This window comes from Kutzneria buriramensis (genome assembly GCF_003387475.1).
In the GTDB taxonomy this organism is placed as follows: Bacteria; Actinomycetota; Actinomycetes; order Mycobacteriales; family Pseudonocardiaceae; genus Kutzneria; species Kutzneria buriramensis.
Map to the genome: position 1 here is coordinate 392,600 of NZ_QUNO01000009.1, position 44,192 is coordinate 436,791.

Consider the following 44,192-nt stretch of genomic DNA (forward strand, 5'->3'; position numbering starts at 1 on the left):
GTCGGCTGGCGCACGGCGAGCTGCCTGAGACGATCGCCGCGGTGACGGAACTGGAGCGCATGCACGACCTGGCCAGACACATCGCCGAGGTCGTCCACAGGCACGTCGACCGGCCAGTGCTGTCAGACCCGCTGCGTCAGCGCTTCGCCGCCATGGGGGAAGTCGCCCGCCGCATGACATTGGCGGCGGCCTGCGTCCTGTACTACGGCGACCGCGGCTACCTGGTGGCGGTCTCGGCCGCAGCGTCGGAAATGCACCGGTTCCTCGTGCTGGCAGACCGGCACGACGCGGCCCTTGTCGGCCAGTTCTACGAGCAGTACGCCGACCACGCCGTGCACCTGGCGATGCACTTCGCGGGCGCCGGCGCCGACCGAAACCCGCTGGCCACGGCCGATAGGTTTTCACGGTGAGTGAGCAACTGCCCGAAGGTGGCATCGTACTGTCACCCGCCGAGATCGAGGCGCTCGACGCCAGGTGGTCGTCCTGCTGGACCCCGAGCGAGGTAGCCCGCCGCCTCAAGGGCGTCACCGCGCCGTGGGCGGTGGCGGCGGGGTGGGCACTGGATCTGTTCCGCGGCAAGCAAACCCGCGAGCACGGGGACCTCGAGATCGCGATCCCGGCGGCGCGCTTCCCCGAAATCCGCCTCCCCGGCTACATCTTCGACGCAGTCAGCAGCGGACGGATCTGGGAGAACGCCACCGACGAGGTGTTGGCGGCCACCCACCAGACGTGGCTCCGCGACCCCGCCACGGACAACTACCTGGTCGACGTGTTCCGCGAACCGCACGACGGCGACACCTGGATCTGCCGCCACAACGAGACGATCCGGCTGCCGTACACCGAGATCATCCGCCGCACCGCGGACGGCATCCCCTACTTGGCGCCGGAAATCGTCCTGCTCTTCAAGGCCAAGCACACACGTCCGAAGGACGAGACGGATTTCGCCGCGACCATCCCGCACTTGACCGACGGTCAGCGCACGACCCTCACCGAGCTGATCGCCCGAACGTACCCCGGTCACCGGTGGCTAGATGATCTACCCGAAACCTACATTCGGTGTGTCTGACAGCGCGACTCGCGGGGGTTGAGTCAGAAGAGGCGGCCGGTGGTCTCGGGAGGGGGTTCCTCCAGGGCCAGCAGGAAGCGCTTGCGGGGCAGGCCGCCGGCGTAGCCGGTGAGGCGGCCGTCGGAGCCGACGACCCGGTGGCACGGCACGATGATGCTGATCGGGTTCCAGCCGTTGGCATTGCCGACGGCCTGCGCCGCGCCGGGGTCGCCGAGCTCCTGCGCCAACTGCCCGTACGTCCGCGTCTCGCCGTACGGGATCTTCCGCAGCTGCGCCCACACCTCAAGCTCGTACGACGACCCGCGCGGGGCCAGCTCCACCGAGAACTCCGTCCGCGTGCCGGCGAAGTACTCGGCGAGCTGGGCCCGGACGTCGTCGAAACCGCTGTCGTCGCGCGGCCCGAGCGTGGGCAGCCGGGGCGTGCGGCTGTGCCCGTCGAAGTACAGCCCGACCAGCGCGGACCCGTCGGCGACGAGCGTCAGGTCGCCGATCGGGGAGTCCGTGATCGTGTGCCGAACGCCCATGACCCCACACTAGCGACCACCATCGCGCCGGCGATCGCCCCGATCGCGACCCAGTCGAGCCACGCCAGCCGCTGCCCCAGCACGACCAGGCCGACCAGTGCGGCGAGCACGGGGTTGACGCTCATGAACAGCCCGAAGAACTGCGGCGGCACCCGCCGCAGCGCGAGCAGGTCGACCAGGAACGGCACGGCCGAGGACAGCACGCCGGCGGTCAGCGCCTCGCCGAGCGAATACCCGGTCGGCGGGTGCAACCAGAGCACGACCAGCCCGATCGGCACGTACACGAGCGCCGAAACCAGCGCCGCGGCGGCGGAGCCCTGCGCGCCGGGCAGGCGACTGCCGACGGTCCGGTTGAGCAGGATGTAGCACGCCCAGCAGATGGCGGCGAGCAGCGCGAGCCCGATGCCGAGGTAGTCGGCGGTCGGTTGGGGACGAGCCAGCACCATGGCGGCGGGGGCCGCGACCAGGGCGCACCCGACGTCGACCAGCCGCCGCGAACCGGCGAGCGCGACCGCCACGGGCCCGAGGAACTCCAGCGTGACGGCGAGGCCGAGCCCGATCCGGTCGATCGCCGTGTACAGGGACAGGTTCATGGTCGCGAAGACCAGGGCCAGCGCCAACACCGGCCGCCATTCACGAGCGGTGAACGACCGTAATCGGGGCCGGCCGGCCGCGAGCAGCAGTGCGCCGGCGACCCACTGCCGCACGGCGACCACCCCGGCCGGTCCGATCACCGGGAACGCCAGCGCCGCCGTGGCGGCCCCGACCTGGCTGGACAGCGCGCTGCCCAGCATGAGCGCCATTCCCCCCACCCGTTCGTTCGCCATGCCGGCAGCCTGCGCCGCGCCCTCGCATACGCAAAATGCATCCGACACGCCATCTATACGCTGTAGTCATGGATCTCGAACTGCGTCAGCTGCGCTGCCTGGTCGCGATCGTCGACACGGGCACGTTCACCGACGCCGCCATCGAGCTGGGCGTGTCCCAGGCGGCGGTGTCACGGACGCTGTCCGCGCTGGAACGCGTGCTCGGCGTCCGGCTCCTGCACCGCACCAGCCGGTCCGTCACGCCGACCACCGCCGGCGTGCAGGTCCTGGCGCGGGCCCGCCAACTGCTGGCCGAGGCCGACAATCTCGTGCGCGAGGCGACGACCGGCCACACCCGGCTGCGGATCGGGCACGCCTGGTCGGCCGTCGGCCGGCACACCGCCGAGTTCCAGCGCCGATGGGTGGCGCGCCACCCCGGCGTCGAACTCATGCTCGTCCGTACGAACACCCCGACCGGCGGCCTCGCCGAAGGCCTGTGCGACCTGGCCATCGTGCGGGCCGCCATCGACCACCAGCGCTATGCGCACGCCACCGTCGGCAGCGAGCCCCGCTACTGCGTGATGGCCGCCGACGATCCGTGGGCGCGGCGGCGATCCATCACCCTCGCCGAGATCAGCGAGCGGCTCCTGGTGTTCGACCGCCGTACCGGCACCACCACCGCCGAGCTCTGGCCGCCGGACCGCCGTCCGAAGCTCGAGCACACCAACGACATCGACGACTGGCTCGCCGCCATTGCCACCGGACGGTGTGTCGGCGTCACACCGGAGTCGACCGTCGCCCAGTACCGGCGCGACGGGATCGTCTACCGCCGGGTCCGGGACGCTCCGCCGGTGCCCGTGCACCTGGTCTGGCGGAGCCACGACCCCCACCCGGCGACCCACGCCGCGATCGCCCTGCTGACGGAGCTGTACCAGGGCGAATGAGCAGCCCCCGAATCAATCCAACCAGATGGGGCTGACATTTCGGGGAACGGCGAGGTCCGGCGACCGGCGCGAACCGGAATTGTCAGACCGCCGTGGTTGGATTGATTCGGGGGCTGCTCTGACGGCCCCGCCGATGACGAGGGACCACCACGACGGGCCGACCGGTGACGACGCCGCCGGGTCGCCGGAGTCAGTGGACGGGCAGGAACGACCACAGCCCGCACGCCAGCAAAACGGCAGGCCGACCTGTCGCCAGAGTCAGTGGGGCGGCAGGCAGGACCACAGCCCGCACACCGGCCGGGCCACCGGAGTCAGTGAGCCGGTAGGAGCGACCACTACCCACACGCCGGCAGCGTCACCAAGAGCCGCATACCGACGAAGCCGAGCGGGCCGCGGACACCACGGCGCTCCACGGAGGCGGGCACTCCCCCGGCGCCGGGCGTTGAAGCCAGCGCCGCTCCCCTGCGTCCGGCGCCTCCGGCAGCGGAACCACCGCGCCGACGGGCAGCCAGCCGACCTGGATCCGTACGAGGTCCGCCCACGTGGCGGGGCGCATGGCGGTCCGGGCCTGGGTGATGAAGATCCATTCCCGGTGGCGGCCGACGGACAGGATGATCGGGGCGCGCAGCAGGCAGCGGGTGAGGATGCCGTTGACCTCGGCGGCGAAGCCGGCACGCATGATCAGGGCGTCCGCGGTGTGGCCGACGGTGATGTGGTCGGCGGGGAAGGTCTCGAAACGGGTGTTGGCGACGGCTGTCATGGTGCCTCTCCCTGGATACGGGGTTGGCCGCCGCGTTCGTCGAGGATGCGCGCGAAACGCGTGATCACCGAACGTCGCGCGGTAGCGCGACCGGGGACTTCACTGGAGCACTCCAACGGGTGCAGGGCTTTTGTCGGACCGGCAAAAGGTAGGCGCGAGCGGCCGGGGCAGTCGAGACGAGCACAGCACTACTCGGGGAATCCCTGGAAACGCGTGGCACCGCGTGCCGAATCCCCACCCGTCCACAGTGGACGCCCAATGCAGGGAAGGACGCCTTACCCTCGTTCAACGCGGGTAAGGCGTCCTTCCCTGCATAAGGGTGCCCCCTAGCGGGTGCGCTCCAGCAGGGCGAAGAGGTTCTCCCAGTGGCGCTGCTCGCCGGCGGCGTTGTACGCGGCGGTGTCGGACATGGTGAAACCGTGCGCGGCGCCCTCGTAGACCTCGGACCGGTACGTCACGCCGGCCTCGTCCAGGGCGGCCTCCAGCACCTTGATCTGATCGGCGCTCATGGAGTGGTCGTTGTCGGCGTGTCCGAAGTAGACCTCGCCGGTGATCGAACCGACGGCCAGGTGGGGGCTGTCGGGCTGGTCGGTGGCCAGCCGGCCGCCGTGGAACGAAGCGATGGCCTTGACGCGGGACGGCAGGGCCTCGATGACCTTCAGGGCATTGGTGCCGCCCATGCAGTACCCGGTGATCACGGCCGGCCCGGCCTCGACACCGTCCTGGGCGTCGAGGAAGTTCAGGTACGAAACGGCATCACGGGTGATGGCGGCGGTGTCCAGGGCGGCGATCATCGGCATGATCTGCCCGAACAGGGCCTCGCGCTTGGCCGGGTCGTCCAGACCGGTCATGTCGAACAGCGGGGCCCGCCCACCGCGGTAGAGCAGGTTGGGCGCCAACACCGAGTACCCCCGCGCGGCGATGGTGTCGGCCATCTCCTCGATCCGCGGCCGCAGCCCGAACGCGTCCATGAACAGGAGCACGGCGGGACCGCCGCCATCGGGCACCACCAGGTAGGAATCGGCCACGCCGTCCTCGGTCGGCACGTCCACCATGCCCTTGCGCATGTGCAGTCACTCCACTCGCGGTTCGGCTACACCGCGTGCCGGCCCGGCACGCGGTGTCGTACCGCCAAACCTACCCGCACAAACCGGCGAGCGGCCGCATGGCCACGTTGGGGCTGCCGGTGGCCGAGGTGACGGCGATGGACAGCGTGGCGTGGTACGCCTGCTCGCCGCTGAACCAGTCCTTCAGGTGCGGCGCCGGGTCGACCGAGCAGGCGTCGTCGCGGTAGTACATGCCGTCGGCGTCGGTGTTGGCGGTGAGGTAGCCGCGCGATTCGCCGGCGGCCGGACACCCGGGCTGCGCGGTGTAGACGTAGACCGCCGACGCGTCGGGATCGGTGGTGGCCCAGCCGATGACCTTCCACGTGCTGGTGCCGCCCGGCGGGACGACCGGCGCCGGGTCCTGTGTGATGTGCCCGTCGCCGTCCGGGAAGCGGGCGGTCAGCTTGAACGTGCACGTGGTGTGGTTGATCAGCGTCGCGGTGACGCTGCGGCCGGGGGCGTGCCCCGCGGCCGACGCGGGTCCGGCGACAACGGCCAGCAGGCCCAGGGCCGCCGCCGCGCCGGCGACTAAACGCCGTCTGTGCATGGAGAAACTGCCTCTCGCGAGAACGAAGATGATCGCGCGGATCCTAAGGACGACCCCCGGACCTGGGATCATCCGGCGAGTAGCACCTTGCCGATCGCACGGCCGTTCTCGGCCATTTCGTGCGCGGCGGCGATCTCGGCGAGCGGAAGGCGAGCGGCGATCGGATGCGTGAGGACGTCGTCGGCGAGCAGCCGGTTGACGTGCTCGGCGGCGGCCCGCAAAGCGTGCGGGGGCATGGAAAACACCCGAACCAGCCGAATGGTGACGCCGCGGCGCATCAGGGCATAGAACGGAAGCGTCGGCTCGGGCACGGCGTCGGAGCCATACCCGGCGATCGTCCCGTTTGGGGCGATCACGGCCGCTGTCAACGGAAGATTCGCCCCGAAAGCGACATCCACGACCCTGTCGACGCCGCCTCCGGACAGCGCGACGAGGTCCGCGGCGGCATCGGGCCGGCGGTAGTCGACGACCTCGTCGGCACCCGCCGCCAGCGCCGCCGCCTGCTTCTCGGGCGTGCTCGCGGTGGCCAATACCGTTGCGCCGCCGTGCTTCGCGAGCTCGATGGCGTAGTGCGCGACGGCCCCGGCGCCACCGGTCACCAGAACGGTCTTTCCGGCAACCGGACCGTCACCAAAGACTGCCCGATGGGCCGTCAGGGCCGGCACGCCCAGACACGCACCGGCCTCGAACGACGTACCGTCCGGCAGCGGAACCGCACGATCCGCCGGCACCACAACGTATTCGGCGGCGGTCCCCCACGGCCGCCCGTGATTGGCGGAGTGCACCCAGACCCGGGTGCCCAGACGGGCAGTCGGCACCCGCGGGCCGACCCGGTCGACGACGCCGGCCCCGTCGTCGCCGGGCACGACGCGAGGCCCGATCATGGACCGCCCGCCGGCGCCGGCGCGCCGCTTCACGTCGGCGGGATTGACGCCGGCGGCGTGCAGCCGCACCCGCACCTCGCCGATCCCCGGCTCCGGATCGGGCAGTTCCCCCACTTCGAGGACGTCGGCGGCGGGGCCGGTCCGGTCGTACCAAGCGGCTCTCATCCCAGGAACTCCGCAAGCGCCGCGGCGACCAGCTCCGGCCGTTCCAGCGTCTGCATGTGCGGTGTGCCGGGCAGTTCCCGGTACACGGCACCGGGAATCCGTGACGCGACGCCGCGCATGATCTCCGGCGTGGTGGAGGCGTCGGCCTCGCCGGCGAGCACCAGGGTGGGGATCCCGGCGAGTTTCCCCTGCACGTCAAGGCCCTTGAACGCACGCCAGCCGGCGGCCCAGTCGGTCGGGTTGCCGTCGATGACCCGCTGCCGCGCGTACTGGACGCTCGAGCTGTTGACGGCCAACGCATTCGCGGTGAACCACCGCGTCAGCGACGGGGCGACCTGCGCGGCCATGCCGTCGACCTCGCCGGACAGCGCCCGCCCTTCGAAAGCGTCGAACGGATGATCAGTCGTGGCCAGCAGCGCGAGCGACACGAAGCGTTCTGGCGCGAGGACCGCGGCGGACTGCGCGATGCCGCCGCCGAAGGACAAGCCGACGACGTGGGCCCGCTGCACGCCGATCCCGTCGAGGACACCGAGCAGGTCGCGCGCGGTGTCGTCCATTGTGTACGGACTCGGCGACCCGACGGCGGCCCCGTGCCCGCGAATGTCGTACGCATAGACGCGGCGGCCGTCGGCGAGGGCGTCCATCACGGGCTCCCACATCCGCCAGTCCAGGCCAAGGGCGTGCACGAGCAGCACGGCCGGTCCGGTGTCGCCGCGTTGGGCGACGACGGTGTCGTGGTCGGCGAGCCGCAGCCGGCGGAGGTTGTTGTCGACCAGCCGCGGGAAGCCGGTGTCCAGTGAGAGTCGTTCGGCCATGCCTCGCACTCGGGCCTGGGCCAATGGTGTGGCGGTCATGTCACCACGATCGTCCGGACGGTGGTCAGATGTCCAAGACATGATCGAGCTGACGGTCAGTCGCCGGAGATATCACCGTCGACCGCGAGGTCCGGGTGCCCGACCATGAAGTCGATCAACGCGGCCAGCGCCGGGGCCGGCCGCCGGTTGGCCGACCACGCCAGCGCGGGCGTCCACACCGGCGCCGGCTCGAGCTCGACCACCTGCACCGCCGGGCCCGGCGCCCGGGCCACCGACCGCGGCATGATCGCCGCCGCCAGGCCGACGCCCACCAGGGCGCGGGCCGTGCTGTAGTCCCGGGTCTCGAACCGCACCCGGGGCTCCGCGCCGGCCGCCGCCAGCGCGCCGGCGATGATGTCCCCGACCGCGGACCCCGGTGGGTACTTGATCAGGTCGACGCCGTCCAGCTCGGCGACGTCGATGCCGCGCCGGTCGGCCAGCTCCGTGTGCAGGCCCGTGACCAGCACCATCGGCTCCGCGCCGAGCGGATGGGACACCACGCCGCGGTCGCCGGGCGGCGGCGGGGCCGCCAGCGTCACCACGTCCAGCCGGCCGGCGTGCAGCCCGGCCAGCATCTCGTGGGTGTTCTGCTCCTGGAGTTCGATCTCCACCGCCGGGTACGTGCTGGAGAACGCCGCGAACACCAGCGCCAGCCGGGCCGTCAGGCCGCGGGCCGCGCCGAGCCGGATCCGGCCGCGCACGCCGCCGGCCCAGCCGAGCATCTCCTGCTCGACCGCGACCAGGTCGGACAGGATGCGCTCGGCGTGGCCGAGCAGGGCGGCCCCGGCCGGCGTGAGCTCGACCTTGTGGTTGTTGCGCTCGAACAGGTCCAGCCCGAGCTGCCGCTCCAGCTTGCGGATCTGCTGGGACAGCGCCGGCTGCGCGATCCGCAGCGCCTCGGCGGCCCGGGTGAAGTGCAGTTCCCGGGCCACCGCCTGGAAGTACTCCAGCTGACGCGAACTGATCATAAGCGCAGTGTCTCACCAGGGCCCTGGTCAGATCACCAGCACCAGCTTGCCCCGCACGTGCCCGGCCTCGCTCTCGTCCTGCGCCTTCGCGGCCTCGTCCAGCGGATAGGTCGTCACCGGCAGCGTCAGCTTCCCCGCCGCGGCCAGCGCCACACCCTCCGCCAGGGCGCCCGGCACCTGCTCGTCCGCGCTGCCGGAACTGAAGCGCACCCCCAGCTCACCCGCCTGGCCGTCGGCGATGGTGATCACCCGTTCGGTACCGCCAGTCAACTCGATCAGGTCGGGCAGCGCCCCGCGGCCGGCGGTGTCCAACGCGGCGTCGATACGGGCGATGGCGTCCACGCGGTCGATCATGCCGTCGCCGTAGAGCACTGGAGTGACGCCGAGCGACCGCAGGTACTCGTGGTTCGACAGGCCGGCGGTCCCGATCACGGTCAGCCCCCGACCGACGGCGATCTGAGCGGCGACGCTGCCGACGGTGCCGGCCGCGCCGTTGATCAGCAGCACCTCGCCGGCGACCAGGTTGAGCAGCGCCAACGCGCGGTACGCGGTGGTGACGCCGGTGTTCAGAGCCGCGGCGTCCGCCCACGACAGCCCGGCCGGCTTGGCGACCAGGTTGTGAGCCGACGCCAGCGCCACCTCGGCGTACGAGCCGGAGGCCGCGCCGAGCACCTCGTCACCGACGGCGAACTCGGTCACCTCGGGGCCGACGGCGTCGACCACACCGGCGACGTCCGAGCCCGGCACGGCCGGGAACGAGGCCGGCATCGACGGCCCGAACAGGCCCCGGCGCACCTTCCAGTCGAACGGGTTGACCCCGGCCGCCCGCACGGCCAGCCGCACCTGCCCGCGCCCCGGCTCGGGCACGGCGCGCTTCCCCAGCGTGAGCACCGAGGAGTCGCCGTGCTCGCGGTACTCGACGGCTCGATACGTGTTCGACATCGACGTTTGTCCTTCCAGTGAGCCCTGCCGATGCCAACCCTGCCGTCCCCGGCGCTGTTCCGCCATTGTTCGGACTTTGTCGTTCGACGAGGTCATGCCGACACTGAACTTGCCGCCAGGCACTACTGCTTTCTCCAGTCGCACCGAGCTAGGGGAGGCATGGTGGCACTGGACGACGGACAGTTCGGCGATTCGCTGCGCACACAGCGGCAGACCGCGGGACTGACGCAGCGAGAACTCGCTGTGCGCGCCGGGGTGAGCGTACGGGCGGTCCGCTACTGGGAGAACGGGCACATCAACACGCCGCGGATGGCGTCGCGGCAGCTGATCCAACGGGTGCTGGACGGCGCACCGCCGCGCGCCTGCGACCGGGTGCGGATCGGCGTGCTGGGGCCGCTGGTCGTGCACGGCCGCAGCCGCGAGCTGGGCCTGTTGCGGCCGAAGGCGGCGGCGTTGTTCGCGCTGGTCGCGATCCAGCCGAACAACGAGGTGAGCCGGGACGAGATCGTGGACGTGCTGTGGGACGGCCGGCCGCCGTCCTCACACGTTCGGCTGATTCGCGGGCACGGCGACGCGGTCCGCCGGATGCTGGGGCCGACCGTCGACCTGGTCTCGGTCGGCCGCGGCGGCTACCGGCTGCGGGTCGAGCGGGACCAGATCGACGTGCTGGAGTTCACCGCGCTGGCCGGCCGCGCCGCGGCGGCGTACAGCATGGGCGACGTGACCAGGGCGTTCGAGCTGTACGCGGCGAGCCTCGCCTGCTGGCGCGGCTCGCCGCTGGTCGGCTTCGACCGCAGGCTGCGTGATCACCCGGCGACCGTCGCGCTGACGGCGCGCTACCGGGCGGCGGAAAGCGTGCTCAGCTCCCGCACGGTGGTTGGTATGCAATATTCGGGAAGTACTCCGCCCACTCTGCCGGCGTGATCGCCGGGTAGGCGCGGGCGCAGATCTGCCGCGCGACCTGCTCCGGATCGGTGCTCCACAACCGCGCAGTGCCGTCGTTGCTGGCGGTGGCCAGCGTGTGGCCGTCCGAACTGAGCGCCACGCCCCGCACGCCCTTCAGGTGCCCCGTGATCACGGCGTACGGGGCGGGGTCGCGCAGGTCGGCGAGGTCCCACAGCCGGGCCGAGTCGTCGCCGCTGCCGGTGACGAGCGTCCGGCCGTCGGGGCTGAACGCGACCGTGTACACAATGCCGGCGTGTCCGGTGAGCACGGCGAGCTGCTGCGGATTTCGGGGGTCGGTGACGTCCCACAGCTTGGCCGTGTTGTCGCCGCTGACGGTCGCGAGCGTTCGGCCGTCCCGGCTGAACGCGACGGCGTACACCACGTCGGTGTGGCCCTTGATGGTCGCCAGCGGCGCGGCCGCGCGAGGATCGGAGACGTCCCACAGCCACACCGAGTCGTCGCCGCCGGCCGTCGCCACCACCCGCCCATCCGGGCGGAAGGCGATGTCGAGAACGGTCTTGGTGTGACCGGTCAGCCGGCCCAGATCCGTCGGCGCACTCGGGTTGCCGATGTCCCGCAACAGTGCCAGACGGTCGTTGTCGGTGCTGGCCAGCAGCCGGCCGTCCGGGCTGATCGCCGTCGTGAACACCGTGTCGGCGAAGGCGATGTCGGTGCCGCCGGGCAGCGCGGCCACGTGTTTCCCGCCGGCATCCCAGAGGTGGGTCGCGTTGTCGTTGCCGGCGGTGGCGACGATCCCGCCATTGACCACGACCTTGCGGATCGGCTTGACGTCGGCCGTGAACACGTTCCGCGGTAAGGGAATGCCGGTCGCCCGCGGGTCCCAGGTCCGGACCGTGCCGTCGTTGCCGGCGGTGAACAGGGTCCGATCCGGGCCGAAGGCCACCGAGTTGACGCTGCCGGTGTGCCCCGCCAGCGGCAGCGTGCCCAGATCCCAGAGCCGGACGCTGCGATCCCAGCTGCCGCTGGCCAGCGTGCGCCCGTCCGGGCTGAAACCCAGCGCCAGCACGGCATTCGTGTGGCCGGGAAGAGTGGTCAGCGGCTGCGGCCGGGCCGGGTCGGCGAGATCCCACAGCTCGATGAGGTCGTCGACGGTGCCGGTCGCCAGGATCCTGCCGTCGGCGGTGAAAGCGCTGGCGGTGGCCTGATTTCCGTGCGGGATCGCGGCCAGCGGCCGGGCGTTGCCGGGATCGCCGACGTCCCACAGCCGCGTGGCGTTGTCGTTGCCGGAGCTGACGAGGATCTTGCCGTCCGGGCTGAACCGGACGGCCCGGATGGCGTCGCCGTGCCGGATCGGCGACGGCAGCTCGCGCGGGCGGTGCGGATCGCTGATGTCCCAGAGCTTTCCGGTGCGGTCGTAGCTGACGGTGGCCAGCGTGCGGCCGTCCGGGCTGATGGCGACGGAGTTGACCTGGTCGGTGTGGCCGGACAGCACCGCGATCTCGACGGGGTGGGCGGGGTTGGACAGGTCCCACAGGCGCGCGGTCTGATCGTCCGAGCCGGTGGCCATCAGCCGGCCGTCGCGGCTGAACGACAGGCCGTCGACGCCGCCGGTGTGCCCCTTCGCATGGGCGATCTCCTGCGGGTGACCGGGATCGACCACGTTCCACAGTCGCACGGTGTTGTCGTCGCTGCCGGTGGCGAGGAGGCGGCCGTCGGGGCTGAACGCGAGGATGTTCACGTCCTGGCCGTAGCCGGTGAGATCGGCGGCGACCCTGGGCTGCGCGCCGCTGACGTCCCAGATCCGCACCTTCTCGTCCTCGCCGCCGGCGGCCAGGTACCTGCCGTTCGGGCTGTACGCCACGGTCCACACGTTGCCGGCCAGCCCGAGCAGCTTCGTGGCGTACGGGGCGGCGAAGGTGGTCAGCACGCTGGAGCGGGCCTCGACCGTCGCCCGGAGCCGGTACGCGGCCAGCGCCAGCTGCGCGGCGAGCGCGGGATCGGCGGTGCGCAGCGACGCCGCCTCGCCGGCGACCTTCTGCGACAGCGCGATGTCCCGCTGGTCGTTGGCGGAATTCTGGGCGCTGACGGCGTATCCGGTCGCGGTGGCGGCGAGGACCAGCAGAACCGTCAGCGTGGCAACGAGTTGTCGCAGCCGACGGGTCCGTCGCCGGCTCGCCCGCTGCTCGTCGTCGGCGGCCTCGATGCTGGCGTCGAGGAACTCCCGCTCCTTGCCGGTGAGCGTGTCGCCCGCCAACCGGTCGCGGGCCACCGCGAGCCGAGTTCCCCGGTACAGCGCGGCCTTCTCCCGGCCGAGCTCGAGCCAGCCGGACGCCGCCTCGGCGAGCTGGCGGTGGATCCGCCGGCCCTCCCGGTTGTCGGCGAGCCAGTCGCCCAGCCGCGGCCAGCACCGGATCAGCGCCTCGTGGGTGATCTCCACGGTGTCGCCGTCGACGGTCAGCAACCGCCGGTCGACGAGCCGGTCCAGCAGCTCCTCGTCGGTGTCGAGCTCGTCGCGGCGGACGCGGCGCTTGGTGTCCTCGGTGCCGTCGCCGAGCGCGGTGAGGCTCCGGAACAGGTCGCGGAGCTGATCCCGTTGCTGGGGAGGGAGTTCGGCGTAGAGGGCCTCGGCGGTGTGGGCCAGGGCGCCTTCGATGCCGCCGGCGGCCTGGAACGCCGTGAGCGTGAGGGTGTTGCCGCGGCGGCGGCGCCAGGTCTCGCGAAGTGCGTGTGACAGCAGGGGAAGGACGCCGACCTGGCCGTGCGAGTGCACGACGAGTTCGGCGAGCAGCGCGCCCTCGACCGTGCAGCCGGCGCCGAGCGCCGGGCGGGTGATCGCCTGCCGGAGCTCGTCGACCGTCATCGGGCCGACGGCGACCTGGGCGTCCCGCAGCGCCTCGACCAGGCCGGCGTGTGCCGTGCAGTGGCCGTAGAAGTCGGCGCGGACGCCGATCACCAACGGGCGTTCGGCCGCCAGCAGGGCGTCGATGAACCGCGTGCGTTCCTCGACGTCCTCGCACAGCGTGAAGATCTCCTCGAACTGGTCGACGATGACCACGAGATTCTCGTCGTCGGGGAGGTCGAGCGTGGGATGCGCGCCCGGCGTCAGCACGAGGAAGCGGCGGTCGGGCAGGCGCGGGATGAGACCGGCCCGCAGCAGCGACGACTTGCCGGCCCCGGACGCGCCGAAGACGCCGACGAATCGGTGCTGAGCAAGGCGGGTGGCCAACAGCTCGACCAGTCGTTCGCGTCCGAAGAACCGGTCGGCGTCGTCCGCGGTGAAGGCGGCCAGACCGACGTATGGCGAGTCGCCGGGCTCCTCGGCCGCCGGCTCCTGCGTGGCGACGGTGGCCGCCGCCTCGTGCCAGCGGCGCTCCCAGTCGGCCGCGTCGCCGCCGCAGGCCTGCACGTACGCGAGGGTTACGGCGAGGCTGGGCAGCTTGCGGCCGGCGGCGGCGTCGGACAGGGTGCCGGCCGAGTAGTGGGCCCGGCGGCCGAGCTCACGGTACGGCGGATTTCCCGCCTTGGCACGGAGTTCGCGCAGACCCGCGGCGAAGCGGGCGGGGACGTCCTCGGTGTCGAGCGGACGTTCTCGTCTCGGCATGGCGCCAGTATGCCGGGTTCGTCACGCCGGCCAGGGCACCTCGGGCGAGCGGAAGTAGTTGACGCCGAGAGCATCCCAGCGCGGACCCTGCGCCGCCAGCCGGAGCCGGTAGTCGTCCCAGGAGTGCGTGGACTCCGGCGACCAGCCGACCTCCGCGATTCCGGCCAGCCGCGGGAACACCATGAACTGCACGTAGTCGTAGGAGGCGATCAGGTCGGTCCACATCGGCGCCTCCACGCCCACCACCGCGTCGGCCACGCCCGGCACGAACGTCGCCGGATCCCAGTCGTAGGAGCCGCTGACGCTGACGTAGCCGGCCCAGGCCTGGCCGACCGGCGTCGACGGGTCGTACTTCATGTCCAGGTACGCGTGGTCCGGCGACGACATGATCAGCTTGTTGCCACGTTGAGCGGCAATGCGGGCCAACGCCTCGCTGTCCGCCGATCCGCGCACGGCCCAGTACTGCGTGGCCGCCGTCGAGGTCAGGTCCGCGGTCTCGATCTGGAGCCAGCCGTCGAGCTTCTTCCCGTGCGACAACACGATCTGCTGCATCTTGTCCATGAAGAACGCGTACTCGGCCGGGCTGTTGGACGCCTCGTCGCCGCCGACGTGGATGTATTCGCCGGGCGTCAGCGCCGCCACCTGCGCGATGACGTCGTCGAGGTACTTGTACGTGATGTCCAGCGGCACGCACAGCGTGCGCGGGCCCGGGTCCAGCAGCGGCGGCGCCACCCCGTCGCAGTTCAGTTCGGCGTAGGAGGCGAGCGCGGCGGTGCTGTGCGCGGGCGTGTCGATCTCGGGGATGATCGTCACGTGCCGGGTCGCGGCGTACTGCACGATGGCCCGGTAGTCGTCCTGGGTGTAGAAGCCGCCCGGCCCGCGGCTGCCGTCGGTGCTGCCGCCGTAGTGCGCCAGCCGGGGCCAGCCGTTGATCTCGAGGCGCCAGCCCTCGTTGTCGCTCAGGTGCAGGTGCAGGGTGTTGATCTTGTACATCGAGATGTCGTCGAGGAAGTCCTCCACCTGCGCCACCGTGAAGAAATGCCGTGCCACGTCGAGCATCGCACCCCGCCAGGGGTAGCGCGGGATGTCGCGGACAGCGACACCCCGAACCCGCCACGGTCCACTCTGGACGGATCGGTACTCCATCCGTGGCGGCAGCAGCTGGCGCAGCGTCTGCACGCCGTAGAACAGGCCGGCGGTGGTGTGCGCCGACAGCTCCACCGTCGGCTCGGTCACCGTCAGCTGGTAGCCCTCGGCGCCGAGGCTGGCCTCATTGCCCACCGCGAGCACGATGTCACCGGGCTGCGGGGCGTCCGTGGTCACCGGCAGCCCGAAACCGGTCGACGGCCGCAGCAATCCCGCCAGGTACTCCCCCGTCGCCGCCGCCCCGCCGGGCGCGACGATCCGCGCCGGCGACCGCAAAGTGAAGCTCTGGCCGGGAAGCACCACGAGCGAGGACGGCTCGGGCACGATCCTGATCGCCGTCACGGGCGCCTCGACCGTCTCCGGCGTCGGCGGCGATGTCGACGCCGCCGCCGGTGTCGACGGTGTCAGGAAAAGGACTTCGGCGAGGAGGGCCACCACCAGGCACAGCAGTCGTCGGTTCATCACGGCCACCTTCTCACCACAGGGTTGATCAGAGAGTAGCCAGACGATTACCGCGCGGACACCACCGAGAGACTGAAACGCGAGCCGGCCTCCACCAATCGAGTTACAAGATCAACCCGCCCAGGGCACCTCGGGCGAGCGGAAGTACGTCACGCCCAGCGCGTCCCAGCGCGGCCCCTGCGCCGCCAGCCGAACCCGGTAGCCCGCCCAGGAATGCGTCGACGCTGGCGACCACCCGATCTCCGCGATGCCCGGCAGCCGCGGGAACGTCATGTACTGGACGTCCTTCATGGTCGGGAGGACGTCGGTCCACAGCGGCGCCTCCACGCCGAGCACGTCGTCGGCCACGCCCGGCACGAACGTCGCCGGATCCCAGTCGTAGGAGTCGCTGACGCTGTTGTAGCCGGCCCAGTCCTGCCCGATCGGCGTCGACGCGTCGTACTTCATGTCCAGGTACACCTTGTCGGCCGGCGACATCACGAGCTTGTCACCGCGCTGCTTCGCCACTTGCGCCAGCGCCTCGTCGTCGGTGGAGCCGGCCGTGCCCCAGTACTGCACGGTGGCCGTCGACGTCAGGTCGCCGGCCTCGATCTGGTGCCAGCCGAGCAGTTTCTTCCCGTGTGCCAACACGATCTGCTGCACGCGGTCGATGAAGTACTTGTAGTCGGCGGCGCTGGTGTTGATCGCCTCATCGCCGCCGATGTGGATGTACGGGCCGGGCGTCAGCGCCGTCAGCTGGCCGACCACGTCGTCGATCCACTGGTACGTGACCTCCAGCGGCACGCACAGCGAGCTCCAGCCGGGGTTGAGCAGCGGCGGGGCCACGCCGTCGCAGTTGAGTTGGGCGTAGGAGGCCTGAGCCGCCGTCACGTGCCCGGGCATGTCGATCTCGGGGATGATCGTCACGTGCCGGCTCTGCGCGTAGCGGACGATCTCGCGATAGTCGTCCTGACTGTAGAAGCCGCCCGGGCCCCGGCTCGCGTCCGTGCTGCCGCCGTAGTGGGCCAGACGCGGCCAGCCGTTGATGTCGATGCGCCAGCCGTCGTTGTCGCTCAGGTGCAGGTGCAGGGTGTTGATCTTGTACATCGAGATGTCGTCGAGGTAGCTCTCGACCTGGCTCACCGTGAAGAAGTGCCTTGCCACGTCGAGCATCGCGCCGCGCCAGGCGTACCGGGGCGTGTCGCGGACGGTGACGCCCCGCACCTGCCACGGTCCACTCTGGACGGAACGCTGCTCCACTTTCGGCGGCAGCAGCTGCCTTAAGGTCTGCACCCCGTAGAACAGCCCGGCGCTGGTGTGCGCGGAGATCGCCACCAACGGCGTAGTCGTGGTCAGCTGGTAGCCCTCGTCGCCCACGCTCGACGGACCGGTCAGATCCAGCCGGATGTCGCCGGGCAGCGCGGCGCCGGACGTCACCGGTAAGCGGTATCCGGTCGACGGCCGCAGCAATCCCGCCAGGTACTCCCCCGTCGCCGCGGCCCCGGCCGGCGCGACGATCCGCGCCGACGGCCGCAGCGTGAACGTCTGGCCGGGCAGTGTCGTCAGCGAGGACGGCTCGGGCACGATCGTGACCGGCGCCGAGGACGCCTCGGCCGTCGCCGGCGCGAACAGCGTCGCCGCCAGGCAGGCCACCGCCAGGCACAGGAGTTTCCGCGTCATCGGACCGCCGTTCTCACCGTGGGACGAACGGCACGTGACGCTATCGACCCGGCCGATGGTTCGGAACCCGCCATCCGACGGATCCATGAGAGCGCTTTCTCACTGACCGGGAACGCGCCGGAATTCCAGCCACCGCTCGCCGAGCGTGCCCCAGATCCGCTGGTACTCGGCGAACGCCTCGGTGATCCGGGCCTGGTCCAGCTGATCCACCGGCGTCGACGCAAGGTAGAAGGACAGGCTGTCGCGCAGGGTGTGGAAGCGGGACTGGGTCTCCTCCATCAGGACCCACCGCGACCGCCACGCGAAGAACGGCTCCAGCGTGTTCACCACCGTCAACAGCGCCACCAGCACGAACCCGATGCCCGTCCAGAAGTTCAGGTTCTGCAAGCCCAGGATCACCGTCGACACGGCCGACATCCCGAGCCCGAGGCTCTTCACCACGGTGGAGCTCTGCCGGAACACCCGCTTGCGCCGGCGCGCGTACTCGTTGCCCCGCTCGATCCGGGCCAGCACGTCCTTCGCGAGGTCGAGCGGCGACAGGCCGGGATCGGGCAGTTCGGACTGAATCGGCTCTCTCATCCGCCGCACGGTAGGCGGCCCGCGCGGATCCGCCATCCGCCAACCGGGTTCGCCGTATCCTGGCGGACATGACGTCATCGGTGGCCCGATGGGGCGGGACGAGCCGGTACGCCGATCTCGACGGTCCGGTCCACTACGTGGACTTCGGCGGGCCGCCGGACGGGCCGCCGATGGTTCTGGTGCACGGTCTCGGCGGTTCGCACCTGGACTGGAGCCTGCTCGCGCCGCGCCTGGCCGACCGGTTTCGCGTGACCGCTCCCGATCTGCTCGGCTACGGCCTGACCGGCCCCGATCACCGCGTCTCGACGATCCCGGCGAACGTGGCGCTGCTCAACACCTTCATCGCCGAGGTCGCGGGCGGCCCCGTGACGCTGATCGGCAACTCGATGGGCGGTCTGATCGCCGCGCGGCAGGCGGCCGCGCACCCGGAGACGGTGGAACGGCTCGTGCTGATCGACCCCGCACTGCCGGTCGTCCGCCGCTCCCGCCCCGACGTGGTGGCGACAATGCTGCTGGGCCGGCTGGCTTTGCCCCTGGGCCGCACGATCCTCGCGCTGGGCCGTCGCGGCCGCACGCCGCGCCAGGAGGTGCGGGAGACGTTCGTGCGGTGCTGCGCGGATCCGTCCCGAGTGCCGGAGAGCCTGATCACCGCGCTGGCGGAGCTGGTCGAGCTGCGGACGCCCGGCTTCGACGACGCCTTCCTCGCCTCCGCCCGATCGCTGCTGACGATCAACGGCAACCGCCGCAAGGCGTGGTCGGCCCTGCACGACATCACCGCGCCGGTGCTGCTCGTGCACGGCGAGCAGGATCGCTTGGTCTCCGTCGCCTCGGCCCGCGAGGCGGCCCGCCGCCTTCCACAGTGGACGGTCGACGTCCTCCCCGGGCTCGGTCACCTGCCTCAGATCGAGGCCCCCGACCGAGTGGCGTCCCGCATCCTCAGCTGGTCCAGTCGGCCACCAGAGCGTAGTCGGCCCCGGTGAGGCCGACGCGCGGATCAACCTTGTGCAGCAACGCATCGCCCGGATGGTGCCGAGCGACCCACTCCCGGTCGGCATCGGCGACCTCGTCGTCCAGCCACACGAACGGCCGGCCCGCCGCGTACTCCACGAGGAATCGCGTCTTCCAGTGCAGCCCCGGCGGCGAGTCCTCGTCCGGCCACGACACGACCGGCAGCGGCGCCAGGCCGAGCAGGGGAGCGATGAGGTCGTTGGCGTCGGAAAGCCAAGTCGTGGCCCAGACGAGTTCGCACCGCAGGGCGGCCAGCCGGGGGCCGTGCGCCGGGTCGAGCCGCGCCAGCAGCGGATTGGGCGAATCCGGGTGGTGGAGCACGTAGCCGGTGCCGCCGAACGGGATCAGCGTGCCGTCGACGTCGAGGAAAAGCAGCACCTACACATACTTGCCCATGCCGCCGGCGACGTCGATCACGGCGCCGGTGATGTAGCTGGCGCGGGAGCCGGCGAGGAAGGCGACGAGGCCGGACACCTCCTCGACCTGCCCGAACCGGCCGAGCGGCACCTCGGCGGCGGCGAGGCCGTCGAGGAACTCGCGGCGGTCCTGCTCGGGGGCCCGCCGCGCGTGGATGTTGCCCCACTGTGGCGTGTCCACGAACCCGATGTTGACGCTGTTGACGAGAATGCCGTCGGCGCCGAACTCCTGGGCCAGCACCTTGTTGAGGTTCAGGCACGCCGCCCGGACCACGGTGGTGGCGAAGAACGCCGGATCGGGCTGCCGCGCGTAGACCGCGTTGACGTTGATCACCCGCGGCGCGCTGCTGGCCCGCAGGTGCGGCAGCGCGGCCCGGAAGCACCGGATCTGCGAGAACAGCTTGACGTCGAGGTCGGCCCGCCAGTCCTCGTCGGTGAGCGACTCGAAGCCGCCGGGATGGGCCCGGCCGGCGTTGTTCACGAGAATGTCGACGCCGCCCAGCGCCTCGGCGGCGAAGTCCACAAAGGACTGCACCGAGGCCGGGTCGGTGACGTCGGCGACCCGGTGCACGGCCCCGAGCGAGGCGGCGGCCGCCGCCAGCTCGGCCTCGTCACGGGAACAGATGGCCACCGACGCGCCCTCGGCGATCAGCTCGGCGGCCACGGCCAGCCCGATCCCCTTGGAGCCGCCGGTGACGATCGCCCGGCGGCCGGTCAGCCCGAGATCCACGTCAGTCCTCGACCGTCGACGGCTCGACCTGCGTGGCGGCGTAGTCGACGAGGGTCGACCGGGGCGGCGTGAACACGTCGATCTCCTTACAGGTGGTGTCGAGCGTCCGGGCGCCGTGCGGCACCCAGGGCGGGATCACGGCGACGTCGCCGGCGCGCATGGTGCGCGTGACGCCGTCGATGGTGAACTCGAACTCGCCCTCGGTGACGATGACGACCTGCTCCTCGGCGTGACTGTGCATCGGCGCCTCGGTGTGCGGCTCGTACGACGCGAAGTTCAGCAGCAACCCCTCGCCGAGCACCGGCTGGAAGTCCAGTCCCGGCACCAGAGTCATCGCCTCGATGGCGTTCACGTTCACGAACCGCCCGGCCCCGGTCGGAGTGCCGCCGCCCTCGGTGCTGAAATGCTGCGCACTGCTGGTCATGACGCCCGCCTCTCCCGCATCGCGCGGACGGCGACGGCCAGCCGGGCCACGCCCTCCTCGATGTCGGACTCGCTGATCCTGCTGTACGACAACCGAAGGTGCTCGTCATCCCGCCGCTCGGCGAAGAATCCCGCACCCGGCACGAAGGCGACCTTGCTCTCCCGGGCCGCCGCGGCGAGCGCCACGGTGTCGACGCCGGGCACCCGCAGCCAGCTGAAGAACCCGCCGCGCGGCACGGTCCACGTGGCGAGGCCGTCGAAGTGCCGCTCCAACGCGTCGGTCAACGTGGCGGCGCGACGCCGGTAGAGATCGCGGGCCCGCGGCAGGTGCGCGTCGAGGTGACCGGCGCGCAGGTACTCCTCCAACATCCGCTGCCCCAACGCCCCGGCGCACTGGTCGGAGTTCTGCTTGGCGATGCGCAGCTGCGCGATCACCGCCGCCGGACCGACGGCCCAACCCAGCCGCACGCCGGGGAGGAACACCTTGGAGAAGGTGCCGATCTGCACGACCACGTCCGGCCCGAGCGACCACAGCGTCGGCCGCGGCGCGTCGTCGAAACCCAGTTGGCTGTAGGCGACGTCCTCGACGATCAGGATCCCGTGCCGCCGGCACAGCTCCACCAGCGCCCCCCGCCGCTCGGCGGACATGGTGCGGCCGCTGGGGTTCTGGAAATCCGGGATGGTGTAAAGGAGTTTCGGCGGTGACGGCAGCGTCCGCAGCAGTGCGGCGAGCGCGTCCACGTCCAGGCCGTCGTCGTCCAGGGGAACGCCCCTCAGCTCGGGATCGAACGCGACGAAGCCGGACACCGCGCCGAGGTAGCTGGGCTCCTCGACCACGACCACGTCACCGGGGTCGAGCATGCTCTTGGCGATCAGGGTGATCGCGTCGATGCCGCCGCTGGTGACCGTCAGCTCGTCGTCGCCCGGCCGCCGGCCGTCGGTGCCGGCCAGCAGGTCCGCGAGCGCCGCCCGGGTGCTGGCGATGCCCTCGCTGGACGAGTACTGCAACGCCACCGCGGCGTCGGACTCGATCAGCTTGCGGGCGATGTCGCCGAGCACGTCCGTGGCGAACAGGGACGGGTCCGGGAAGCCCCCGGAGAAGTTGATCAGATCCCGCGCCCCGGCCAGCGCGAGAATGCCGCCGATGAGGTCCGGCTGGCCGTGCGCGCGCCGCGACAGGCGCGCGTTCCAGTCGATCACATGCCACCCCCGGTTGACAGTCGCCTACCATTTGCCAGGAGAGTTCCGTCTCCGACCTTACATAGCACGGGTTGGGACGTCCAGACACCGAACATGTGACGGAGAGTGACGATGAACTGGGTGAAGCCGCTCGGCGGCATCGGCGAGCACGCCGCGACGCCCGTCGACCCGGCCCAGCTCGACGCCACCGACCTCCAGCTGCTGCTGCTGCTGAGCCGGGACGCGCGGATCTCTCAGCGCAGCCTGGCCCGCGAGCTCGGCATGTCGGCGCCGGCCGTGGCCGACCGGATCGCCCGGCTGCACCGGCAGGGCGTGATCGAGGGCTACGGGGTGCGGCTGAACTGGAGCGCGCTGGGCTACCCGACCATCGCCTACCTGACGGTGACCGCCGGGCAGGGCTTCGAGCAGGGGCTGATCATGACCAGGCTGGCGGAGCTGCCCGAGGTGGAGGAGGTCATGATCGTCACGGGTGGGGTGGACATGCTGGTCCGGGTGCGCGTGCGCGACCACACCCACCTGCGCGAGCTGCTGATCGACAAGGTGTGGCAGATCGAGGGCATCCAGCGCACCGAGACCTCGCTGTCGGTGGCGGAGATGAAGCCGAAGAACACCACCAGCGAGCTGCTGGCGGACATGATCCGGCGGGTGGAGCCGTAGCGGCGCGGGGGAATGCCGCCGGTCACTTGGCGAAGAGCTGCGATTCGTCCTTGAAGGCCTTGAACTCCAGGGCGTTGCCGGCCGGGTCGTGCAGGAACATCGTCCACTGCTCCCCCGGCTCCCCCGCGAACCGCTGGTACGGCTCGATGACGAAGTCGGTGCCGGCTGCGCGGAGCTTGTCGGCGAGCACGTGGAAGTCGTCCACGGCGAGCACCAGCCCGAAGTGCGGCACCGGCACGTCGTGCCCGTCCACCGGATTGCGGCCGGCCTCGGCGCGGGCGCCGGCGACGACGTGCGTGACGACCTGGTGGCCGTGGAAGTCCCAGTCCACCCAGTGCTCGGCGGAGCGGCCCTCGGCCAGCCCGAGCACGCCGCCGTAGAACTCGCGGGCGCGGGCCAGGTCGTCGACGGGAATGGCCAGGTGGAAGGCGGGGCGCGGGGTCATGCCCCCACCTTGAGCGAACGATGTCCGAATGTCAACATTAGGACATGAACCTGCCCAGGGCCGCCCGCCGCGGTCTGGCCGAGGAGTCGGCTGACCGGATCCGGGACGCGATCTTCGACGGCACCTTCCCGCCCGGCGCCCCGCTGCGGGAGGTTGACCTGGCCCGCGACCTGGACGTGAGCCGCGGATCGGTGCGCGAAGGCCTGGCGCTGCTGGAACGCGAGGGCCTGGTGCACAGCGCCTGGCACCGTGGCACCACTGTCATCGACGTGACCGCCCGCGACGTCGACGAGGTCTACACCGTCCGGGCGGCGCTGGACCGGCTGGCCGCCGTGACCGCGATGGCCCGCGCGTCCTCCGACGAGCTCGCCGCGCTGGACGAGATCGTCGCCACGATGGTCGCCGAGATCGACCGCGGCGGCCCGCACCTGCTGGCGCTGGACATCGCTTTCCACGACGCCGTCTACGCCGCCAGCGGCAACAGTCGGCTGATCCAGGCGTGGCAGGCGGTCCGGTCGCAGGTCTACCTGTTCCAGCTGCGTCGCATCGAGGTGAGCCAGCACGAGTACCTCGCGCACGTCACCGGCGAGCACCGCGACCTGGCCGAGCTGATCCGCGACGGCGACAAGGAGGTGCTGGCCCGCACCGCCGAGGAACACGTGCACTCCGCCCGCCGCGCGCTGCTGGCCCACCTGGCGCGCAGGTAGCAGCCGACGGGTTCAGCCGATCACCACCGGCAGCGGCGGCAGGCGATGGGCGCCCGCCAACCTGGCCTTGACCTTGTGGGCGTTGGCGTGCCCGAGGTCGGTGAAGATCTCGAACGCCTGCTGCCACATCTCGTCGGCGTGCTCGGCCTCGCCGGCCTCGTCGTGCACGTCGCCGAGGCGCATCAGGGACTCGGCCAGGTATTGGCGGTTGCCGTACTTTCCGTGCACGGCAACGAGTTCACGGTAGGCGGCGATCGACTCCGGGTAGTGGCCGAGGTTGTGGCGGGCGTGGCCGAGGCACCACAGCGCCGCGGCGGTCCCGTACGGGTCGGTGATCGTCCCGTGCAGGGCCAGCGACCGGTGCGCGCAGTCGATGGCCTTGTCGTTGTCGCCGAGCATGGCGTGGCACACGCCGACGAAGCCGAGTTCCTGGGCCTGCCGCGGATGTCCGGCGGCACGGTAGAGGTCCAGGGCCCGTTCGGCGTGGTCGAGCGCCTCCCACAACCGGCCCGTCTGGTTGAGGGCGAAGGCGATGCTGTGGTGGATGTCGGCCCGCTCGACCGGATTCCCGGACGGGCCGAGCAGATCCAGCGCCTCGCCGTGGTGGGCGAGCGCGTCGTCGAACCGGGACTCGAGGAACTGCACGACGCCGAGCACGCGGTGGGCCCGGGCCTGCGCGACGGTGTCGCCGAGCCGTTGGGCGGCGGCGAGCGCGGCGTGCTGCACGACCGACTGGTGATGGCCGTAGCCTTGGAACGTCAGGAAATTCGCGACCGTCGAGGCCAAGCCGACGGCGTATTCGTCGGCACCGGAGAGGTGCACGAGCGCCACCAGCACGGGATGTTCCGCGCCGAGCCAGGCCATCGCCGACCGCAGGTCGTCGAATGACGGCGCGACAACGGATTCCGGCGGCGGGGCGAGCGTCGGCAGCGTGACAGCCGGATCGAGGACGGCGACCGCGGCGCGGGCTCCGTGCAGGTAGTGGTCGAGCATGCGGCCAGTCGCCGCCACCCGGTCGTCCTGCTGGTGGGTCAACTCCTCCGCGTACATACGCAGCAGGTCGTGCATGACGTACTGACCGGGCAGGAGATCCTCGACGAGATGCGCACGGGCCAGTTCGGCCAGCAGCACACGGACCCGGGCGGGCGGCACCGCCGCCAGGCTGGCCGCCGCGGCCGGCGTGACGTGCGGTCCCGGATGCAGGCCCAGCAGCCGGAACAGCCGCGCCGCGTCCGGTTCGAGTCGCTGGTAGGACACGGCGAACAGGGCACGGATGCGAGTGGCGGGGTCACCGGTGTCCAAGGCGTCCAGGCGTTCGGACTGGAGGTCCGCCGCCACGGCAGCCAGCGGGTAGCGGGGTTGACCGGCCAGGCGCGCGGCGACGACGGCCAACGCCAGCGGCAGACCGGCGCAGCTCGCGACGATCGCGTCGACGGCGTCCGGCTCGGCCGCTACTCGATCCCGGCCGAGCCTGGCGATCAGCAACTCCTGGGCCTGGTCGGCGTCGATCCGGTCGAGCACAAGCGGAAGCGCCCCGTCGGCGGTGACCAGCCCGGTGAGGCGGTCGCGGCTGGTGATCACCGTGGCGCATCCCGAACCGGGCAGCAGCGGCCGTACCTGCTGCGAGGTGGCCGCGTCGTCGATGACGATCAACGCCCGCTTGCCGGCGACCAGGCTGCGGTAAAGGCTTACCTGCGCGTCGACGGTAGCCGGAATCCGTTCCGGTGGAAGGGAGAACGCGTCGAGGAGGACCCGGATCGCCTCGGCCGTCGCCACGGGCGGCAGGTGCGGGTCGAAGCCGCGAAGGTTCAGGTACAGCTGGCCGTCCGGGAATTGCTCGGCGACCCGGTGCGCCCAGTGCAACGCCAGGGCCGTCTTGCCCACGCCGGCCGAGCCGGCGATCACCACGGCCGCCGGCTCGGCGAGGTGGGCGTCCAGCGCGGCGATCTCCGTTGCGCGCCCGGTGAAACCGCGCGCGGCGGGCGGCAACTGTGCCGGTCTGACCCCGGTCGTCGGCAACAGGGTCGGGTCGTGGGCCAGGATCCGCTGGTGGATGGCGGTCAGGACCGGCGACGGCTCGACGCCGGCCTCCTCGACCAGCGCCTCCCGGGCGCGGCGGAACGCGGCCAGCGCGTCGCTCTGGCGCCCGGCCCGGTACAGGGCCCGCATCAGCTGGCCCCATAACCGCTCGCGCCCCGGGTGCAGAACGATCAGGCCCTCCAACTCAGGGATCAACTCGCCACCCGTGCCGGTCCCGAGGTCGGCGTCGATGCGATCCTCCACCACCGACAGACGCAGCCGGTTCAGGCGGTCGCCTTCGATGCGGAGGGCGGTGATCTCCGCGAACTCGCCGTAGGCGTCGTCTCGCCACACCGCCAGCGCCGCACGCAGCCCCTCCGCGGCAGTGTGAAAATGCCCGTCCGCCAAGGCCTTCCGCCCGTCGGCGGCGGCCCTCTCGAACCGTACGGCGTCGATCGCGTCCGGCGCCAACTGGATCAGATAACCGGGCGACCGCGTCAGGATCAGGTCCTTCGCCGGCAACGCCTGGCGCAGGCGGGAAATGTACGTTCGCACGGTCCGGTGCGCATCCGGCGACACCCGCTGCCCCCACAGGCTCTCCACCAGCGCCGCCACGCTGACCACCCGGCCCGCGTTCGCCACCAACAACGCCACCAGCACCCGCAGACGCGGCCAGCTCAACTCGACCGTTCGGCCGCCGGTCTCCACCTCCAACGGCCCAAGCACCCGTACCTGCGCAGCGGCCACCCGGCCACACCTCCCCCAGCGGACACCCCATACAAGAAGTTAAGTACGGGGCGGGGATACGCGGTAGGGATCTCCGTAGGGTAGCCAGCCGTTCAGCTCGCACACGACGTCCCGCGCCACTGCCTCGACCGTCTCGAGCACGGCCCGCCGCACCTCGTCCCGGCGCCACACCAGCGACCACGTCCACAGCGGCGTCGGCTCCACGATCGGCCGTCGCACGACATCCGGCGGCATCAAGACTTCCTGCCCCTTCGGCGAGTTCAGCACCGGCCGCCGGGTCCGCCGCACGTGGTCGACGAAAGCCTCGCCGGTGATGCCGCCGTCGGAGATCCGGACCACCGTCGCCCCGGTGTCGTGGGCGAACATCTCCGCGTAGACGTTCCAACTCGACCAGGAGTTCTCGTCGTCGTCCACGAGCACGAGCACGTCCGCCGCCCGCACCGGCCGGTCGTCGTCCCCCACGCTCACGGCGTGCAGCCGGTCAGCGCCCAGCAGGCGCGCCCGGAGCTCCAGCCGGCCGAGGTCCTCGTCCCGGATCCAGCAGATCCCCAGGTCCAGGCTGCCGTCCGCGACCCGCGCGGCCTGCGCGTGCGACGGCACCACCCACGTGTCGACGATCAGGTCCGCGACGCCCGCCGCCCGGGCCCGCAGGTCCGCCGGCCGCCAGTTCACGTAGCCGATGCGCACCTGCTCGGAACCGGCCAGCCGCCCGGCCCGCCGCTTCAGGTCGTCGGCCCGGTCCAGCAGGGCCTTGGTGTGCGGCAGCAGCTCCGCGCCCGCCGGCGTCAGCGTCACCGAGCGGCGGTCGCGCTCGAACAGCAGCACCCCGAGGTCCCGCTCCAGCGCCTTGATCTGCTGCGACAGGGACGGCCCGGCGATCAGCAGCCGCTCGGCCGCCCGACCGAAGTGCAGCTCCTCGGCGACGACCACGAATTTTCTGATGCGCTCCAGGTTCAGCGCGGGCCTGCTCAGATCCGCCATGTCTCCTCCTAGGCCCGCTGTAGCTGGCCCGCCACGAGCGAAACGATCACTCGGACGGGGCTGTCCCACCACACCATCCTGCCGTGCGGCGTGGTGAGACACCCGGCTGTCGCGCTGCTGGAACTCTTGGACGACCCTGCCCAGGCGGGCGGGGCCAGGGGAATAGCCCCTTACATTCGACACCTAACGTGCCCGACCCTGGGATCGGACCCTTACCGTGCAGGTTTGACGCGCCCCGACAGTCAATACCGGAGGCACGGCAGACCGATGTCTCAATGGAGCACGGGCCAGCGACCGCAAGCCTCGACATCACCAGACCAAATCGGTTCACAGGCCACAATCAGTCAGAAATCCAGGCGCTCCTGGCGTGTCATTGCCACACCCTCAACGTCGACCAGAAGGAAAAGATCGTGAAACGTTTTCTTGCTGCCGCGACAATGACGGCTATCGCGACTCTGTCACTGCTCGCCACCGGCACCGCGAACGCGGCGCAGTCACACATTGCCGCACCAGCGTCGACCGTCGGCGTCGCAGCGGCACCATCTCAGGAGGTCGTCGTTCGCACCTTTGCCGACAAGTGCCTCGACGTTCAGGGCGGAAGCGCGGCCGACGGCGCACAGATCATCCAGTACTCCTGCACCGACAGGTACAACCAGAAGTTCCAGATCGCACCCGGCGTGTCCGAGCCTTCCGAGATTCGCACGTATGCCGACAAGTGCCTCGACGTTCAGGGCGGAAGCGCGGCCGACGGCGCGCAGATCATCCAGTACTCCTGCACCGGCAGGTACAACCAGAAGTTCCAGATCGTCAACGTCGGGTCCGGACTTTCCGAGATTCGCACGTATGCCGACAAGTGCCTCGACGTTCAGGGCGGAAGCGCGGCCGACGGCGCGCGGATCATCCAGTACTCCTGCACCGGCAAGTACAACCAGAAGTTCCAGATCGGCTAACCAGCAGACGGGAAAGACGAAAGACGCCCTCGTGTTCGGCGAACCGAACACGAGGGCGCATCGGAACCCGACTCGGCTTGCGTTCGTCCACTTCCACACCTGGTAGCAGTCGGTGCACGTCTTGTCGACTTTCTCGATGCCGCCCCCCAGGAAGTCATCGCTGTAGTCACGTTCGAGTGTTGAGATTTGTGGCGGCAAATCCCCGATCGTAGGAGGCTGCGCCTATCACACGGGAGTCAGCCGGTCATGGCATTTCGGCAGGCCAGCGGCGCACCATGTGGGGCATGAAGGAGTTCATCGTCACCATCAGGACCACCATCCCGCAGGGCACGGACCCCGCCGAGGTGGACCGCCGACGCGCCGCCGAGCACGAGCGGGCGCGGGAGCTCACGGCGAGCGGTCACCTGTTCCGGCTGTGGCGGCCGGTCGGCGAGACGCGCAGCATCGGCATCTGGCTCGCCGAGGACGAGCGGGACCTGCGCGAGAACGTGCTCGGTTCGCTGCCGCTGTGGCCGTGGATGACCGCCGAGGTCACGGAACTGGAATCGCACCCGAACGACCCGCAGCGCAACCAGTGGTGACCGTTGTCCGGACCCCGTGGCTGCACGTGGGACAGTCTGCCGCGGCGCTGGCCGCCAGCATGGGCATCGGGCGGTTCGTGTTCACGCCGATCCTGCCGCTGATGGTGGCGCAGGCGGGGTTGTCCGCGCAGAACGGGGCCGAGCTGGCGACCGCCAACTACTTCGGGTACCTGGTCGGGGCGCTCGCCGGGGCCTTGCCGGTGTTCCGGCGGCGCGAGGTCGTCCGGGCGTCGCTGGTGACCACCGTGCTGGCGTTGGCCGCGATGCCGGTGACCTCCAGCGTGGCGATCTGGCTCGTCCTGCGCTTCGTCGCCGGCATCGCCAGCGCCGTCACGTTCGTCGCGGCCGTCGGCTCCGCGCTGCACCACCTTCGGGGGCACCTACCCGGTTGGGCGTTCGGCGGCATCGGCGGCGGCATCGCGCTGTCCGGGATCCTGGTGCTCTGTAGCGTCGGCGACTGGCGCGTCATGTGGTGGGTCGCAGCGGGGTTGGCCGCGGTGATCTCCGCGCTGGCATGGAACCTGGACGACACAGCGGCGACGTCCACTGTGGAGGATCGTCCGCGGGTGACCCGCCCGTTCGCGGCTCTTTTCGTCAGCTACGGCCTGGAAGGCGTCGGCTACATCATCGCCGGCACGTTCCTCGTCGCCGCCCTCTCCCCCGGCTGGGTCGGCAGCGGCGCCTGGGTGATCGTCGGGCTCGCCGCCATCCCGTCGGCCGCGCTGTGGGCGTGGCTCGGCCGCCGTTGGTCGCGGCCGTGGCTGCTGACGGTCGCCTTGGTGGTGCAGGCGGTCGGAGTGGCGCTGCCGGCGGTTGTCGGCGGCGTGGTCGGCGCGGTGATCGCCGCCGCCTTGTTCGGCGGCACCTTCGTGGGCATCGCCACCCTCGCCCTGGCCGTCGGAGCAGATCTCCACTTCCCACGGTCCGTCGCGCTGCTCACGGCGGGGTACTCCGTGGGGCAGATCCTCGGGCCGGTGGTCGCCGGGCCGCTGCTCCGGCACGGGTATCGACCCGCGCTGGTTCTCGCCGCCGGCATCCTCCTCGCCGGAGCGGCGGCCGCCGGCGTCCTGGCTCGGATGAGGCCATCGTGAACCGAGAAGACCGTGCGGACGACGAGACTCCGGCGCAGCCCGACGAGGCGGTCGTCCATTCGCGCAACGCTCCGGAGTGGTAGATACACCACAGAGTCGTTCGGGTCAGGACACTGTCCCGTTTCGTCAACGGAAAGAACCCACGGCGTGATCTGGACGTATCACTGTTGAAGTCGTTCCACTCACGCCGAGGTGCACGCCGATGAGCCCCGCCAGACAAGAGCTTCTCGCCCGGGTACGAGCCGACCTGGTCGGCGACACCGCCACCCTGCCGGGCCCGTACGGCGACCGGCTGGTCACCTACGCCGACTACACGGCCAGCGGCCGCAGCGTGGCGTTCATCGAGGACTTCATCCGCGACCGCGTGCTGCCGACGTACGCGAACACCCACACCGAGGCCTCGGCCACCGGCCGCCGGACCAGCCGGCTCCGGGAGAACGCCCGCCGGACCATCCGACACGCGATCGGCGGCGACGGCCGGACGTGCGTGATCTTCTGTGGCTCGGGCACCACCGGCGCGGTGAACAAGATCATCGACATCCTGGGCCTGCGGCTGTCCGAACAGGCCTGCCGCCGCTACGGCATCGACGCGACCATCGCGGAACAGCACCGGCCGGTCGTCTTCGTCGGCCCCTACGAACACCACTCGAACGAGCTGCCCTGGCGGGAGTCCGTCGCGGACATCGTGGTCATCCCCGAGGACCGCGACGGCCACATCGACCTCGACGCGCTCCGCAGCGCCCTGATCACCTACGGCGACCGCCCGCTGAAGATCGGCTCGTTCTCGGCGGCGAGCAACGTCACCGGCATCCTGACCAACACCCGCACGGTCACCAGGATCCTGCACGCCCACGACGCCCTGGCCTTCTGGGACTTCGCCGCCGCCGCGCCGCACGTCGCCATCGACATGGCGCCGGCGGACGACCCGGACGCCCACATGGACGCGGTGTTCATGAGCCCGCACAAGTTCCTCGGCGGCCCCGGAACGCCGGGAATCCTTGCCGTGCAACGGGACCTGCTCACCAACGAGGTGCCGTCGATCGTGGGCGGCGGCACGGTCTCCTACGTCAGCCCCACCCGGCACGTCTACGAGGACGACCCGGAGATCCGCGAAGAAGGCGGCACACCGGCGATCGTCGAGTCCATCCGCGCCGGACTTGTCTTCCAGCTCAAGGAATCCATCGGCACCGATGTGATCGCCGAACGCGACCACGCCCTCGCCTCGCAGGCGATGGCAACCTGGTCCCGCAACCCGAACCTCACCGTTCTGGGCAATACCACCGCCGCCCGGCTGCCGATCGTGTCGCTGCTGTTCCGCCACCCGCATGGCGGCCAGCTGCACTTCAACTTCGTGGTGGCGCTGCTCAGCGACCTGTTCGGCATCCAGGTCCGCGGCGGCTGCTCCTGCGCCGGCCCCTACGGCCACCGGCTGCTGGACATCGACAACGAGCGCTCCTGCGAGTTCGGCGCGGAGATCCTGCGCGGCCACGTCGGCATCAAACCGGGCTGGGTGCGGGTCAGCCTCAACTACGCCATGTCCGACGAGACGTTCGACTTCATCGTCCGGGCCGTCGACATGATCGCCACACACGGCTGGAAGCTGTTGCCCAGCTACGGTTTCGATCCCGACTCCGGCGTCTGGACGCACCGCGACGCGCCGGACGACGATCCCCAGCTCGACTGGTCCGCCCCCGAACCGCGGCGGACCAGCCCGGACCGCACCGCGTACCTCGCCCAGGCGGAGCAGCTGTTCACCGGGGAGGGCCGGGACTTCCCCACCGCCAGCATCAACCCCGAGTTCGACCGGCTGCGGTGGTTCGAGCTGCCCGACACCTGCGTGACGGGCAGCCCGAGCCCACTGTCCTAACGGGACGACCGCCGGGCCGACGTGGCGCGGCCGGCCTCCAGCCGCGCCACCGGCACCCGGAACGGCGAGCACGACACGTAGTCCAGGCCGACCGACTCGAAGAACTGCACACTGTCCGGGTCGCCGCCGTGCTCGCCGCAGACACCCAGCTTCAGGCCCTGCCGCTGCGCGCGGCCCTTCTCCGCGGCGATGCGCACCAGTTCGCCGACGCCCTCCCGGTCGATCGACTCGAACGGGCTGACGCCGAAGATGCCCTTCTCCAGGTACGCCGAGAAGAACGCCGCCTCCACGTCGTCCCGGGAGAAGCCCCAGGTGGTCTGGGTGAGGTCGTTGGTGCCGAAGGAGAAGAACTCCGCCGACTCGGCGATCTGGTCGGCGGTCAGCGCCGCCCGCGGCAGCTCGATCATGGTGCCGATGAGGAACTCCAGGTGCGTCGCCTCCTGCTCGCGGACCTCGCGTGCGACCTGGATGATGTCCTGCTTGACGGTCTCGAACTCCTGCACGTTGGCCACCAGCGGCACCATGATCTCCACCCGCGGCACGCCGCCGGCCTTGATCCGCTGCGCGGCCGCCTCCAGGATCGCGCGGGCCTGCATCTGGAACAGGCCCGGGATCACCACGCCGAGCCGCACGCCACGCAGGCCCAGCATCGGGTTCTGCTCGTGCAGCCGGTGCACGGCCTGGAGCAGCCGCAGGTCGTTCTCCCGGTTCTCGCCACGGGACTCGGCCACCGCGACGCGCACCGACAGCTCGGTGATGTCCGGCAGGAACTCGTGCAGCGGCGGGTCCAGCAGGCGGATCGTCACCGGCAGCCCGTCCATCGCCTCCAGCAGCTCGATGAAGTCCTGACGCTGCAACGGAAGGAGCTCGCCCAGCTGCCGCTCGCGCTCCTCGTCGGTGTCGGCCAGGATCAGGTGCTCCACAAGGGACCGTCGCTCGCCGAGGAACATGTGCTCGGTGCGGCACAGGCCGATGCCCTGCGCGCCGAACCGTCGCGCGCGGGCGGCGTCCTCGGGCGTGTCGGCGTTGGTGCGCACGGACATCCGCCGCACGCCGTCCGCGTGGCCCATCATCCGGTCCACCGCGCGCACCAGGTCGTCGGCGTTGTCCGACTTGGCGTCCAGCTCGCCCTCGAAGTAGCGCACGATCGGCGAGTCCACCACCGGCACCTCGCCGAGGAACACCTCGCCGGTCGCGCCGTCGATGGAGATCACGTCACCCTCGTGCACCAGGACCCCGTGCGGGGCACGGAGAATGCGCTGCTTGGTGTCGACGTCCAGCTCCTCGGCGCCGCAGACACAGGTCTTGCCCATGCCGCGGGCGACCACCGCGGCGTGCGAGGTCTTGCCGCCGCGGCTGGTCAGGATGCCCGACGCCGCGATCATGCCGTTGAGGTCGTCGGGGTTGGTCTCGCGGCGGACCAGGATGACCTTCTCGCCCGACCGCGACCACTTCACCGCCGTGTACGAGTCGAACACGACCTTGCCGACCGCCGCGCCGGGCGAGGCGTTCATGCCCTGGGCGATCTTGCGGCGCTCCGCCTTCTCGTCGAAGCGCGGGAACATCAGCTGCGCCAGCTGCGCGCCGTTGACCCGGTTGAGCGCCTCGGTCATGTCGATCAGGCCCTGGTCCACCAGCTGGGTGGCGATCCGGAAGGCCGCCGCCGCGGTGCGCTTGCCGACCCGGGTCTGGAGCATCCACAGCTTGCCGCGCTCGATCGTGAACTCGATGTCGCACAGGTCCCGGTAGTGCTCCTCCAGCGTCTGCATGATCTGGAGCAGCTCGTCGTACGAGCGCTTGTCGATCTTCTCCAGGTCCCGCAGCGGCACCGTGTTGCGGATGCCCGCCACCACGTCCTCACCCTGCGCGTTCTGGAGGTAGTCGCCGTAGATGCCCTGCGCGCCGCTGGCCGGGTCGCGGGTGAAGGCGACGCCCGTGCCGGAGTCCATGCCGATGTTGCCGAACACCATCGCCACGATGTTGACCGCCGTGCCCAGGTCGGACGGGATGCGCTCCTGCCGCCGGTAGATCACCGCGCGCGGCGTGTTCCAGGACTCGAACACCGCCCGCACGGCCAGGTCCATCTGCTCGCGGGGCTGCTGCGGGAAGGACCGCCCGGCGTGCTCCTGCACGATCTTCTTGTACGTCTCGACCAGCTGCCGCAGGTCGTCGGCGTCCAGGTCGAGATCGTTCGTCACGCCCTTCGCGTTCTTCGCCTCGTCGATCGCGTCCTCGAAGTGCTCGCCGTCGATGTCCAGCACCGTCTTGCCGAACATCTGGATGAGCCGCCGGTAGGAGTCGAACGCGAATCGCTCGTCGCCGGCCTGCCGTGCCAGCCCGTGCACCGACTCGTCGTTGAGGCCCACGTTGAGGACGGTTTCCATCATGCCCGGCATCGAGTACTTCGCCCCGCTGCGCACCGATACGAGCAACGGGTCGCCCGGATCGCCGAGCCGCTTGCCCATCGACTGCTCGAGTTTGGCCAGCTGCTCGGACACCTCGTCGGCCAGGCCCTTGGGGAACTCGCCGTCGGCCAGGTAGGCCAGGCACGCCTCGGTGGTGATGGTGAAGCCCGGCGGCACCGGCAGCCCGAGCCGGGTCATCTCGCCGAGGTTGGCGCCCTTGCCGCCGAGCAGATCCTTCATGTCCTTGTTGGCTTCGGCGAATGCGTAGACGAACTTGGGCATTTCGGGGCCTCCTCGGCGTGGGCGACAGACCGTCCAGTGTTGGGCCGGGACCGGCACCCCGCAATCAGTCGTGGCCGCACTAACACCCGTTCGCGAACCGCATCGGTTCAGTTCTCGATACAGCAAGCCGAACGGGTGTAGCGCAGCTCAATCGCGGATATCCCCGGGATTCGGGAATAAACCCTGAGCGATTTTCGGAATTGTCAACGGGGGCGCAGGGCGATCCAGCCCGCGATCCCCGTGCCGACCGTCAGGGCGGCCGCCGACAGGCCCAGCGACCAGTGCACGCCGACCGCCGCGCCCAGGAGTCCGACGGTGAACCCGCTGCCGGCGCGCAGCCCGTTGGCGGCGACGCCGTAGACGCCGATGACCCGCCCGCGGTCGGCCGGCTTGGCCCGCAGCTGCACCACCGTCTGCCCGATCGACATCGACGCCAGGTTGGCCACGCCACCGATGAGCAGGGCGACCACGGCCAGCGCGTAGCTCCCGGTGGTGGCGAAGAACAGGCTGGTCAGGCCGTATATCCCGGTGCTGACCACGGCGGCCGGCACGCTCGGTCTGATCCGCCCGGTGGCCTCCAGCAGGATGCCGCCGAGCACGCCGCCGGCGCCGTTGGCGAACAGCAGCACGCCGTAGGCCGTGCCGGCGTTGCCGGCGCCGAGGTCCTGGGCGTAGATCGGCATCGACGTCTGGAGCGACGCTCCGACGAAGAACGCGCCCAGGCCGCCGAGGATGATCATGCTGACGATGGTCCGGTCGCCACGGACGTCCCGGAACACCCGGATCGAGTCGACCAGGCCGAGCCGGGTGCGCGGCACGCCGCCGTCGCGGTTGTGGCCGGTGTACTTGGTGCGGAACAGGAACAGCGTCAGCGGCAGGTAGAACAGCACGTTGACGAAGATGCCGGCGACCGGGCCGAGCCCGAGCAGGAGCACCGAGCCGACCACCGGCCCGAACAGGATCCCCAGGCTGCGGAAGGTGGCGTTGAGCCGGACCGCGCTGGGCAGCTCCTCCTCACCGACGAAGTCGTGCAGCATCAGCTGCTCGCCCGGGCCCCAGATGGCGCCGGCGCACCCGTGCAGCACCAGCAGCAGGCAGGCCTCCCACACCTGGAGGCTGCCGGTCAGGAACAGCACGCCCCAGGCGACCGAGACGCACATGAACAGGACCTGCGCCGCCTGGATGACCCGGCGGCAGTCGTGCCGGTCGGCCAGGCCGCCGAAGTACACGGAGAACAGCAGGAACGGCACCCAGTGGCTGATCACCTCGAAGCCGGTCAGCGCCGGCGAGTGGAACTTCTCCCACAGCACCCAGTAGGTGATGACGTGCTCGATGTTGTCGGCCATCATCGCCAGCGCCGCGCCGACCAGGTAGGTCCGGCAGTCGGCGTTGCGCAGCGCCGCGAACTTGCGGGCCGGCGCGGGCACGTGGGTCGGCACGCCGCAGGTGGCGCACATGTGTCGCTTCCCCCTCCCGCCGCTAGACGCGGCAGCTGATCTCCATGCCGTCCTCGACCGGGAACTCCACGCCGAGGTAGCCGTTGGCCGGGTCGCGCACGTGGTCGAGGTAGTCGCGCATGGACGGCATGGTGATGTCGTCGGCGACCACCAGCGCGCCGGACGCCAGTCGCGGTTCGAGCAGGTGCAGCACCGGCAGGCTGAGCTCCTTCCACCCGTCCAGCAGCAGCAGGCCGATCGGCCCGGGCACGGCCGCGAGGGTTTCTCGGGCGTCGCCTTCAAGGATCGTCACACGATCGGCAAGTCCCGCCATGGCGAGACTTGTGCGAGCAGCGGTGACCTTGGTCGCACTGAGCTCGCTGCCGTACACGTGGCCGACGCCGTTGTCCTTGACCGCGGCGGCCAGGTACAGGGTGGAGATGCCGTACGAGGTGCCGAACTCGACGACGTGTGCCGGCCGGATCGCGCGGACCAACGCGTACAGCAGCCGGCCGCCCGCCTCCGAGATCGGCATGTAGACGTCCGCGAGCGCGTCCGCCCGCCCCTGCGAGTCGTCGGGCAGGTGGCGCTCGGGGCGCTGATCGTCCCGGGCCGCCTCCGTGAACAGCTCGTCCAGCAGTGTCCGGACCGTGGGGTCGTGCAAGGTCGTTGTCATGACGGCTAGAGTAGACGCAACGTTGCGTCTTGTCTAATGCTCGGTACGCTGTGCGGCGTGGATCACCACGGCAACCGCTACGGGCGCAGCGAGGCGGCCCGCGCGGCCGTCCTCGAGGCCGCCGACGACCTGCTCGTCGAGCACGGCTTCGCCGGCCTGACCATCGAGAAGATCGCCGCCCGGGCCGGCGTGGCCAAGCAGACCATCTACCGCTGGTGGCCGTCCAAAGTGGACATCCTGCTTGAGGCCTTCGGCGACGACATGGCCGAGGACCTCACCCCCGCCGACCACGGCTACCTCGCCACGGATCTGCGCGAGCACCTCGCCAGGCTCGCCGACTTCCTCACCACCAGCGACGCCGGCGCCGTCTACCGCGCCCTGGTCGGCCAGGCCCAGCACGACCCCCAGCTCGCCACCCGCCTGCGCGACGGCCACCTCGCCGCCCAGCACGCGCGCGACCGCCTGCCCTTCGAACGCGCCATCGCCCGCCGCGAACTGGTCGAGAACCTGGACGTCGACCTCGCCGTGGAACGCCTCGTCGGTGTCGTGCACTACCGCGTCCTGGTCACCGGCGAGCCCGTCACCCGCGAGTTCACCGACGCCCTGGTCGACGCGCTCGTCCTCGAACTGACCTGAACGCGGGGCGGTGGCGGCCTCCCGCCCGGGGCCGCCACCGCCGCTCGCACCCGATCTCAGTTGTTGCTGATGAACTGCTGGGCGAACTTCCGCCCCTGCGACACCGCGCTGGTGTGGTTCTCGATCGGTGACGCCTTCGAGTTCTTGAAGACGATGTAGGTCACCTTGTCCGAGGTGCCGCCGTTCTTCGGGTCGGGGTCGATGCCGAGCGACTTGGCGGTGGCGTAGGAGGCCTCGCCGATGCTGTCGTCCGGCCCCTCGTCACCGAAGACGGCGTACTCCACGTGTCCCTTGTAGATCACGGCGAGCACGTCGCCGCCCTTGATGCCGGCGTTGCCGTAGTTCCACCGGCTGCTGGGCAGGGGGATCACCACGTACGGCAGCTTCGCCGCGTCCAGCGGCTTGCCGTCGGACTGGTGGAACGACGTGTCGTCGTAGAAGCAGCAGTCGGTGTTCTCGTTGCAGGTGGCGGTGCGCTGCCCGTCGCAGTCGACGGCCATGCCCGACGTCCAGAAGTACGCCCCGTTGGCGCCGCAGATCGGCGTCTGGCCGCCGTTCTTGTCGTCGTAGGTGCCGTTGGAGACCTGGTGGCAGTTGGCGGTCTTGGCCAGCAGCTGCGCGGCGGTCGGGTTGCCGTCGTCCGACTTCGGCGCGGCCTTGGCCGTCTTGGCGGTATTGACGGTCTTGGCTGCCGCGGAACTCCCCGGCTGGTAACAGGAATTGTCGCCGGAGTTGAAGATCGACCCGCTGTCCACGGGCTGGTTCGGGTCCGGATCGATGATCACGTCACCGGAGTCCTGGGTGAGCGCGTCCTCACAGTTGATCACCGCGTTGGAGTCGCCGCCCTCGCCGCCGACCCAGAGGTCGATGTGCCGCTTGCCGTTCTGCCAGTCCTGGCTGCACTCGACGCAGCCGTCCTCCATGATGAAGTACCGCTTCAGGTACGGGTAGTAGACCCGCGTCCCCGGCGCCAGTTCGTTCTGGTCGGTGGCGAAGGTGATCGGGTCGTCGTAGGTGCCGGTGCCGCCGGCGGACTGGTGGATCTGCGGATACGCGATGTCACCGCCCGGCGGGGAGTTGTCGGGCCACCCGTAGAGAGTGACGAGGTAGCTGTCGTGCGGCGCGGCCGGCGCGGCGGACGCGTGCGAGGCCACCGCGAGCGACGTGCCCATCACCACCGCCAGCAGGGCGAGCAGTACTCTTCTGACCATGGACTTCCTCCACTGATAGCAAGGGTTTGCGGCGGAGTCAGAGGGTTGTGTAGATCTCCAGGTGGCTCTGGTCGCCGACGAACACCTCGCCGCCGGCGACGGTCGCGGCGACGAAGTGGTTGAAGCCGCTGGTGTCGTCGAGCCCGTCGCGGACCTTGTCCCGGTCGCTGTTCCACAGCTCGTGGCCGATGTCGGACGCGTCGAAGGCGCGCAGGGTCGCGCCGGTCCTGCCGTCGACGGTCCACACGATTCCGGTGCCGGCCTTGGATCCGTCGCTGGAGACGACGGGAATCGCGCCGGGGAAGGCGAAAGCCTCCGGGGCCTGGGCGGTCGGCGCGGGCTGGAGCCGGCCGTCCGCGCCCAGCCGCCACTGGGTGAGCTTGCTGCCGGAACCGCTGCCGTACACGAACTCCCCGCCGGGACCGCGCCAGTACGCCCAGGTGCCCCACATGCCGCCGTCGATCGTGTTGACCGCGAGCTCCTGCTTGATCTTGTCGACGTCGGTGCGGTCCTTGTGCCTGCACGCGTCGGCCAGGGGCGTGTAGCCGCTGAGATGGTTGCGGTCCAACACATACACGGAGCCGGTCTTGGACGACAGCACGAGTTCGTCGTGACCGGGCACGGCCAGCGGCGATCCGGAGCCGAGGTCCTGGTCGTGCCGGGCCCGGCACTCCTGGTCGTACGGCGTGAACGTGTCGACCACCCGCAACGTTGCGTCTTGCCTACGCAGGCGCAGCACGGTGTCGCCGACATCGCGGCCGCCGTTGAAGGATCCGTTGCCAGTGACCAGAAGCAGGTCACCGTGCTCGTCGGCGGTGACGCCGGCCTGCGACTCCCACAGGCCGGCGGCGTAGTCGTCGGGGCTGGTGTTGTACGTGACCGCCTGCGTCAGGTCGCCGTCCCTGAAGCCGAACAGCCAGCCGTGGTACGGCGCGAGTCCGCACCACGAGGCGAATCCCGCGTAGACGATCCCGTCGACCAGCGCCAACCCCATCCGCTGCTGCTCGTCCTTGGCGCTGAAGGCGACCTGGTGGTTCCGGGCGTCCAGACCGCTGCCGTCGACGGTGGCCGCCACCACCGCCGACGCGCGTTTCTGCTTGCCGGTAGCCAGATCCAAGGCGTGCAGCCGGTACGTCAGCTGCCCCGACTCGACGTCGAGGGCCAGCACGTACAGGGTCCGGCTCGACCAGTCGATCACCGGCGTGCTGGTGATCGAGACCTCCGGCGTGATCGAGTCGCACAGCCGGTCGGCGGCCACGTGGTCGGTCGCCGCCTGGAACGGACGGGCCCCGGGCTGGAGGACCAAGGTCTGCCACACCGGCGCGCCGGTGGTCGCGTCGAACGCGTACACGGTGCCGTGTTCCGTTGCCGCGACAACGATGTCACGGCCGTTCTCCGGGAAGTACAGCGGTTGGGCGTAGATCTTCCCGTCTACCGGCAGCGACAGCTTCCGGCCGAAGCCGCCGCCGGAAACGGTGGCCGCGTCCAGTCTCGTCTCGTTGGCATACCATCCCAGCCTGGTGTTGTCGCCACGCTGCGTGAGAACCGCGCCCGGCGGCCCCTGTCGGGTCGGGATCGTCCGCTCCGGCAACGGATTCCCGGCCGGCGCCGACTGCGCCGACCCGCAGGCAGACACCAGCGCGACCAGCAGCACCGCCGGCCACCGCCACCGAGCACCCATCAGGATCCCCTCCGCGAAGTCGGTCCGCTTGAGTGAAAATCCCTGTGGCGGCAGTGATTTCCGGCGAGTCGACCGAGGTCGCCTCACATCGGTATTTAGGAAAGTTACCTTCCTATTCCCGGGAGAGTAGACCTGCCGGATGGGGCCGTCAAGGATGTGAACCCGAGACCGGCTCAAGCCGCCGGGTAGGCCGGCAACTCGACGTCGTTGGCCAGTTTGGTGGTACCGGCGACCATCATCTTCTGCACGGCGCGAGTGCGGAACATGGCGTTGCGCAGCCACAACAGCGCCGCGTTCGACGGCGCCAGGAACTGGCCGGGGCTCGCGCCCTTCTGCCAGCGGCCCGCGTAGGCGCGCATCCGCTGTTCGTACGCCGAGAAGGCCACCCTGTGGTCTCCCCGCGCCAGCGCCAACTCCCCCGCCAGCACGTACGCGCCGACCACGCCGGTGCCCACGCCCATGCCGCCGAGCGTGACGCCCCACGCCGCGTCCCCGAGCAGCGCGATCCTCCCCTTCGTCCATTCCGGCACGCGGACCCGGCTGATCGAGTCGAAGTACATCTCGTCCACGTCGCGCAGCGTGTCCAGCAGATACGGGACGTGCCAACGCATCCCGCCGAAGGCGTCCGCGATCATGCTCTTCTGCCGACCCAGGTCACGCCAGTCGACGTCGACCGACGGCCCCGTGAAGACGAACAGCGCGCCGGCCCGATCCGGGTCGCGCGAGTCCGCGCTGACGCTGGCCATCCGGCCGGGCACGTTGTACTGCATCGGGGTCGTGCCGTAGCCGTGACCGTTGGGCAGGTCCCAGCCGGCGATGTAGTAGCCGAGGTGCTTGACGTAGTCGCGCTCCGGCCCGAAGGCGAGCCGCCGCACAGCCGAGTGCATGCCGTCCGCGCCGATCACCATGTCGAACGTCTGCGACTCGGCCCGCGCGAAGTCGACCCGCACACCGTCCGCCGCCTCGGTCAGCCCGGTGATGGTGTCGCCGAACAGGTAGTCCGCGTGCTCCAGGCTGCGCTCGTACAGGATGCGCGACAGGTCGCTGCGCCGGACCTCCACGTCGCCGCCCGCGAACTCCTCCGGTAAGCGGAAGATCTCCGTCCCGTGCTCGTCCACGGCCTGCATCGCGCCGCCGTGGGTCTGAACGGCCTTCAGCTCGTCGAGCACGCCCAGCTCCCGCAGCACCGACATGTGCGTCTCGCCGCGGAAGTCCACCGCGAAGCCACTGGTCCGCAGCTTGGCCGCCGCCTCGACCACCGTCACCTCGACGCCGCGCCGCCCCAATGCGGTCGCCACCGCCGGTCCCGCCACGCCCGCGCCCGAGATCAAGATCTGCATTTCTCCAGCCTCCCATTAATTGTGTCCGCTAGACACAGTGTACGATAGACACAGTTCGACGACGGGCGCAAGCGGGAGTGGCGATGGACGTGATCGAGCTGCTGTGGGGCGAGCCGGCCGGGCCTCGGCGGGGCCCGCGGCCGACGCTCACCGTCGGCGATCTCGCACGCGCCGGCATCGAGCTCGCCGACGCCGAAGGGCTCGCCGCCGTCACCATGCAGCGGGTGGCCGAGGCGTTGGGCGTGACCAAGATGGCCACCTACCGCTACGTGCCCGGCAAGGACGAGCTGGTCGCACTGATGGTCGACACCGCGCTCGGCGCGCCGCCGCCGCTGGACGACCTGGACGGCTGGCGGCCGAAGCTGCGCGCCTGGAGCCTGGCCATGAACGAACGCATGCAGGCCCACCCGTGGTCGGTCCGCGCCACCGCCGGCCCTCGCGTCACGGGCCCGAACGAGCTCACCTGGGCCGAGGTCGCACTCGCCGCCGTGGACGGCCTTGCGCTGGACGGCGGCCAGAAGATGGACGTCATCGTGGCCCTGACGAGCCAGGTCAGGAGTCTTGTCGAGCAGACGGCCGACAACTCCGAGGAGCGAATCTCCGCCACCTGGATGACCATCCTCGACGGGCGCGGAGAACGCTTCCCGCACGTCGTCGCGGCGCTGGCCTCGTCGGCCCGGCACAGTTCGCGCGACCAGGGCCTGACCTTCGGTCTGGACCGCATCCTCGACGGCGTGGAGCTCTACCTCAGCCGGCAGTGACGGCCCGAGCGTCCACAACGGAGGCCCGGGCCGCGCCGGATCACTTCACTTGCAGGTCGATGCAGGAGTAGAAGGCGTTGGCCGTGTCCGCGATGTTCCAGATGGCCAGCACCGTGACGTGGCCGGTCCGGCTGCCGAGGTTGACGGTGTGGGAGACTTTGTCCGGCGGCACCTGGTTGTTGCCGCTGAAGTCGCCGATCTTGGTGTTGCCCACGTAATACTCGTAGTTGGTGGTGCGATGCCTGGCCGTGAACGTCCAGTTGAACGTCACGGACCTGCCGACCGGCGCCGCCTTCCAGCCCTTGCTGTTGTCGTTGAGCTCGGCGAACCGGGCCACGCCGCCGTTGCAGCTGCGCTGCCCCTTGGCTCCTTCCACGCTCTGCGGCTCGTACTTGATGTCGCCGCACTTCACGACGCCTTGGGCGCACTGCGCCTGCCGGCTGGCGGGTGAGTTGACGTATCCGTGCGCGCTGGCGATCGCCGCCGGGCCGGCCACCACGATCAGGGGCGCCGCGACCGCGCCCACGAGGGCGGCGACCAGCTTTCGGTTCATGTTCATGCCGACTCCTTGCAGGGTTGCCCCGAGGCCGGCGTCGCGAGCGCCGAAGGGGGCGGGAGCGGGACGAAACAGACGAAATGTGGTTCAGACCATAGCCACGGCTGCCGATCACCGTCAAGACATGGTCATTAACAGCCAACCCCGAAGCAAAGTCGAAAACATGTTCGACACCTACACACCAACCTGCCATAATTTAGATGCTGCCACCGCACCGGCCAGGGGGAATCATGACGCTGCGTGACGACGAGTCGCGGTCCCTGCTCGAGATCGAGCGCGACCTCACCGAGACCGACCCCGACCTGGTCCGTCTCTTCGATCTGCGGCCGCTGACATCCAGCTCGGTCGCGGCCCTGATTGCCGGCTGCCTGGCCATGCTTGCCAGCGGCGTCGTCATCTCGGTGGCCGGCGCGGACGTCGATTCCCCGCTCACGGCGGTCATCGGCGCCGGCATCGCCACCGGCTTCCCCGCGCTCGCCGTCTACCACCTCTGGTGGCGTCGCCGTTGACGCCGCAATATCCGGTGCGTCGACAACCGAGGATTGCTCACTATGGAACTGGCGCACAACGGTCACACTTTCGTCAGTAACGGGCGCTACGGTCTCCGGCGTAGACCGTAGAAACAGGGAGCGCCCGGCGATGACGACCGCACTTGCCACCGTGTCCAGCATCGGCCCGCGCGCCGCACAGGTGTTCCCGGTGCGGCTCGCGGTGGAGGACGCGCTGACGAAGGAGGCGGTGGCGCAGGCGATCGGCGCGCACCCGCGGCTGCGCCTGACGGACGAGCCGGCGCAGGGCGAGGTGCTGCTGGCGATCACCAACGAGGTGACCGACGAGTTGCTCACCGGCATCACCGAGGGCTCGCCGGTTCTCCTTGTGGCGGACCGGCTCGGCGGCCGACAGCTGCTGCGCGGCCTGCACGCCGGCGTGGTCAGCTTCCTGCCGCGCCGCTCCACGGACCTGGCGACGATCACCAAGGCCCTGGTGACCACGGGTGAGGGTCGCTCGGTTCTGCCGCCGTCGGTGGCCCGCCTGCTGGTGGACCACCTGCGGCGCATCGACCACGTGCTGATCACGACCACCGGTTACGGCGTCGCCGGCCTGGACGCGCGCGAGGTGGAGGTGCTGAAGCTGGTGGCGCAGGGCGCGGAGAACGCGGACATCGCCCGGGAACTGCGCTACTCCGAGCACACCATCAAGCGGATCCTGAAGGACCTGCTCAGCCGACACAACCTCCAGAACCGCGCGCACGCGGTGGCGTACGCGCTGCGGATCGGCGCGATCTAGTCCCAATGCCGTTCAGTTAGCCGTGACACGTAGCTGTCAAGGTTCGGGCGAGGCCAGGACATCGATGCTGATGGTGGCCTTGTAGGTAGTCCGGTCGACGGTGCCTTTGGCGTTGTACTTGGAGATCGCTCGTTTGACCACGCGTGGTGCGGTTCGTACGCGTCGGTCGGGCATGAGGTT

Annotated in this window: 42 protein-coding genes (1 of these 42 cut by a window edge); 15 read left to right on the forward strand and 27 right to left on the reverse strand. The window is 70.5% G+C overall.

What is annotated here, in order from left to right; all coding sequences use genetic code 11:
* On the forward strand, positions 1-410 hold the 3' portion of the coding sequence (locus tag BCF44_RS27475) for a phosphate signaling complex PhoU family protein (protein ID WP_116177263.1). It extends 175 nt beyond the left edge of the window; the window shows 410 of its 585 coding nt (coding positions 176-585); its start codon lies beyond the left edge, outside the window; its stop codon occupies positions 408-410.
* Positions 407-1,066, forward strand: a complete 660-nt coding sequence (locus tag BCF44_RS27480) for a nucleotidyltransferase domain-containing protein (RefSeq protein ID WP_116177264.1) — start codon at positions 407-409, stop codon at positions 1,064-1,066. Before BCF44_RS27475 ends, BCF44_RS27480 begins: the two co-directional genes overlap by 4 nt.
* A 23-nt stretch (positions 1,067-1,089) precedes the next feature.
* Here the strand turns inward: BCF44_RS27480 and BCF44_RS27485 are convergent, their stop codons facing one another.
* Together BCF44_RS27485 and BCF44_RS27490 are read right to left on the reverse strand one after the other, a co-directional pair.
* A complete protein-coding gene (locus BCF44_RS27485) occupies positions 1,090-1,590 on the reverse strand; it encodes a methylated-DNA--[protein]-cysteine S-methyltransferase (RefSeq protein WP_116177265.1) in 501 nt (166 codons plus the stop codon).
* Positions 1,545-2,417, reverse strand: coding sequence for an EamA family transporter (locus tag BCF44_RS27490; protein ID WP_246015598.1), 873 nt, complete (start codon positions 2,415-2,417; stop codon positions 1,545-1,547). The genes BCF44_RS27485 and BCF44_RS27490 overlap by 46 nt, the downstream gene beginning before the upstream one ends.
* A gap of 68 nt (positions 2,418-2,485) precedes the next feature.
* Here BCF44_RS27490 and BCF44_RS27495 point away from each other — a divergent pair, with 68 nt between their 5' ends.
* Positions 2,486-3,340, forward strand: coding sequence for a LysR family transcriptional regulator (locus BCF44_RS27495; protein ID WP_116177267.1), 855 nt, complete (start codon positions 2,486-2,488; stop codon positions 3,338-3,340).
* A gap of 355 nt (positions 3,341-3,695) precedes the next feature.
* On the opposite strand, the gene BCF44_RS27500 is transcribed toward BCF44_RS27495, so the two are convergent.
* The 7 genes from BCF44_RS27500 to BCF44_RS27530 form a co-directional block, all read right to left on the reverse strand.
* A complete protein-coding gene (locus tag BCF44_RS27500) occupies positions 3,696-4,100 on the reverse strand; it encodes a hypothetical protein (RefSeq protein ID WP_116177268.1) in 405 nt (134 codons plus the stop codon).
* A 326-nt stretch (positions 4,101-4,426) separates the two neighbouring features.
* On the reverse strand, positions 4,427-5,167 hold the full coding sequence (locus tag BCF44_RS27505; RefSeq protein ID WP_116177269.1) for a dienelactone hydrolase family protein: 741 nt from the start codon (positions 5,165-5,167) through the stop codon (positions 4,427-4,429).
* Between the two features lie 70 nt (positions 5,168-5,237).
* On the reverse strand, positions 5,238-5,753 hold the full coding sequence (locus BCF44_RS27510) for a hypothetical protein (RefSeq protein WP_116177270.1): 516 nt from the start codon (positions 5,751-5,753) through the stop codon (positions 5,238-5,240).
* 68 nt (positions 5,754-5,821) lie between these two features.
* The gene (locus tag BCF44_RS27515) at positions 5,822-6,712 is read right to left on the reverse strand and encodes an NADPH:quinone reductase (RefSeq protein WP_246015600.1); all 891 of its coding nucleotides are present in this window, start codon (positions 6,710-6,712) and stop codon (positions 5,822-5,824) included.
* Positions 6,713-6,798: 86 nt separating this feature from the next.
* Positions 6,799-7,656 carry an alpha/beta fold hydrolase gene (locus BCF44_RS27520; protein WP_170217778.1) on the reverse strand — a complete coding sequence of 286 codons (858 nt, stop codon included), beginning with the start codon at positions 7,654-7,656 and terminating at the stop codon, positions 6,799-6,801.
* A gap of 56 nt (positions 7,657-7,712) precedes the next feature.
* Positions 7,713-8,624: a LysR family transcriptional regulator gene (locus tag BCF44_RS27525; protein WP_116177273.1), complete on the reverse strand. Its 912-nt coding sequence runs from the start codon at positions 8,622-8,624 to the stop codon at positions 7,713-7,715.
* Between the two features lie 27 nt (positions 8,625-8,651).
* Positions 8,652-9,566: an NADP-dependent oxidoreductase gene (locus BCF44_RS27530; protein WP_116177274.1), complete on the reverse strand. Its 915-nt coding sequence runs from the start codon at positions 9,564-9,566 to the stop codon at positions 8,652-8,654.
* Between the two features lie 159 nt (positions 9,567-9,725).
* On the opposite strand from BCF44_RS27530, the gene BCF44_RS27535 reads away from it, so the two are divergent.
* Positions 9,726-10,490: a helix-turn-helix domain-containing protein gene (locus BCF44_RS27535; protein ID WP_170217779.1), complete on the forward strand. Its 765-nt coding sequence runs from the start codon at positions 9,726-9,728 to the stop codon at positions 10,488-10,490.
* Here BCF44_RS27535 and BCF44_RS27540 read toward each other — a convergent pair.
* The 4 genes from BCF44_RS27540 to BCF44_RS27555 all read right to left on the reverse strand — a co-directional run bounded on the left by BCF44_RS27540 (position 10,426) and on the right by BCF44_RS27555 (position 17,919).
* The gene (locus BCF44_RS27540; protein WP_116177276.1) at positions 10,426-14,073 is read right to left on the reverse strand and encodes an nSTAND1 domain-containing NTPase; all 3,648 of its coding nucleotides are present in this window, start codon (positions 14,071-14,073) and stop codon (positions 10,426-10,428) included. The genes BCF44_RS27535 and BCF44_RS27540 overlap by 65 nt on opposite strands.
* A 21-nt stretch (positions 14,074-14,094) precedes the next feature.
* Positions 14,095-15,681, reverse strand: coding sequence for a beta-N-acetylhexosaminidase (locus BCF44_RS27545; protein WP_116177341.1), 1,587 nt, complete (start codon positions 15,679-15,681; stop codon positions 14,095-14,097).
* A gap of 111 nt (positions 15,682-15,792) precedes the next feature.
* Entirely contained in the window at positions 15,793-17,340 is a 1,548-nt protein-coding gene (locus tag BCF44_RS27550; protein ID WP_116177342.1) for a beta-N-acetylhexosaminidase, read from the reverse strand.
* Positions 17,341-17,439: 99 nt separating this feature from the next.
* Entirely contained in the window at positions 17,440-17,919 is a 480-nt protein-coding gene (locus BCF44_RS27555; RefSeq protein WP_116177277.1) for an SLATT domain-containing protein, read from the reverse strand.
* Positions 17,920-17,987: 68 nt separating this feature from the next.
* On the opposite strand from BCF44_RS27555, the gene BCF44_RS27560 reads away from it, so the two are divergent.
* A complete protein-coding gene (locus tag BCF44_RS27560) occupies positions 17,988-18,899 on the forward strand; it encodes an alpha/beta fold hydrolase (protein ID WP_116177278.1) in 912 nt (303 codons plus the stop codon).
* Here the strand turns inward: BCF44_RS27560 and BCF44_RS27565 are convergent.
* The 4 genes from BCF44_RS27565 to BCF44_RS27580 are packed head-to-tail and all read right to left on the reverse strand — an operon-like array spanning position 18,856 to position 21,696.
* Positions 18,856-19,305, reverse strand: a complete 450-nt coding sequence (locus BCF44_RS27565) for an HAD domain-containing protein (RefSeq protein WP_116177279.1) — start codon at positions 19,303-19,305, stop codon at positions 18,856-18,858. The genes BCF44_RS27560 and BCF44_RS27565 overlap by 44 nt on opposite strands.
* Positions 19,306-20,073 carry an SDR family oxidoreductase gene (locus BCF44_RS27570; protein ID WP_116177280.1) on the reverse strand — a complete coding sequence of 256 codons (768 nt, stop codon included), beginning with the start codon at positions 20,071-20,073 and terminating at the stop codon, positions 19,306-19,308.
* A 1-nt stretch (position 20,074) separates the two neighbouring features.
* Positions 20,075-20,497 (reverse strand): cupin domain-containing protein, encoded by a 423-nt coding sequence (locus BCF44_RS27575; RefSeq protein WP_116177281.1) that lies wholly within the window; start codon positions 20,495-20,497, stop codon positions 20,075-20,077.
* Positions 20,494-21,696 (reverse strand): aminotransferase-like domain-containing protein, encoded by a 1,203-nt coding sequence (locus BCF44_RS27580; RefSeq protein WP_116177282.1) that lies wholly within the window; start codon positions 21,694-21,696, stop codon positions 20,494-20,496. The genes BCF44_RS27575 and BCF44_RS27580 overlap by 4 nt, the downstream gene beginning before the upstream one ends.
* Positions 21,697-21,807: 111 nt before the next feature.
* On the opposite strand from BCF44_RS27580, the gene BCF44_RS27585 reads away from it, so the two are divergent.
* Positions 21,808-22,353, forward strand: coding sequence for an Lrp/AsnC family transcriptional regulator (locus tag BCF44_RS27585; RefSeq protein WP_116177283.1), 546 nt, complete (start codon positions 21,808-21,810; stop codon positions 22,351-22,353).
* 22 nt (positions 22,354-22,375) lie between these two features.
* On the opposite strand, the gene BCF44_RS27590 is transcribed toward BCF44_RS27585, so the two are convergent.
* Complete coding sequence (locus tag BCF44_RS27590) at positions 22,376-22,798, reverse strand: VOC family protein (protein WP_116177284.1); 423 nt, start codon at positions 22,796-22,798, stop codon at positions 22,376-22,378.
* Positions 22,799-22,842: 44 nt separating this feature from the next.
* Here BCF44_RS27590 and BCF44_RS27595 point away from each other — a divergent pair, with 44 nt between their 5' ends.
* Positions 22,843-23,505, forward strand: a complete 663-nt coding sequence (locus tag BCF44_RS27595) for a GntR family transcriptional regulator (RefSeq protein WP_116177285.1) — start codon at positions 22,843-22,845, stop codon at positions 23,503-23,505.
* A gap of 12 nt (positions 23,506-23,517) precedes the next feature.
* On the opposite strand, the gene BCF44_RS27600 is transcribed toward BCF44_RS27595, so the two are convergent.
* A complete protein-coding gene (locus tag BCF44_RS27600) occupies positions 23,518-26,271 on the reverse strand; it encodes an AfsR/SARP family transcriptional regulator (protein ID WP_116177286.1) in 2,754 nt (917 codons plus the stop codon).
* Between the two features lie 39 nt (positions 26,272-26,310).
* On the reverse strand, positions 26,311-27,252 hold the full coding sequence (locus tag BCF44_RS27605) for a LysR family transcriptional regulator (protein ID WP_170217780.1): 942 nt from the start codon (positions 27,250-27,252) through the stop codon (positions 26,311-26,313).
* A 410-nt stretch (positions 27,253-27,662) separates the two neighbouring features.
* Between BCF44_RS27605 and BCF44_RS27610 the strand changes: the two genes are divergently transcribed.
* The 4 genes from BCF44_RS27610 (at position 27,663) to BCF44_RS27625 (ending at position 31,741) form a co-directional block, all read left to right on the forward strand.
* Positions 27,663-28,202, forward strand: coding sequence for an RICIN domain-containing protein (locus tag BCF44_RS27610; RefSeq protein WP_170217781.1), 540 nt, complete (start codon positions 27,663-27,665; stop codon positions 28,200-28,202).
* Positions 28,203-28,486: 284 nt separating this feature from the next.
* On the forward strand, positions 28,487-28,783 hold the full coding sequence (locus BCF44_RS27615; protein WP_116177288.1) for a muconolactone Delta-isomerase family protein: 297 nt from the start codon (positions 28,487-28,489) through the stop codon (positions 28,781-28,783).
* The gene (locus BCF44_RS27620; protein ID WP_246015602.1) at positions 28,780-29,874 is read left to right on the forward strand and encodes a YbfB/YjiJ family MFS transporter; all 1,095 of its coding nucleotides are present in this window, start codon (positions 28,780-28,782) and stop codon (positions 29,872-29,874) included. Before BCF44_RS27615 ends, BCF44_RS27620 begins: the two co-directional genes overlap by 4 nt.
* Before the next feature lie 202 nt (positions 29,875-30,076).
* Positions 30,077-31,741, forward strand: coding sequence for an aminotransferase class V-fold PLP-dependent enzyme (locus tag BCF44_RS27625; protein ID WP_116177289.1), 1,665 nt, complete (start codon positions 30,077-30,079; stop codon positions 31,739-31,741).
* Here BCF44_RS27625 and ppdK read toward each other — a convergent pair.
* From ppdK to BCF44_RS27640, 3 genes are all read right to left on the reverse strand, one after another.
* A complete protein-coding gene (ppdK, locus tag BCF44_RS27630; protein WP_116177290.1) occupies positions 31,738-34,428 on the reverse strand; it encodes a pyruvate, phosphate dikinase in 2,691 nt (896 codons plus the stop codon). The two genes, BCF44_RS27625 and ppdK, sit on opposite strands and share 4 nt — an antisense overlap.
* Positions 34,429-34,631: 203 nt before the next feature.
* Positions 34,632-35,885 carry an MFS transporter gene (locus tag BCF44_RS27635; protein WP_116177291.1) on the reverse strand — a complete coding sequence of 418 codons (1,254 nt, stop codon included), beginning with the start codon at positions 35,883-35,885 and terminating at the stop codon, positions 34,632-34,634.
* Between the two features lie 22 nt (positions 35,886-35,907).
* On the reverse strand, positions 35,908-36,540 hold the full coding sequence (locus BCF44_RS27640; protein ID WP_116177292.1) for an O-methyltransferase: 633 nt from the start codon (positions 36,538-36,540) through the stop codon (positions 35,908-35,910).
* A 57-nt stretch (positions 36,541-36,597) separates the two neighbouring features.
* Here BCF44_RS27640 and BCF44_RS27645 point away from each other — a divergent pair, with 57 nt between their 5' ends.
* A complete protein-coding gene (locus tag BCF44_RS27645; RefSeq protein WP_246015604.1) occupies positions 36,598-37,176 on the forward strand; it encodes a TetR/AcrR family transcriptional regulator in 579 nt (192 codons plus the stop codon).
* 56 nt (positions 37,177-37,232) lie between these two features.
* Here the strand turns inward: BCF44_RS27645 and BCF44_RS57790 are convergent, their stop codons facing one another.
* The 3 genes from BCF44_RS57790 to BCF44_RS27660 form a co-directional block, all read right to left on the reverse strand.
* Positions 37,233-38,387 (reverse strand): glycoside hydrolase family 75 protein, encoded by a 1,155-nt coding sequence (locus BCF44_RS57790; protein WP_246015606.1) that lies wholly within the window; start codon positions 38,385-38,387, stop codon positions 37,233-37,235.
* A 37-nt stretch (positions 38,388-38,424) separates the two neighbouring features.
* On the reverse strand, positions 38,425-40,068 hold the full coding sequence (locus BCF44_RS27655) for a PQQ-binding-like beta-propeller repeat protein (RefSeq protein WP_116177294.1): 1,644 nt from the start codon (positions 40,066-40,068) through the stop codon (positions 38,425-38,427).
* 173 nt (positions 40,069-40,241) lie between these two features.
* Positions 40,242-41,408 carry an FAD-dependent monooxygenase gene (locus BCF44_RS27660; protein WP_116177295.1) on the reverse strand — a complete coding sequence of 389 codons (1,167 nt, stop codon included), beginning with the start codon at positions 41,406-41,408 and terminating at the stop codon, positions 40,242-40,244.
* 83 nt (positions 41,409-41,491) lie between these two features.
* Here BCF44_RS27660 and BCF44_RS27665 point away from each other — a divergent pair, with 83 nt between their 5' ends.
* Positions 41,492-42,169 (forward strand): TetR/AcrR family transcriptional regulator, encoded by a 678-nt coding sequence (locus BCF44_RS27665; protein ID WP_116177346.1) that lies wholly within the window; start codon positions 41,492-41,494, stop codon positions 42,167-42,169.
* A gap of 40 nt (positions 42,170-42,209) precedes the next feature.
* Here BCF44_RS27665 and BCF44_RS27670 read toward each other — a convergent pair whose 3' ends face one another.
* Positions 42,210-42,722: a lytic polysaccharide monooxygenase auxiliary activity family 9 protein gene (locus BCF44_RS27670; RefSeq protein ID WP_116177347.1), complete on the reverse strand. Its 513-nt coding sequence runs from the start codon at positions 42,720-42,722 to the stop codon at positions 42,210-42,212.
* Positions 42,723-42,955: 233 nt separating this feature from the next.
* Here BCF44_RS27670 and BCF44_RS27675 point away from each other — a divergent pair, with 233 nt between their 5' ends.
* A complete protein-coding gene (locus BCF44_RS27675; protein WP_170217782.1) occupies positions 42,956-43,234 on the forward strand; it encodes a DUF3040 domain-containing protein in 279 nt (92 codons plus the stop codon).
* 130 nt (positions 43,235-43,364) lie between these two features.
* Positions 43,365-44,012: a helix-turn-helix transcriptional regulator gene (locus BCF44_RS27680; protein WP_116177297.1), complete on the forward strand. Its 648-nt coding sequence runs from the start codon at positions 43,365-43,367 to the stop codon at positions 44,010-44,012.
* Positions 44,013-44,192 lie beyond the last annotated feature (180 nt).

Coding starts and splice junctions, on each gene's coding strand:
- BCF44_RS27485 (WP_116177265.1), bottom strand. CDS start 1,590: ATGGGCGTTCGGCACACGATCACGGACTCCCCGATCGGCGACCTGACG.
- BCF44_RS27490 (WP_246015598.1), bottom strand. CDS start 2,417: ATGGCGAACGAACGGGTGGGGGGAATGGCGCTCATGCTGGGCAGCGCG.
- BCF44_RS27495 (WP_116177267.1), top strand. CDS start 2,486: ATGGATCTCGAACTGCGTCAGCTGCGCTGCCTGGTCGCGATCGTCGAC.
- BCF44_RS27500 (WP_116177268.1), bottom strand. CDS start 4,100: ATGACAGCCGTCGCCAACACCCGTTTCGAGACCTTCCCCGCCGACCAC.
- BCF44_RS27505 (WP_116177269.1), bottom strand. CDS start 5,167: ATGCGCAAGGGCATGGTGGACGTGCCGACCGAGGACGGCGTGGCCGAT.
- BCF44_RS27510 (WP_116177270.1), bottom strand. CDS start 5,753: ATGCACAGACGGCGTTTAGTCGCCGGCGCGGCGGCGGCCCTGGGCCTG.
- BCF44_RS27520 (WP_170217778.1), bottom strand. CDS start 7,656: ATGACCGCCACACCATTGGCCCAGGCCCGAGTGCGAGGCATGGCCGAA.
- BCF44_RS27525 (WP_116177273.1), bottom strand. CDS start 8,624: ATGATCAGTTCGCGTCAGCTGGAGTACTTCCAGGCGGTGGCCCGGGAA.
- BCF44_RS27530 (WP_116177274.1), bottom strand. CDS start 9,566: ATGTCGAACACGTATCGAGCCGTCGAGTACCGCGAGCACGGCGACTCC.
- BCF44_RS27535 (WP_170217779.1), top strand. CDS start 9,726: ATGGTGGCACTGGACGACGGACAGTTCGGCGATTCGCTGCGCACACAG.
- BCF44_RS27540 (WP_116177276.1), bottom strand. CDS start 14,073: ATGCCGAGACGAGAACGTCCGCTCGACACCGAGGACGTCCCCGCCCGC.
- BCF44_RS27545 (WP_116177341.1), bottom strand. CDS start 15,681: ATGAACCGACGACTGCTGTGCCTGGTGGTGGCCCTCCTCGCCGAAGTC.
- BCF44_RS27550 (WP_116177342.1), bottom strand. CDS start 17,340: ATGACGCGGAAACTCCTGTGCCTGGCGGTGGCCTGCCTGGCGGCGACG.
- BCF44_RS27555 (WP_116177277.1), bottom strand. CDS start 17,919: ATGAGAGAGCCGATTCAGTCCGAACTGCCCGATCCCGGCCTGTCGCCG.
- BCF44_RS27560 (WP_116177278.1), top strand. CDS start 17,988: ATGACGTCATCGGTGGCCCGATGGGGCGGGACGAGCCGGTACGCCGAT.
- BCF44_RS27575 (WP_116177281.1), bottom strand. CDS start 20,497: ATGACCAGCAGTGCGCAGCATTTCAGCACCGAGGGCGGCGGCACTCCG.
- BCF44_RS27585 (WP_116177283.1), top strand. CDS start 21,808: ATGAACTGGGTGAAGCCGCTCGGCGGCATCGGCGAGCACGCCGCGACG.
- BCF44_RS27590 (WP_116177284.1), bottom strand. CDS start 22,798: ATGACCCCGCGCCCCGCCTTCCACCTGGCCATTCCCGTCGACGACCTG.
- BCF44_RS27595 (WP_116177285.1), top strand. CDS start 22,843: ATGAACCTGCCCAGGGCCGCCCGCCGCGGTCTGGCCGAGGAGTCGGCT.
- BCF44_RS27605 (WP_170217780.1), bottom strand. CDS start 27,252: ATGGCGGATCTGAGCAGGCCCGCGCTGAACCTGGAGCGCATCAGAAAA.
- BCF44_RS27615 (WP_116177288.1), top strand. CDS start 28,487: ATGAAGGAGTTCATCGTCACCATCAGGACCACCATCCCGCAGGGCACG.
- BCF44_RS27625 (WP_116177289.1), top strand. CDS start 30,077: ATGAGCCCCGCCAGACAAGAGCTTCTCGCCCGGGTACGAGCCGACCTG.
- ppdK (WP_116177290.1), bottom strand. CDS start 34,428: ATGCCCAAGTTCGTCTACGCATTCGCCGAAGCCAACAAGGACATGAAG.
- BCF44_RS27635 (WP_116177291.1), bottom strand. CDS start 35,885: ATGTGCGCCACCTGCGGCGTGCCGACCCACGTGCCCGCGCCGGCCCGC.
- BCF44_RS27640 (WP_116177292.1), bottom strand. CDS start 36,540: ATGACAACGACCTTGCACGACCCCACGGTCCGGACACTGCTGGACGAG.
- BCF44_RS57790 (WP_246015606.1), bottom strand. CDS start 38,387: ATGGTCAGAAGAGTACTGCTCGCCCTGCTGGCGGTGGTGATGGGCACG.
- BCF44_RS27655 (WP_116177294.1), bottom strand. CDS start 40,068: ATGGGTGCTCGGTGGCGGTGGCCGGCGGTGCTGCTGGTCGCGCTGGTG.
- BCF44_RS27660 (WP_116177295.1), bottom strand. CDS start 41,408: ATGCAGATCTTGATCTCGGGCGCGGGCGTGGCGGGACCGGCGGTGGCG.
- BCF44_RS27665 (WP_116177346.1), top strand. CDS start 41,492: ATGGACGTGATCGAGCTGCTGTGGGGCGAGCCGGCCGGGCCTCGGCGG.
- BCF44_RS27670 (WP_116177347.1), bottom strand. CDS start 42,722: ATGAACCGAAAGCTGGTCGCCGCCCTCGTGGGCGCGGTCGCGGCGCCC.
- BCF44_RS27675 (WP_170217782.1), top strand. CDS start 42,956: ATGACGCTGCGTGACGACGAGTCGCGGTCCCTGCTCGAGATCGAGCGC.
- BCF44_RS27680 (WP_116177297.1), top strand. CDS start 43,365: ATGACGACCGCACTTGCCACCGTGTCCAGCATCGGCCCGCGCGCCGCA.